The 56,325-nt window shown below is 71.8% G+C and carries 50 protein-coding genes and 1 pseudogene (1 of these 51 running past the window's edge); 20 read left to right on the top strand and 31 right to left on the bottom strand.

The features are described 5' to 3' along the window. On the bottom strand, positions 1 to 495 hold the 5' portion of the coding sequence (locus tag AB0F72_RS22185) for an ABC transporter ATP-binding protein (RefSeq protein ID WP_360434392.1). It extends 423 nt beyond the left edge of the window; only the first 495 of its 918 coding nucleotides appear in the window; it begins with the start codon at positions 493 to 495; the stop codon falls past the left edge of the window. Positions 496 to 780: 285 nt separating this feature from the next. Between AB0F72_RS22185 and AB0F72_RS22180 the strand changes: the two genes are divergently transcribed. Further along, on the top strand, positions 781 to 1,206 hold the full coding sequence (locus AB0F72_RS22180; protein ID WP_360434389.1) for an Rrf2 family transcriptional regulator: 426 nt from the start codon (positions 781 to 783) through the stop codon (positions 1,204 to 1,206). Then, positions 1,203 to 1,799 (top strand): NIPSNAP family protein, encoded by a 597-nt coding sequence (locus AB0F72_RS22175; protein WP_360434386.1) that lies wholly within the window; start codon positions 1,203 to 1,205, stop codon positions 1,797 to 1,799. The genes AB0F72_RS22180 and AB0F72_RS22175 overlap by 4 nt, the downstream gene beginning before the upstream one ends. On the opposite strand, the gene AB0F72_RS22170 is transcribed toward AB0F72_RS22175, so the two are convergent. Continuing rightward, a complete protein-coding gene (locus AB0F72_RS22170) occupies positions 1,747 to 2,316 on the bottom strand; it encodes a pyridoxamine 5'-phosphate oxidase family protein (protein ID WP_360434383.1) in 570 nt (189 codons plus the stop codon). The genes AB0F72_RS22175 and AB0F72_RS22170 overlap by 53 nt on opposite strands. Before the next feature lie 226 nt (positions 2,317 to 2,542). Here AB0F72_RS22170 and AB0F72_RS22165 point away from each other — a divergent pair, with 226 nt between their 5' ends. After that, on the top strand, positions 2,543 to 3,565 hold the full coding sequence (locus AB0F72_RS22165) for a LacI family DNA-binding transcriptional regulator (RefSeq protein WP_360434381.1): 1,023 nt from the start codon (positions 2,543 to 2,545) through the stop codon (positions 3,563 to 3,565). Here AB0F72_RS22165 and AB0F72_RS22160 read toward each other — a convergent pair. Genes AB0F72_RS22160 through AB0F72_RS22150 form a run of 3 tightly spaced genes read right to left on the bottom strand, consistent with a single transcriptional unit; the run spans position 3,505 to position 6,538 of the window. Then, complete coding sequence (locus AB0F72_RS22160) at positions 3,505 to 5,181, bottom strand: glycogen debranching protein (protein WP_360434378.1); 1,677 nt, start codon at positions 5,179 to 5,181, stop codon at positions 3,505 to 3,507. The genes AB0F72_RS22165 and AB0F72_RS22160 overlap by 61 nt on opposite strands. A 42-nt stretch (positions 5,182 to 5,223) precedes the next feature. Further along, a complete protein-coding gene (locus AB0F72_RS22155) occupies positions 5,224 to 5,835 on the bottom strand; it encodes a 3-oxoacid CoA-transferase subunit B (RefSeq protein WP_360434419.1) in 612 nt (203 codons plus the stop codon). Between the two features lie 4 nt (positions 5,836 to 5,839). Continuing rightward, positions 5,840 to 6,538: a CoA transferase subunit A gene (locus AB0F72_RS22150; protein WP_360434375.1), complete on the bottom strand. Its 699-nt coding sequence runs from the start codon at positions 6,536 to 6,538 to the stop codon at positions 5,840 to 5,842. A gap of 88 nt (positions 6,539 to 6,626) precedes the next feature. Between AB0F72_RS22150 and AB0F72_RS22145 the strand changes: the two genes are divergently transcribed. Continuing rightward, positions 6,627 to 7,400, top strand: a complete 774-nt coding sequence (locus AB0F72_RS22145) for an IclR family transcriptional regulator (RefSeq protein WP_360434372.1) — start codon at positions 6,627 to 6,629, stop codon at positions 7,398 to 7,400. Here AB0F72_RS22145 and AB0F72_RS22140 read toward each other — a convergent pair. The 3 genes from AB0F72_RS22140 to AB0F72_RS22130 form a co-directional block, all read right to left on the bottom strand. Next, complete coding sequence (locus AB0F72_RS22140) at positions 7,378 to 9,015, bottom strand: DNRLRE domain-containing protein (RefSeq protein WP_360434369.1); 1,638 nt, start codon at positions 9,013 to 9,015, stop codon at positions 7,378 to 7,380. The genes AB0F72_RS22145 and AB0F72_RS22140 overlap by 23 nt on opposite strands. 495 nt (positions 9,016 to 9,510) lie before the next feature. Beyond that, positions 9,511 to 10,395, bottom strand: coding sequence for an FAD-dependent oxidoreductase (locus AB0F72_RS22135; RefSeq protein ID WP_360434416.1), 885 nt, complete (start codon positions 10,393 to 10,395; stop codon positions 9,511 to 9,513). An 8-nt stretch (positions 10,396 to 10,403) separates the two neighbouring features. Continuing rightward, on the bottom strand, positions 10,404 to 11,282 hold the full coding sequence (locus AB0F72_RS22130; RefSeq protein WP_360434366.1) for a DMT family transporter: 879 nt from the start codon (positions 11,280 to 11,282) through the stop codon (positions 10,404 to 10,406). A gap of 41 nt (positions 11,283 to 11,323) precedes the next feature. On the opposite strand from AB0F72_RS22130, the gene AB0F72_RS22125 reads away from it, so the two are divergent. After that, a complete protein-coding gene (locus AB0F72_RS22125) occupies positions 11,324 to 11,851 on the top strand; it encodes a MarR family transcriptional regulator (protein WP_360434363.1) in 528 nt (175 codons plus the stop codon). A gap of 6 nt (positions 11,852 to 11,857) precedes the next feature. Here the strand turns inward: AB0F72_RS22125 and AB0F72_RS22120 are convergent, their stop codons facing one another. From AB0F72_RS22120 to AB0F72_RS22110, 3 genes are all read right to left on the bottom strand, one after another. Beyond that, entirely contained in the window at positions 11,858 to 13,984 is a 2,127-nt protein-coding gene (locus AB0F72_RS22120; protein ID WP_360434360.1) for a GDSL-type esterase/lipase family protein, read from the bottom strand. Positions 13,985 to 14,201: 217 nt separating this feature from the next. Then, entirely contained in the window at positions 14,202 to 14,639 is a 438-nt protein-coding gene (locus AB0F72_RS22115; RefSeq protein ID WP_360434358.1) for a DUF3592 domain-containing protein, read from the bottom strand. A gap of 56 nt (positions 14,640 to 14,695) precedes the next feature. Further along, entirely contained in the window at positions 14,696 to 15,130 is a 435-nt protein-coding gene (locus AB0F72_RS22110; protein WP_360434355.1) for an MmcQ/YjbR family DNA-binding protein, read from the bottom strand. Between the two features lie 662 nt (positions 15,131 to 15,792). Here AB0F72_RS22110 and AB0F72_RS22105 point away from each other — a divergent pair. Beyond that, positions 15,793 to 16,146 (top strand): hypothetical protein, encoded by a 354-nt coding sequence (locus AB0F72_RS22105; protein WP_360434352.1) that lies wholly within the window; start codon positions 15,793 to 15,795, stop codon positions 16,144 to 16,146. Positions 16,147 to 16,273: 127 nt separating this feature from the next. Here AB0F72_RS22105 and AB0F72_RS22100 read toward each other — a convergent pair whose 3' ends face one another. From AB0F72_RS22100 to AB0F72_RS22085, 4 genes are all read right to left on the bottom strand, one after another. Next, complete coding sequence (locus AB0F72_RS22100) at positions 16,274 to 18,667, bottom strand: MMPL family transporter (RefSeq protein WP_360434349.1); 2,394 nt, start codon at positions 18,665 to 18,667, stop codon at positions 16,274 to 16,276. A gap of 28 nt (positions 18,668 to 18,695) precedes the next feature. Beyond that, on the bottom strand, positions 18,696 to 19,325 hold the full coding sequence (locus tag AB0F72_RS22095; protein ID WP_360434346.1) for a TetR/AcrR family transcriptional regulator: 630 nt from the start codon (positions 19,323 to 19,325) through the stop codon (positions 18,696 to 18,698). Positions 19,326 to 19,394: 69 nt separating this feature from the next. After that, a complete protein-coding gene (locus AB0F72_RS22090; protein WP_360434343.1) occupies positions 19,395 to 20,195 on the bottom strand; it encodes an ABC transporter permease in 801 nt (266 codons plus the stop codon). Continuing rightward, on the bottom strand, positions 20,192 to 21,115 hold the full coding sequence (locus AB0F72_RS22085) for an ATP-binding cassette domain-containing protein (protein WP_360434340.1): 924 nt from the start codon (positions 21,113 to 21,115) through the stop codon (positions 20,192 to 20,194). The genes AB0F72_RS22090 and AB0F72_RS22085 overlap by 4 nt, the downstream gene beginning before the upstream one ends. Positions 21,116 to 21,225: 110 nt before the next feature. Between AB0F72_RS22085 and AB0F72_RS22080 the strand changes: the two genes are divergently transcribed. The 6 genes from AB0F72_RS22080 to AB0F72_RS22055 all read left to right on the top strand — a co-directional run bounded on the left by AB0F72_RS22080 (position 21,226) and on the right by AB0F72_RS22055 (position 27,430). After that, entirely contained in the window at positions 21,226 to 22,404 is a 1,179-nt protein-coding gene (locus tag AB0F72_RS22080; protein ID WP_360434336.1) for a sensor histidine kinase, read from the top strand. Next, on the top strand, positions 22,401 to 23,060 hold the full coding sequence (locus tag AB0F72_RS22075; protein WP_360434333.1) for a response regulator transcription factor: 660 nt from the start codon (positions 22,401 to 22,403) through the stop codon (positions 23,058 to 23,060). Before AB0F72_RS22080 ends, AB0F72_RS22075 begins: the two co-directional genes overlap by 4 nt. Positions 23,061 to 23,186: 126 nt before the next feature. Continuing rightward, positions 23,187 to 23,513, top strand: coding sequence for a TraR/DksA C4-type zinc finger protein (locus AB0F72_RS22070; RefSeq protein WP_360434330.1), 327 nt, complete (start codon positions 23,187 to 23,189; stop codon positions 23,511 to 23,513). Between the two features lie 57 nt (positions 23,514 to 23,570). Further along, on the top strand, positions 23,571 to 24,578 hold the full coding sequence (locus AB0F72_RS22065; RefSeq protein ID WP_360434327.1) for a methyltransferase: 1,008 nt from the start codon (positions 23,571 to 23,573) through the stop codon (positions 24,576 to 24,578). A gap of 42 nt (positions 24,579 to 24,620) precedes the next feature. Next, the gene (locus AB0F72_RS22060) at positions 24,621 to 26,354 is read left to right on the top strand and encodes a tetratricopeptide repeat protein (RefSeq protein ID WP_360434324.1); all 1,734 of its coding nucleotides are present in this window, start codon (positions 24,621 to 24,623) and stop codon (positions 26,352 to 26,354) included. A gap of 2 nt (positions 26,355 to 26,356) precedes the next feature. Continuing rightward, positions 26,357 to 27,430, top strand: a complete 1,074-nt coding sequence (locus AB0F72_RS22055; protein WP_360434321.1) for a hypothetical protein — start codon at positions 26,357 to 26,359, stop codon at positions 27,428 to 27,430. Positions 27,431 to 27,432: 2 nt separating this feature from the next. On the opposite strand, the gene AB0F72_RS22050 is transcribed toward AB0F72_RS22055, so the two are convergent. Together AB0F72_RS22050 and AB0F72_RS22045 are read right to left on the bottom strand one after the other, a co-directional pair. Then, the gene (locus AB0F72_RS22050) at positions 27,433 to 31,062 is read right to left on the bottom strand and encodes an ALF repeat-containing protein (protein ID WP_360434318.1); all 3,630 of its coding nucleotides are present in this window, start codon (positions 31,060 to 31,062) and stop codon (positions 27,433 to 27,435) included. A 14-nt stretch (positions 31,063 to 31,076) separates the two neighbouring features. Next, the gene (locus AB0F72_RS22045; protein ID WP_360434315.1) at positions 31,077 to 33,539 is read right to left on the bottom strand and encodes a discoidin domain-containing protein; all 2,463 of its coding nucleotides are present in this window, start codon (positions 33,537 to 33,539) and stop codon (positions 31,077 to 31,079) included. A 178-nt stretch (positions 33,540 to 33,717) separates the two neighbouring features. On the opposite strand from AB0F72_RS22045, the gene AB0F72_RS22040 reads away from it, so the two are divergent. Further along, positions 33,718 to 35,157 carry a hypothetical protein gene (locus tag AB0F72_RS22040; protein ID WP_360434312.1) on the top strand — a complete coding sequence of 480 codons (1,440 nt, stop codon included), beginning with the start codon at positions 33,718 to 33,720 and terminating at the stop codon, positions 35,155 to 35,157. Positions 35,158 to 35,328: 171 nt separating this feature from the next. Here AB0F72_RS22040 and AB0F72_RS22035 read toward each other — a convergent pair whose 3' ends face one another. The 4 genes from AB0F72_RS22035 to AB0F72_RS22020 form a co-directional block, all read right to left on the bottom strand. Further along, a complete protein-coding gene (locus AB0F72_RS22035; protein ID WP_360434309.1) occupies positions 35,329 to 35,814 on the bottom strand; it encodes a hypothetical protein in 486 nt (161 codons plus the stop codon). A 372-nt stretch (positions 35,815 to 36,186) separates the two neighbouring features. Further along, a complete protein-coding gene (locus AB0F72_RS22030; protein WP_360434306.1) occupies positions 36,187 to 36,783 on the bottom strand; it encodes an HAD-IA family hydrolase in 597 nt (198 codons plus the stop codon). A gap of 29 nt (positions 36,784 to 36,812) precedes the next feature. Further along, entirely contained in the window at positions 36,813 to 38,267 is a 1,455-nt protein-coding gene (locus AB0F72_RS22025; RefSeq protein ID WP_360434303.1) for an NAD(P)/FAD-dependent oxidoreductase, read from the bottom strand. Next, positions 38,264 to 39,289 carry an FO synthase gene (locus AB0F72_RS22020; protein WP_360434300.1) on the bottom strand — a complete coding sequence of 342 codons (1,026 nt, stop codon included), beginning with the start codon at positions 39,287 to 39,289 and terminating at the stop codon, positions 38,264 to 38,266. The genes AB0F72_RS22025 and AB0F72_RS22020 overlap by 4 nt, the downstream gene beginning before the upstream one ends. A gap of 172 nt (positions 39,290 to 39,461) precedes the next feature. On the opposite strand from AB0F72_RS22020, the gene AB0F72_RS22015 reads away from it, so the two are divergent. Then, positions 39,462 to 40,625 (top strand): PP2C family protein-serine/threonine phosphatase, encoded by a 1,164-nt coding sequence (locus AB0F72_RS22015; protein WP_360434297.1) that lies wholly within the window; start codon positions 39,462 to 39,464, stop codon positions 40,623 to 40,625. Between the two features lie 31 nt (positions 40,626 to 40,656). Here AB0F72_RS22015 and AB0F72_RS22010 read toward each other — a convergent pair whose 3' ends face one another. Then, complete coding sequence (locus AB0F72_RS22010) at positions 40,657 to 41,319, bottom strand: SMI1/KNR4 family protein (protein ID WP_360434294.1); 663 nt, start codon at positions 41,317 to 41,319, stop codon at positions 40,657 to 40,659. A gap of 533 nt (positions 41,320 to 41,852) precedes the next feature. Between AB0F72_RS22010 and AB0F72_RS22005 the strand changes: the two genes are divergently transcribed. Further along, positions 41,853 to 42,155 (top strand): hypothetical protein, encoded by a 303-nt coding sequence (locus tag AB0F72_RS22005; protein ID WP_360434291.1) that lies wholly within the window; start codon positions 41,853 to 41,855, stop codon positions 42,153 to 42,155. Here AB0F72_RS22005 and AB0F72_RS22000 read toward each other — a convergent pair. Genes AB0F72_RS22000 through AB0F72_RS21980 form a run of 5 tightly spaced genes read right to left on the bottom strand, consistent with a single transcriptional unit; the run spans position 42,141 to position 48,331 of the window. Then, the gene (locus AB0F72_RS22000) at positions 42,141 to 42,764 is read right to left on the bottom strand and encodes an LUD domain-containing protein (protein WP_360434288.1); all 624 of its coding nucleotides are present in this window, start codon (positions 42,762 to 42,764) and stop codon (positions 42,141 to 42,143) included. The genes AB0F72_RS22005 and AB0F72_RS22000 overlap by 15 nt on opposite strands. After that, on the bottom strand, positions 42,761 to 44,188 hold the full coding sequence (locus AB0F72_RS21995) for a LutB/LldF family L-lactate oxidation iron-sulfur protein (RefSeq protein ID WP_360434285.1): 1,428 nt from the start codon (positions 44,186 to 44,188) through the stop codon (positions 42,761 to 42,763). The genes AB0F72_RS22000 and AB0F72_RS21995 overlap by 4 nt, the downstream gene beginning before the upstream one ends. Further along, positions 44,185 to 44,919, bottom strand: a complete 735-nt coding sequence (locus tag AB0F72_RS21990) for a (Fe-S)-binding protein (RefSeq protein WP_360434282.1) — start codon at positions 44,917 to 44,919, stop codon at positions 44,185 to 44,187. Before AB0F72_RS21990 ends, AB0F72_RS21995 begins: the two co-directional genes overlap by 4 nt. A 2-nt stretch (positions 44,920 to 44,921) precedes the next feature. Next, the gene (locus AB0F72_RS21985) at positions 44,922 to 46,304 is read right to left on the bottom strand and encodes a rhamnulokinase family protein (RefSeq protein WP_360434279.1); all 1,383 of its coding nucleotides are present in this window, start codon (positions 46,302 to 46,304) and stop codon (positions 44,922 to 44,924) included. Then, the gene (locus AB0F72_RS21980; RefSeq protein ID WP_360434276.1) at positions 46,301 to 48,331 is read right to left on the bottom strand and encodes a bifunctional aldolase/short-chain dehydrogenase; all 2,031 of its coding nucleotides are present in this window, start codon (positions 48,329 to 48,331) and stop codon (positions 46,301 to 46,303) included. The genes AB0F72_RS21985 and AB0F72_RS21980 overlap by 4 nt, the downstream gene beginning before the upstream one ends. 838 nt (positions 48,332 to 49,169) lie before the next feature. Between AB0F72_RS21980 and AB0F72_RS21975 the strand changes: the two genes are divergently transcribed. Next, complete coding sequence (locus tag AB0F72_RS21975) at positions 49,170 to 49,736, top strand: sugar O-acetyltransferase (protein ID WP_360434273.1); 567 nt, start codon at positions 49,170 to 49,172, stop codon at positions 49,734 to 49,736. Positions 49,737 to 49,759: 23 nt separating this feature from the next. Beyond that, a complete protein-coding gene (locus AB0F72_RS21970) occupies positions 49,760 to 50,335 on the top strand; it encodes a TetR family transcriptional regulator (RefSeq protein ID WP_360434270.1) in 576 nt (191 codons plus the stop codon). A gap of 72 nt (positions 50,336 to 50,407) precedes the next feature. On the opposite strand, the gene AB0F72_RS21965 is transcribed toward AB0F72_RS21970, so the two are convergent. Beyond that, positions 50,408 to 51,775, bottom strand: a complete 1,368-nt coding sequence (locus AB0F72_RS21965) for an MFS transporter (RefSeq protein WP_360434267.1) — start codon at positions 51,773 to 51,775, stop codon at positions 50,408 to 50,410. A gap of 86 nt (positions 51,776 to 51,861) precedes the next feature. Here AB0F72_RS21965 and AB0F72_RS21960 point away from each other — a divergent pair, with 86 nt between their 5' ends. Further along, a complete protein-coding gene (locus AB0F72_RS21960; protein ID WP_360434263.1) occupies positions 51,862 to 52,974 on the top strand; it encodes an AsnC family transcriptional regulator in 1,113 nt (370 codons plus the stop codon). A gap of 399 nt (positions 52,975 to 53,373) precedes the next feature. On the opposite strand, the gene AB0F72_RS21955 is transcribed toward AB0F72_RS21960, so the two are convergent. The 3 genes from AB0F72_RS21955 to AB0F72_RS21945 form a co-directional block, all read right to left on the bottom strand. Beyond that, positions 53,374 to 53,748 (bottom strand): VOC family protein, encoded by a 375-nt coding sequence (locus AB0F72_RS21955; protein WP_360434260.1) that lies wholly within the window; start codon positions 53,746 to 53,748, stop codon positions 53,374 to 53,376. Positions 53,749 to 53,757: 9 nt separating this feature from the next. After that, on the bottom strand, positions 53,758 to 54,075 hold the full coding sequence (locus AB0F72_RS21950; protein WP_360434257.1) for an SDR family NAD(P)-dependent oxidoreductase: 318 nt from the start codon (positions 54,073 to 54,075) through the stop codon (positions 53,758 to 53,760). A 75-nt stretch (positions 54,076 to 54,150) separates the two neighbouring features. Continuing rightward, positions 54,151 to 54,876, bottom strand: coding sequence for an MBL fold metallo-hydrolase (locus tag AB0F72_RS21945; protein WP_360434254.1), 726 nt, complete (start codon positions 54,874 to 54,876; stop codon positions 54,151 to 54,153). 58 nt (positions 54,877 to 54,934) lie between these two features. Between AB0F72_RS21945 and AB0F72_RS21940 the strand changes: the two genes are divergently transcribed. Beyond that, positions 54,935 to 55,492 carry a TetR/AcrR family transcriptional regulator gene (locus AB0F72_RS21940; protein WP_360434251.1) on the top strand — a complete coding sequence of 186 codons (558 nt, stop codon included), beginning with the start codon at positions 54,935 to 54,937 and terminating at the stop codon, positions 55,490 to 55,492. A gap of 165 nt (positions 55,493 to 55,657) precedes the next feature. After that, positions 55,658 to 56,325, top strand: a pseudogene (locus AB0F72_RS21935) (hypothetical protein); the annotation flags it as partial.

Here is a 56,325-nt window from a genome sequence, read left to right as displayed (position 1 = left end):
CCAGAGCACGCCTTCCGGGTCCAGCCCGTTGACCGGCTCGTCGAGCATGACCACCGCCGGGTCGCCGAGCAGCGCGGCGGCGATGCCGAGCCGCTGGCCCATGCCGAGGGAGAAGTTGCCGACCCGCTTGCCGGCGACCGGGCGCAGACCGGCCAGCTCGATGACCTCGTCCACCCGCTGCCGCGGGATCCCGTGCGTGCGGGCCAGGGCGAGCAGATGGTTCACCGCGCTCCGGCCCGGATGCACCGCTTTCGCATCGAGCAGCACTCCGATCTCCTGCAGCGGCGCGGCGTGGTCGGTGTAGCGACGACCGTTGACCAGCACCTCACCCGAGGTCGGCGTGTCCAGCCCGACGATCATCCGCATGGTGGTGGACTTGCCGGCGCCGTTGGGCCCGAGAAAGCCCGTCACCTGCCCCGGCCGGGCGGTGAAGCTCAGATCGTCCACCACCGTCTTCTGCCCGTACCGCTTCGTGACGTGCCGAACCTCGATCATCGACGGTCTCCCCTCCTCGCACGGTGGCCGGCCCGGCTCGGGACGCCGTGCGCCGATTCGGCCGCCCCGGGCCCGACTTGAGATTCAGCGCCCTTCCGGATTCCGATGGTGCCGCGCCGGCCATGCCCGCGCCGTCGTCCAGGCGCAGGCTTTTCCCGCTACTACGGCCGCGGTACGCGGCGACGAGGAGATGACGCCCGGCGTAGCAGGCCCGGCCGAGCACGAGCGACGATCAGCCCGGTACGGGTTGCGGCCACCCCGCTGACTGTAATAGACATTGTTACGATGGCTTCGAACAGCAGGCTGACGATCGCGGCGCACGCGCTGGCGTGGCTGGAGCTGGCCCGCCGGCGTGGGCGGCCGTCGCTCACCTCCGACGAGGTCGCGGCGAGCGTCAACACCAACCCGGTGATCCTGCGGCGCAGCCTGGGTGACCTGCGCCGAGCCGGTCTGGTGACGGCCCGGCGCGGCACCGGCGCGGGTTTCGCGCTGGCCCGCCCGGCCGAGCAGATCTCGCTGCACGACGTGTGGCTGGCCGTCGAGGCGGAGCCGCTGCTCGCCCTGCATCACTCCGAGCCCAATCTCGAGTGCCCGGTGGGCCGCGGCATCCGGCCGGTTCTGACCGATGTGTACGACGAGGCGACCGACGCGTTCCGGGCGGTGCTGGCCCGGCAGACGATCGCCGGCGTCCTGGAGAGGATCCTCGAATGATCGTGGAGCTGCGGCGGTACACGGTGCGCCCGGGCCGCCGTGACGAGCTGATCGACCTGTTCGACGCCGCGTTCGTGGAGTCGCAGGAGGAGCTGGGGATGGCCGTGCTCGGCCAGTTCCGTGACCTCGACCGGCCGGACATGTTCGTCTGGCTGCGCGGCTTCCCCGACATGGCCGCGCGCGGGCGGGCGCTGCCGCGGTTCTACGGCGGTCCGGTGTGGAAGCGGCACGGGCCGGCGGCGAACGCCACGATGCTCGACTCCGACGACGTGCTGCTGCTCCGCGCTCTCGTGCCGCCGCCCCGGTCGGCCCGCGACGCCGGCGGGCCGGGGCCGGCGCTGCGGGCGACCATCTGGTACCGGGACCGGCCGTTCGACGACGCGGTCGCCGACCGGCTCACCGGCGCGGTGGCGGTCTTCTCCACGGAGTACGCGGAGAACAACTTCCCGCGGCTGCCGGTCCGCGAGGGTGAGCACGCGCTCGTCTGGTTCAGCCGATCCGACGGCCCCGGCGTCGAGGACCCCGCGCGGTTCGGCGTGGTCAGGACCGAGCGGCTGCGTCTCGCGCCGACCGCCCGTTCGGCGTTCCGGTGAAGTAGTCGCTTCCGGCGGGCCGGCCACGCCGCTCGGTCACCTTCTCCAGCTGCGGGATGTGTTTCGCGCAGTGGATGTAGGCCTCCCGCACCCGGGCCACGACCCAGAGCCGGGCCCGCCGTCCCGGCGGGGCGTCCTGCCGCTCCTCCGGGTCCTCGACGATCTCGGCGGTGCCGTTGAGGTGCAGCCCGACCGTGTCGCGGAAGTCCAGGAAGAGCAGCCCGACATGGGCGTTCTCGGTGATGTTGCCGAGGCTCGCCATGACGCCGTTGCCCCGGTACTCCGGCCAGCTCACGTGCTCGGCGTCGAGCACCCGGACGAACCCGGGCGGCCCGGCCCGGAACGTGCTGTCGCACTCGCCGCCCCGGTCGGCCGTGGCGACGAACATCATCTCCTGCCGGCTGATGAACCGGCACATCGCGTCGTTGAGGTGGTCCAGGGTCTGCCGTTCCGCGAAGGCGTCGGCGCGCTCGCGGGTGCCGAGTCTGTCCTGCAGTTGCCGCTCACCGTGGTTCATGATCGCCCTCCTGCTCGCCACTGCGGCACAGTGTCGTACCGTAATCAGTCGATTGCATAGAGTTGCAAGTTGCATTGATTCATTCCAATTTGTCCGATCATTGGGCGATCGGGCACGTCATCGCGGTATCGACAGGCGTCGTCTCCGGCCTGAGCTCACGCATCCTTGTCACCCGTTCGAGGGACCGTTGCTAGGCTGCCGGAATCGATTCGACGATCGGGGCGGCGTGAACACCATCGGCGAGATCGCCCGCCGGGCCGGCGTCTCCCGCAGCACGGTGTCGTACGTGCTCAGCGGCAAGCGGCCGGTCGCCGAGGAGACCCGCCGGCGCATCCAGGCCGTGATCGACGAGACCGGCTACCGGCCGAACGCCAGCGCCCGTGCCCTCCGCGAGGGCCGCACCCACACCGTGGGCCTGGTCATCCCGCCGGCCGGCGACCGGCTCACCGGCACGCAGCTCGGCTTCGTCGCCGCCGTCGTCGAGGCCGCCGCCCGCGCCGATCTCGACGTGCTGCTGTCACCCTCCGGCGGCGATCACGAGCGGTCGTTCACCCGCATCGTCGACGGCCGCCGCGTCGACGGCGCGATCCTCATGGAGGTCCGCCTCGACGACGACCGGGTGACCCGCCTGCAGCAGAGCGGCCTGCCGTTCGTCACGATCGGCCGCACCGCGCAGCCGACCGGCACGGCCTGGGTCGACGTCGACTACCAGGAGCTGATCTCCCGCTGCGTCGGGCACCTCGCCGACCTCGGCCACCGGCACGTCGCGCTGGTCAATCGGTCCGCCCACCTGGTCGCCGCCGGGTACGGCCCGGCCCGCCGCGCGCTGGCCGGCTTCACCGCCGCGCTCACCGAGCGCGGGCTGACCGGCGTCGACGTGTGCTGCGGCGACGACCCGGCAGCCGGCGAGGCCTGCGTGGAGAACCTGCTCGCCACCGACCCGGCGGTCACCGCGATCGCCACCGTCAACGAGGCGGCGCTGCCCGGCATCCGGCGCGCCCTCGACGCCGCCGGCCTGGTCGTGCCGCGGGACTTCGCGGTCACCGGCGTCGCGGCCCGGCAGCCGGCGGAGGACTTCCGCCCGCCGCTCACCGCCGCCGACGTGCCGGTCGAGGAGATGGGTACGCAGGCGGTGGCGCTGCTGCGGGAGAGGATCGCCACGCCCGCGGCACCGCCGGGGCACCGCCTCTACCGTCCGCCGATCTCCCTGCGATCCAGCACCGGCCCGGCCGCCCGCCGCTTCTCGTAGGCGCTCGCCAGGATCAGATAGCCGCTCGCCGTCCAGGTGTAGGCCCGGTCCCGCAGCCCCTCCCCGGTACGCGCGTCGAAGTTCTCCGCGAACCCGGACCGCTCGCACAGCGCCCGGAACTGCCGGCTGACCTCGTCGGCCAGGCCGGTGAAACCCGCGCGGCGCAGCCCGTCCTCGATCAGGACCGTCGACGGCGCCCAGATCGGGCCACGCCAGTACCCGTCGGCCGCGTGGTGCGGCGAGTCGAGCGGCTCGGTGGCCAGGCCGTACCCGGTCAGATGGTCCTCGATCCGCTCGGCGAGACGCGTGGCGATCGGCTCGGGCAGCTCCTCGCCGAGGACGATCGGCATCAGGTCGAGCAGGCTGGAGCTGCTGCGCCGCTCCCCGGTGCGCGGGTCGCGGGCCTCGAACCGGTCACCGGTCCACAGGTCCCGGATCATCGCGTCGCGGATCTCGTCGCCGATCCGCGCCCATTCCGCCGCCTCGTCACCGGCGCCCATCTCTGCCAGGCACCGGAGTTGCAGGACCAGGAAGGCGGCGAGATCCGCGCTCTGGATCACCCGGCCGCCGTCGAAGGTGGTGGCGTTGTCCCAGCCGCTGTCGTTGCCGTGCGTGTAGTGCGGCAGGATCGCGCCGGGCGCCCGGCGCGCGTCCAGCCAGAACCGCGTCCACCGCGTCAGCCGCTGGTAGGCGCGGGCCCGCTCGGCGTCGTCGGCCGGCATCAGCCGCCGCAGGGCCCAGCCGTGAATCGGTGGCTTCACGAAGTTGTGCAGGACCTCGGAGTGGGTGATCGAGTCCGGCAGCGCGCCGGACGCGTCCTGGTGGTCGAACGGCAGCTGGAACTGGTCCCAGGCCAGGCCCGGCTCACCGGCGGCGAGGGCGATGGCGTTGAAGCAGTGATCCCAGCTCCACACCTTGTCCATCCAGTGCTTGCTCATCAGCACCGCCGGACGGGTGACGAAGCCGGCCGGCGCGACGGTTGCCGACCACAGGACGTAGGCGGCGAGCTCGGCGGCCGGGGTCTCCGGGCTGCGCCACGGCGCCACCGCGTCGGCGAACGCGGCGAAATCCGGCGTCGCCGAGGTCGTCCGGGTCGCCTCGTAGGGTGGGCGGCCCGTCTCGTACTCCTCGATCGCGACCTCCCACGAGCCGGCCGGCAGGGTCACGGCACGCTCCGCCTCGCCGAGCGCCTCGGCGCCACTGACGCTCGCGGAACCCGACAGCACCGTGACCCGGTATCGGCGGCCGGTCTCGTAGGAGGTGAAGACGGCGGAGCCGTCGGCCGGATCCTGGTACAGATACGTGCCGCTGAACGGCGTCAGCGTCGCCGCCGCCGCGACGATCCGCAGCCCCAGGCCGTCGCCGCGGATCCGGACCGTGTCCGGCGTCCGGTAGGCCAGCTCGATCCGCCCGGCGCCGGCGTCCCAGCTCAGCAGCGCCGGGGTGGCGGTCACCGCGGCCGGCTCGGACGGGGCGAACCGCAGGACCGGGTGCATGCCGGTCTGGTGCGACACGAGATGCAGATCGCCGGCGACGGTGTTCTCGGCGATCACCGGCGAGATGCCGAACCAGGAGCCCCGGCAGCTGAACGGAATGTCCCGGATGGAGAACCGCATCGGTGACCTTCCCGGTCGGTGGGTGTCGAATCGATTCGAACCCTACCCGACGGTGAATTCCGCTCCGGTGAGGTCACGGATGCCCTCGACCGTCTGGCCCTCGGCCAGGCGGCGGAGCACCAGCCCGTCCGCTGTCACGTCGAAGACGGCTCGATCCGAGATGATCCGGTCGACCACGCCCGCGCCGGTCAGCGGCAGCGTGCACCGGTCGACGATCTTCGGCGAGCCGTCCTTGGCGACGTGCTCGGTCACCACGATCACCCGGGGCGTGCCGGCGACCAGGTCCATCGCGCCGCCCATCCCCTTGACCAGCTTGCCGGGGATCGTCCAGTTCGCCAGGTCGCCGTTCGCCGCGACCTGCAGCGCGCCGAGGATCGCGGTCTGCACGTGACCGCCCCGGATCATCGCGAACGACTGCGCCGAATCGAAGATCGAGGCACCGGGGAGCAGCGTGACGGTCTGCTTGCCGGCGTTGATCAGGTCGGCGTCCTCGTCGCCGTCGAACGGGAACGGCCCCATGCCGAGGATGCCGTTCTCGCTCTGGAGCGTCACCCGTACCCCGGCGGGGAGGTTGTTGGCGACCAGCGTGGGAATGCCGATGCCCAGGTTGACGTACTGGCCGTCGGTCAGCTCGGCGGCGGCGATAGCCGCCATCTCGTCACGCGTCCACACGGGCCCGCACCGTCCTCTGCTCGATGTCCTTCTCCGCGATCTCGGTGCGGACCAGGTGCTGCACGTAGATGCCGGGGGTGTGCACGTCGTCCGGATCCAACGAGGTCACGGAGGAGACCTCGGCGATGGTGACGCGCCCGGCGGCCGCGACGAGCGGGTTGAAGTTGCGGGCGGTGAGCCGGTAGCGCAGGTTGCCCTCGCCGTCGGCCAGGTGCGCGCGAACCAGGGCCAGATCAGCCACGATGCCGCGCTCGAGCACCGCCCGGACCCCGTCGAACTCGGCCATCGGCTTGCCTTCGGCGATCGGCGTGCCGGCGCCCGTCGGCGTGTAGAAGGCCGGAATCCCGGCGCCACCGGCCCGCAGCCGCTCGGCGAGCGTGCCCTGCGGGACGAACTCGACGTCGAGCACACCGTCGAGGTACTGCTGCGCGAACAGCCTGTTCTCGCCGACGTAGGACGCGAGCACCTTGCTGACCTGCTTGTTCTCCAGCAGCAGGCCGAGACCTTTGCCGTCCACGCCCATGTTGTTGCTGACGATGGTCAGGTCACGGACGCCGGTGTCCCGCAGGGCGATGATCAGCGACGTGGGGATGCCGCAGAGGCCGAAGCCCCCGACGGCGACCGTCATCCCGTCCCGGGCGACGGCGGCGACGGCTTTCGCCGCGCTGTCGACGAGTTTGCTCATGGCCCGGCAGGCTAGGCGGGTGATCCCGGCGACCCTCGCTGTGATCACCCAGCGGCTGCTGTGAGCATGTGGTGCTCATAATGTGAGCATGCAGGGAACCCAGTTGGTCAGCCGGATGGCAGCGGTGATGCGCCGCGTCGGCTCCAGCGCCTCCGAGGGCGTGACCACCGCCGAGGTCGCGGCGGCGACCGGCCTGCCCCGCTCGACCGCGCAGCGGGTGCTCGCCGCGCTCGCCGAGGAGGGCTTCGTCGACCGGGACGCGCGCCGCGGCCGGTGGTACCTCGGACCGGAGTTGTTCCTGCTCGGCTCGGTCGCCGCCGAGCGCTACGACGTGACGTCGACGGCCCGCGACGTCCTGCGGTCGCTGGCCGAGAAGACCGGCGAGAGCGCGTTCTTCTCGGCCCGGCGCGGCACCGAGACGGTCTGCCTGGCCGGCGTGGAGGGCAGCTTCCCGCTGCGCTCGCACGTGTTGCACGAGGGGATCCGGTTCCCGCTCGGCGTCGCGTCGGCGGGCCTGGCCATCCTCGCCTACCTCGCGCTGCCGGACGCCGAGGCCTACCTCGGCGAGCGCGGCGGCGAGCTGGCGGCGGCCTACGGAGAGCGTCACGACGCCGCTTCGCTCACCCGGCGGATCGCGTCGACCCGCAAGCGGGGGTACGCCGTGAACCCCGGCCTGCTCGTGCCCGGCAGCTGGGGCGTCGGCGCGGTCGTCTTCGACCGCACCGGCGCGCCGGCCTGGGCACTGAGCCTGACCGGGGTCGAGTCACGGTTCAGCGGTGAGCGCACGGCTCAGCTGGGGACGCTGCTGCTGGAGGCGGCGCACACCCTGTCGCAGCGGATCAGCCGCCGAGCTTCACCGTGAAGATCGGGCTGGCCGCCAGCTTCTTGAACGACGCCAGGCCGGCCGGGGTGCTGCCGATGCTGATGTCCCGGTCGCCCTCGTCGTCGGCCTTCGTGTCGAAGTGCACGATCGCCTTGATCGCGGGCCGCTTGACCAGCTCCGACACCACATCGTTGTAGACGAACGACTTGTCGGTGGCCTTGCCGATCCGGTGGTAGGCGCCCCACTCGGCGATCATGATCGGCTTGCCCGGGTGCTTGGTGACGGCCCAGTCGTAGAAGCCGGTGCCACCGCCGGTGGGCGCACGGTCGAGCAGGTCGCCGAAGTCGCCGTAGTGGTAGTAGCCCTTCTCGGCCGAGACGTAGGAGTCCAGGCCGATCCAGTCGACCACGCCGTCACCCGGGTACAGGTCCTTCCACCACGACTGCGCCAGCCACTTCTCGTTGCCCATGAACGCCAGCACGTTGACCACGTTGGACGCGCCCTTGGCCCGCAGCCGCTCGATCGTGTGCCGGTACATGGCGGCGTAGTCCTTCGCGGTCATCCCGGAGCCGGTCGCGGCGTTCACGTCGTTCTCCGGCTCGTGGTGCAGAACCAGGAAGAGCTTCTTCCCGTACGCCTTCGCGCGCGCGGCGAACGCATCGATGCGCTTGTCCTGCTCCCCCGCCGCGACCTTGGCCCAGCTGGAACCGTAGGCGATCTTCCAGTTGAGCAGCAGCACACGCGGGTTCGCGGCGTCGTTCGTCATCGCGATCTCGGCCTTGGTCGGGAACGCCTCGTCACCCTTGTGATAGGTGTGGAAGATCGTCGCGGTGCGGCCGCTCAGCTTCTCCCAGTTCCTGTGCTCGGTGTCGCGCGGGTTGCTGGTGAAGCCACCCGCCGCGCCACCCCAGAGCACACCGCAGGAGGGTACGAGCTTCGCCCCGGTGACGCAGTTCCGGTAGTCCCCCGCGGCGACCGGCGTGCTCGGCTTCGCCGGCGTGCCAGGCGCGGTCTTCGACGACGTGGTGATCACCAGCTCCGGACCGCCGCCGGCCCTGTTCTCGGCCGACTGGAACCGGATCACGCCGTTGGTCAGCGCCGACGTCACCGCGAACGAGTAGGTGCCCGGCCCGGTCACCTCGGCGCTCAGGTCGAATCCGACGCGGGTGTCGGCGGCCAGCGGCGTCACCGAGGCGACCGGCAGCCCGAGCTTCGGCGCGCTGCCCGAGGTCAGCTTCCCCTCGGTCCACGAGTTGTCCACGATCCGCGACACCGTGAGCTTGCCGGACGGCGTGCTCAGCGGCCGCAGGAACAGCCGGGCCTTCGTCACGCCGGCGCCGGCCGGCACGGTGAACTTCAGGAACACGGACTTGCTGTCGTTGCCCAGCTTGCCGGCGGCGAGCTTGTCCTCCGCGCCGAACGCCACGGCCGGGCGGCTGCTCGAGGTGTAGCTGTCGTCGGCGGCCGCGATCGCCAGCTCGGCGCCGGCCGCGGAGGCGGTGCCGGCCGCGGAGGCGGTGCCGGCCGCGGAGGCGGTGCCGGCCGCGGAGGCGGTGCCGGCCGCGGAGGCGGTGCCGGGCGCCAGCACCGCGGCGGCCCCGGACAGTACGGCGGTCAGAGCTGTCAGACTCGTCGGCAGCTTGGCGCGTCGCATTGAAGAATCTCCCCCGATTGTGTCCGACCGTTGTCGGCCGGCAGATGGAGAAGACTCCGGGTCCCGGGGTGCCCACCGGGTGCCCACGGCGGTGCCGCCCGGTTGCGGACGTCCGGGGACGCCAGGTTACGAACGTCCGGGCACGCCCGATTGCGATCAGTTGAGTGCGCCCGCGTCAGTGATGAGTGGTGCCGTTGTCGCAGCTCAGCGTCCGATCTTGTACTTCTATTACTGTTTCCGGTAGAGCCGGACGCGTCACGATGGGTGACCGTCCACGGGGAGCACTACGGGGTGTGCGGCATTCTGCGGGGCCTCCCGCGTCCGCGGCTTTCCGGAGAGCGCCGGCTTTACCCCGGATGCCGGCACACCCTGTGACGATCCGAGATAGCCGGGCGGCTGCGAGGGCGGCCGCATCACCCCGGCCTCGTCGCTCACCAGCACCGACTGCAAGATTCACTCAAGCTGATGGGAAAGGCCGGCACCGGGCCGGGGTGATCAGGTCAGCAGTGCCCGGGCCGTGGCCCGACCGGAGAGCCAGGCCGTCTGCACCCGCGGGCGCCCGAACGCGTCGCCGCAGAGCCACACCCGCCCGTCGACCGCGTACGGGCCGGCACCCTCCTCCGGCTGCGCATAGGTCCAGCGATGCACCCGCACCTGTGGCCGCGCCGACAAACCCAGCAGCTCACCCACCGCCTCGGCCAGGATCGGCCCGGCCTCCTCCGGCTGCTCCAGATACCGGCCGGCCAGCGCCGCCGTCGAGTGCGCGACGAGCACCGGAGCGCCATCGCCACGCCGGTCGCCGTCGTCGCACACCGTGGCGAGCACCGGGTGGTCGTTGACGAAGGCGCCGTGCCACGGACCCCACTCCCGGGACGGATAGGTGAGGACGGCGGCGATCACCGGCCGCCAGTTCTGTGCCCGCGCGGCGGCGGCGACGGCCGGCGGCGGGGACAGGCGGAGCGCCTGCGGGCCGGGCATGGCGAGCACGACGGCGTCCGCGTCCTCGGGCACCGCGTCGACGGGCGTCGACAGGCGGACGTCGAGGCCCTCGGCGAGCGAGGTGGCGAGGGATCGCAGCCCGCCGGGCGCGGCCCAGCGCATCGGCCCGGTCGTCGGTGCGCCGCCCGGGTGGACGGTCAGGGTGTCGGTCCACGGCCGGGCCAGGCCACGCGACTGCCACGACGCGACCTGCTCGGCGAAGCCCGGATCGTCGGCGACCAGGTAGGCGGCGCCGATGTCGGTGTACCGGCCGTCGTAGCGCTTGCTGGCCAGCCGTCCGCCGACGACCCGGCCGCGTTCGACGACGCGTACCCGGGCGCCGCCGCCGGTCAGCGCGCGAGCGCAGGAGAGCCCGGCGATGCCGGCGCCGATCACCACCACGTCCATGGTCAGACCCTACTCACGACCGGGATCTCCGGGCGCCGCCGGACGCGCTGGCCGAGCAGGATGCCGGCGAGGACCAGGGCCAGGCCGCCGAGTTGCCGCACGGTCAGCGTCTCGCCGGCGACCAGGACGCCCAGCAGCGTGCCGGTCACCGGATTGAGCAGTCCGATCAGGCCGACCGTTCCGGCGCTGAGGTGCCGCAGACCGGCGAACCACGCGGCGAAGGCCAGTGCGGTCGCGACGACGGAGACGTACCCGAAAGCGGTGAGCGCGCGCCCGTCCAGAGCCGGCGGCGAGCCCTCGATCGTGACGGCGGCGGCCACGAGCATCAGGCCACCCGCGACGAGCTGCCACGACGTCAGCGAGAACACGTCGATGCCGGCGCTCCACTTCTTGGCGAGCACGTATCCGCAGGACGACATCAGCATGGCCGCGACCGACGCGAGCACGCCGTGCGGGTTCACCGCGACCGGGCCGGTGAACAACATCAGGCAGACCCCCGCGATGCCGATCACGGCGCCGGCCAGGTGCGGCGCCTGCGGCCTTTCGGCCAGCGCGGGCCAGGCCAGCATCATGAGTACGATCGGCGAGAGCGCCATGATTGTCGATGCGATGCTCGTCGGCAGGGTCTGTGCGGCCAGATAGACGAGGGCGAAGAAGGCGCCCATGTTGAGCGTGCCGAGGACCAGCGACTTCCACCACCACGAGCCGGACGGCAGCCGCCGGCTGACCAGGAGCAGCAGAATCCCGGCGGGGAGGGCGCGGATCGCCGCGCCGTAGAGCGGATAGCCGGCCGGCAGGTACCGGTGTGTCACGAAGTAGGTGGTGCCCCACGCGATCGGCGCGAGGGCGGTGACCAGCACCCACCGCAATCTAGCTTCCATGGAAGGCAATATAGCTTCCGAGGAAGGTATATGCTTGCCCGGTGCCCGAACATTTCGACCACGTGGCCCGGATCCAGCGGGAATGGGCCCGGGAGAGGCCGGACCTCGACGTCACGCCGCAGGGTGTGATCGGCCGGCTGCACCGCCTCAGCGCCCACCTCACCGAGCAGCTCTGCGTCGTCTACCGGCGGTACGGCCTGGGCGAGGGAGAGTTCGACGTGCTCGCGGCCCTGCGCCGGGCCGGTGAGCCGTTCGAGCGCGCGCCCGGCGAACTGGCGGCGTTCACCATGGTCACCACCGGCGCGATGACCAAACGGCTGGACCGCCTGGAGCGCGACGGCCTGGTGACCCGCCGGCCCAGCGCCGCCGACGGGCGCGGCCGGGTGGTGGCGCTGACGACCGCTGGGCAAGAGCTGATCGACCAGGCGTTCACCGAGCACATGCGCAACGAGCGGCGGCTGCTCGACCAGCTCACGCCGGAGCAGGCAGCCGCGCTGGAGTCGCTGCTGACGACGTGGCTCGCGGCGTTCGAGACGCCGCTGTCCGAGCGGCGCCCCGACACTCGGTGACGCGGTTCAGTTGTCGGTCGTGAAGCGGAAGTCGCCGATCGCGTTGAGCTGGGCGCGGCGGTCGTTGATGGCGAAGGCGTAGGCGACGTGCCCGGCGGCCGTCGGGTGCATCGTCCCCGGGCAGAGCGGGTACCCAATGCACTCGGCGATCTGGTTGACCCACTCGCCGTTGGCCCCGGCGCAGGCCTCGTGCCCGTAGAACCGGTCCATCACCTGTGTGGTGGCCGCGATGATCTGCGCGTCCTCGGCGGCCAGGGCGATCACCCGGTTCATGTGGAAGGCCAGGTTCCGCATCATCTTCTTCTCGTCATCGCTGATCACCGCGCCGAAGGCGCTGGAGCACTGCGCGTTCGGCGGCGACACGACGAGCAGCGGATATCCGGCCGCGACCACGTCGGCGCCGGGCGCGCGGCGGCGGATCGCCAGGAACGTGCCCGCGAGCCGGCTGCGCAGCCCGTCGATGCGGGCGTGCAGGCCCGCCTCCTGCCCGGTGCAGTTGCCGCGAATGCAGTCGGTGATCACCGTCCCGAAGCCGGCGTCGTTACCGCCGATGGTCAGCGTGATCAGCACGTCGCCCGGGTTCTGGGGTATCCGCGGCAGCTGATCGTTGAAGATCTCATCGGTCTTGGCGCCGGCGCAGGCCAGGAGGTTCGGCCGCGGCTCCCACCCCGCGGGTACGAGGTACGCGTACGCCTTGGTGGTCTTCTTACAGGTGTTGTCGTAGTACTCGTCGTCCCCGCGAGCGCCGAGCCCCGAGGAGTACGAGTCGCCGAGTCCCCAGTAATGCTGATACGCCGAGATCCCGGCGGTGCGGATGTCCACGGTGTTCGACTGCGGCCCGAGCAGCGTGCCGTTGACCGGGATCACCCGCCACCGGTACCAGCGCCCGTCCCCGAGCAGCCCCGGCGTGAACGAGGTGGCCGCGACCGGGTACGGCAACCGCGACCAGGTCGGATTCGTCGACCCGAGATCCTTGACCTCGATGTAGTAACCGGTGACGCCGGCGACCGGGCTCCACGACAGGTTCACCTGGTTCTTGCCGGGCGAACCGTAGAGCTGTGGCCGGTCGGCGGGGAACGAGCCACCCGCGGTGGCCTGCTGCGCCGCACCGGGCGACCCGGCCATCAGCCCTTTCACCGGCACCATCCGGAACTGCACCGTCCATCCGGCGAGCAGGCCCTGCGCGGTCCAGGTGGTCCCTTCCACCGGGTACGGCAGCCGGGTGAACGCTGTCTCCCCGCGCGAGACGATCTTCTGTTCGATGAAGTGGGCGTTCGCGCCCGGCGTGGCCGGCCAGGAGATCTTGATGGCCCGGTCCTGGCTGGTCAGAGTGGGTGTGCCGCCGGCCACCGCCCACGGGACGTTGGTCGGCTGGGTGCCGTACGGCGTGCCGACGCCGAGCCCGGCCAGGGCGTCCGCGAACGTGGCGGCGATCCGCACCTCACCGGTGGAGTTCGGGTGGGTGCCGTCCCAGGTGTGCGCGGACGGATCCCAGTCGCCCTCGGTGCGTGCCGTGACGACCCGTGAGGTGCTCGTCGACCGTTGCGCGGCGAGCTGGTCGTACCGGGTGTTGAGGTCGGCGGTCGCGGCGGCGTCGAGCACCCGCTTGCCGTAGAAGTCGTACCGGGTGAGCACGTGCCCGATCACGATGCTCGCGGTCGGCTTGGCCGCGCGGACGTTCGCGATGAACTCGTCCATGTACCCGGCCACCTGCGCCGGCGTGGCGCCGAACCAGGCGAAGTCGTTGATGCCGAGGAGCACCAGCACGACGTCCGGGTTCGAGGAGCCGACCGCCGCGCCGATGGTGTCCTTCTCGTAGATCAGCGGCCGGCCCCACTGCGCGTGATGATCCTGATCGAAGTTCGGGTCGGCGTAGACGGTGGAGCCCTGCTGCTCGGCGATGTTGTCGTAGACGTACCGCCGATCGCCGACGAAGTCGGCCGCCCCCGGCGTGCTGGCCTGCAGTTTCTTCCAGAGCCGGTAGCGCCAGGTGTAGTCGTTGGCCGACCCCTGGGTGATCGAGTCACCGACGATCAGGACGCGGGCGGGCGCGGCGGCCCGGGCCGGCGTTCCGGCGACGGCGTACCCGGTGACGAGGAGCAGGACCATGGTGGCGCGCAGCAGAGTTCGCACGGGGTCACCTCCGATCGAACGCTAACCGTCAATATTTACCACCGTCTATCACCCATCCGGTCAGGCCGAGGCTGATGCGGCTGCCGCAGAAGGCTTCCGACGGCGGCGGCTGCGGCGACGGCGGCTGACCTGCCGGCACGGCCCGCCGGACGCGATGCGACGGCTGCCGCACCGGGCGACTTTCTGGTCAGGCGCTCAGCTCACGGAAGGCCCGATGTCAGCCCCGGCTCGGTTTGCGTCTCACGGTGAAGAAGACGCAGGCGAGGAGCAGACCACCGGCCGCCGTGAACATGACCGGAAAGCCGGTCCAGCCGTGCCAGCCACGGATCACTCGCGCTCTTCCGGGCTCATCCGCACGGTAGGAGAGCTGGACTGTCCGGCCCACCTGCGGAGCCTCGGTGACGGTTCTCGGATCAGCGAACGTCGCAGTCTCGCCGGTCGGCGTCTGGAAGGTGTAGACGGGCCGATAGCGGGTGGTCCAGACGGTTCGGCGCCGATTGGCGGAACGTTCGGTGTGGAAGCTGGTCGTGGTTGCCGCCGTGACGATGCCGTCGGGGTAGGCGGACTGGTCTGAGCGGAGCTCCAGGCCCAGGCCCAGAAACGCCGCTCCGGACGCGCTCAGCACGACCGCAGCGACGACATCGACGACCTTCATGCGATTCAGCGTAAGAGACCTGATCAACGCCGTCCGGAAGCCGGCTCTCCCGGAAGTCAGGCCGGCTGATCAGGCGAGCGGAGGGCGGCGGCACCGACCCTGGCGCCGAGGAACTTCGGCGCCATCTCGCAATAGCTGTCGATTATCACCTCGGTGATCTCCGTCCAGTCGGTGTGGTCACCGAGGTAGGCGACCACCACGTTGCTGCCCCACTCCGCGCGGACGAACGGGAAGCCACCGGCGGTCAGGCCGAGCAACTCGCCGGCGGGGGCCCGGAACGTCATCACGGTCGGCGCCTCGCCGTCGACCTGATGGCGGGCGTACGCCGGGTAGCGATCCAGGTCCGGCACGTACACATGAGCGAACGTCCGCGCGCGGATCCGCCAGCGGACGCCGATCCAGGCGGGCTCCTCACGTGTCTCGGGCAGGCCATCGCAGATCGATCGCAAGCGGTCCAAGATGTCCGGTGGCACGTCTCCAGGGCGCGACATGGGCAGGACAGTAACCGCACCCCCTGACAATTTCCGGCGATGCGGAACGAGCGCCGGGGCCGCCCGGTCATCGCTCGTCGAACTGCTTCAAGCGGCCGTCGACGTACACATCGTCCTACCCGCCCGTGATCGTCACCCGGTGTGCCTGCATCCGTGGTGAAGCGGGCGCTTCGGGAATGCTGTGGACGCTCCAGGCCCCACAGAATCACGCAAAGCCACAGTGCTCCACCATCGCGGTGACCGATCGTGACACCCCGGGTCGCCACCGGGCCGCCCGCTGGATAAATGCGACACGTCCAATGTGCAGACGGGCGGTGAGCGCACGCCGAAGCCGATCACCCGGGTGCCGTCACCCTCGAACAGGATCGGCGTCATGTGTGCTGGCCGCCGGATTGATCACACTTGTCGTGTTGACGCCATGTCCGTCAAGTCAATACGTCCGGGTTGACGCAACATGTTGAGATGACTTGCGCCGCCGGCATCAAGTCAACGCACCTGGGTTGACGCAGCATCAACTCAACGCGTCATCAACTCAACGCGTCATCAACTCAATACGTCCGAGTTGATCCAGACGAGTGCTGTGACTTGCGTCCGCTGAGCGGTCATGCGCGTACCCCTGCGGCTCAATATTGGGATTGACAGCCGGGCGCAGACTTTTATCGATGAATGCGAACGTGCAACAGGATCAGCGATACCGCTGGACCGCGCTGGTTTCCCTCGGCTGGCACCTCGCCGCGTTCACGGTGGCGCTGTTCTACAAGTGGGTGCCGCGCGAGGACTCGTCCTGTGACGACACCGGCGGCTGGTGCTTCACCGCGAAGGAATCAGCGGAGCTCATCTTCCTGCTCATCGTCGTGTTCCTGATCGCGTCGATGCTGGTGTCGCTGATGACGGCCGTCCCGCTGTCCCGCAAGGTGGCCTCACCGGTAGCGGCCGGCACTCTGGCCGCGGTGACGAGCGTCGTGCTGACCATCGTCGCCATCGTGCTCATCTTCGTCCTGAACGCCGCCGTATGACCGGCACTCCAACAGGAAGAACGACCGGCGCCCCAACAGGAAGAACGCCGCCGTATGACCGGCGCCCCAGCAGGAAGAACGCCGCCGCGTGACCGGCGCCCCTCCGGGGAACGCCGGTCACCATCACTCAGACGGCGCTGACCGGCTCCTTCTCAGCCGGCGCGTGCGTCACCGGGTGACTGCGCTCCAGCGCGGCCCCTTCGACGTCCACATTGGGCAGGATGCGGTCCAGCCAGCGGGGCAGCCACCACGCCGACGTGCCGAGCAGGTGCATGACCGCCGGGATGAGCAGCATCCGTACCAGGAAAGCGTCGGCCAGAACGCCGAACGCCAGGCCGAAGCCGAGCGACCGGATCATCGTGGTGTGGCTGAAGATGAACCCGCCGAAGACCGAGATCATGATGATCGCGGCGGCGGTGACCACGGTGCGGCCGGCGTGCAGGCCCTGCCGGACGGCGAGCCGGGCGGGCGCGCCGTGCGCGTAGGCCTCGCGCATGCCGGAGACCAGGAACAGCTGGTAGTCCATGGCCAGGCCGAACAGGATGCCGATCAGGATGGTCGGCAGGAAGCTGAGCACCGGCCCCGGGTCGTGCACGCCGAAGACCGCGCCGAGCCAGCCCCACTGGAAGATCGCGGTGATGCCGCCGAACGTGGCGAACAGCGACAGCACGAACCCGAGCGTGGCGGTCAGCGGCACCAGGATCGAGCGGAACACCAGGATCAGGATGATCAGCGACAGGCCGATCACGACGCCCAGGTAGAGCGGCAGCACGTCGGAGAGCTGCTCGGAGATGTCGATGTTGCCGCTGGCGCTGCCGGCCACGCCCAGAGCAGCGCCGCGCACCGACAGATCACGTAGGTCGCGCACCAGCTGCGCGGTGCTCTCGCTGTTCGGCCCCTCGGCCGGGATCACCTGGAAGGCGATCAGCTCGTTGTCGCTGGACTGCCCGATCGGCGCGACGGCAGTCACGTTGTCAACGGCCATGATCGCGCCGCCGATGCGAGCCTGCTCGGAAGAAGAGTCGGTGACCGGGGCGGGCAGCTCCGCGACGACCAGCAGCGGGCCGTTCACGCCGGCGCCGAACTTCTCCTCGATCAGCATGTAGGCCTGGTACTGGGTGGAGTCCTCCGCCTCCGACGAGCCGTCCGGCAGGCCGAGACGCATGGACAGCGCCGGGATCGCCAGCACGATCAGCACGGCCAGGCCGGCGACCGCCGTGAGCAGCGCCCGCGCGGTGCTCATCGGCGAGGAGGGCACCTTGCCGGCGTGCGACTGCCCGATCGTCGCCCGCAGCCGGCGAGGGAGGATCCTGGTGCCGAGCAGGGCCAGCAGGGCCGGCGTCAGCGTGACCGCGATGATCACGGCGACCGCGACGCAGATCGCGCCGACCGTACCCATCAGGCCGAGGAATCCGATGCCGGTGACGTTGAGCGCCAGCAACGCGACGAGCACCGTCGATCCGGCGAACACGACGGCGTTGCCGGAGGTGCCGTTCGCCAGGGCGATCGACTCGTGCAGCTCGACGCCGTCGAGCAGCTGGCGGCGATGCCGGTTCAGGATGAACAGGCAGTAGTCGATGCCGACCGCCAGGCCGAGCATCACGCCGAGCACCGGGGTGATCGACAGCATGTCGACCGCGCCGGAGAGGGCGAGCGAGGCGGTGACGCCGACCCCGACGCCGACCAGGGCGGTCAGGATCGGCAGGGCGGCGGCGATCAGCGCGCCGAGCATGACCAGCAGGGTGATCGCGGCGACGACCAGGCCGGCCACCTCGCCCACGCCGAGGATCTGCGGCACGCTCTGGGTGATCTCGTTGGAGAAGTCGGCCTCGACACCGGCCGGCACACCGTCGGTGACGTGGTCGATGACGGCGTCCTTGGTCTCCGGCGTGACGTCCATCTGCGCCTCGTCGAAGACGACCGAGGCGACAGCGGTGGTGCCGTCCTCGGACACCATCCGGATCTTCGACGACATGTCGAGCAGCTTCTGCGCGACGTCGAGTTTCGCGGCCTGCGCGTCCAGCTCGGCGCGCTCCGCGGCGAGCTGCTGTTTCTGCGCCTCCCGCTGGGCGTCGGGCAGCGCCGCGATCGCGGCCTCGGCCTGGTCCAGCTTCTCCCGGCCGCCGGCCAGCTGCTGCTGACCGCCCCGCACCTGCTGGGCCTGCTCGGTCAGCTGCTGCTGGGTGGTGAACGGGTCGGTGGCGGCCGCCACGCCGTCCAGCTCACCGGTGCTCTTCAGCAGCGCGCCGAGGGCGGCCTGCTGATCGGTGGTGAACGTCGATCCGTCGGCGGTGTGGAACACGATCGTCCCGCTGCCGCCGCTGGCGCTCGGGAACCGCTGGGCGAGCTGGTCGGTGACCTTCGCCGTCGCCGTTCCCGGGATGGTCACCTGCGACGACAGCGTGCCGCCGAGGGTGAGGTAGGCGGTGACGGACAGCCCCAGGACCACCATCCAGGTGATCAGGACGGCCCAGGCGCGCCGGGCACTGAAGCGCCCCACGCGATACAGCAATTCAGCCATGTCTTCCCTTAGTAGCCGGTTTTTGACGCTAGTAGCCGGTTTTGACGCTCGAGATCAGCCGGTCGAGCAACGCGCGCCACAGCGCCAGGGCGCCCTCGTCGGTGGCCGCGCCGGTGATCGACAGCCAGTGCTCCGCGATCACCTCGGTGCCGTGCATCAGCGCGCTGACCAGCAACTCCGCTTCCAGAGGATCAAGACCCTCATTGCGTACGGCCAACTCGCGCGCCAATTCCGTGGTGGTCCGCGCGAACGTCGCCTGGAAGATCTGCCGGGGCCGGGGGTCCCCCTTGTCGAACCCGCCGAGGGCCCGCCACAGGAACGCGAGGAGTCCCGGCACGTCGGTGGCCCGCAGCGCCTCGGCGAGAGTCGCGAACGCCTCGGCGCGCGTGCCCGGCCCGGCCTGGCCGGCGGTCACCACCTGACGGAACCGCTCGATCACCACGCCGAGCATGTCGCTACAGACGGTGGTGACGACGTCATCGATCGACGCGAAGTGATTGAAGATCGTGCGCCGCGAGACATCCGCGCGCTCGGCCAGCTGATCCACGCTGAACCGCGCCGCGGAACCCTCACTGATCAGCTCTTTGGCCGCGTCGAGGATCGCCCGCCGATGCCGGGCCTTGAGCGCCGCCCGGCGATCGGCATGCTCAGCAGTCACGGTCACAAGGGTAGACTAAGTGCATCGTTGCACCGCGTGCAATTACGCAGAGGTTAACGTTGCCGAGCGTCAGGCCGCGTCACGGCGGCGGAAGCTGAGGGCGCCGGCTCCCAGCGCCAGCAGCACGTAGCCGGCGGTCACCGCGGCCGCGCCTCCCGGGGACAGCAGGTAGGGGTGGTCGCTGCCGGCCAGTTGCGGGGTGAGGTTGGGTAGCAGGACCGAGGCGAGGCGGAGCTGCCAGACGACCGGCAGGAAGTGCGCGAAGATCGGCATGACCAGGACCAGCGCTCCCAGCGTGGTGAGCGCGGCGGCGGTCGACCGCAGCAGGGTGCCCAGGCCGAGCGCCACCAGGCAGGTGACGCCGGCGAGCAGTGTCGCGCAGAGGACCGTCGGGACGGCGTCCGTCCACTGCGGCCACGGGTTGAACGGCTGCGGCCGGGAGCCGAGCGTGAGCCGGGCGACGGCGAAGGCCGCCAGCGCGAAGAACGCCCCGCCGCCGAGCCCGGTCAGGCCCGCCACCGCGGCCTTGGCGCCGAGCAGGACCCGGCGCTGCGGCACGGCCAGCAGGGACGGCCCGATCGAGCGGGTGGTGTACTCGCTGGTGATCAGCATCGCGCCGATCGCGCCGACGAAGAACATCACGAACGGCATGGTCACCACGGTCGGGTCGGCGGTCTCGAAGTTCGCCCGGTCGGCCGGGACGGCCGCGTCGTACGACTGGACCATGAGGAACAGGATCGTCGCGCCCAGCGCGGTGACGAGCACCCCGCCGGTCAGGAAGGCCCAGGTGGATCGCAGGGTGCGAACCTTCATCAGCTCGGCGGCGACGGCGTCCCGGAACGTTCCGGAGGAAATCCGCACGGCGGTCATCGGACCAGCTCCTTCTCCATGGTCGCGGCCCGGTACTCCACGGCCTCGTTCGTCATCTCCAGGTAGACGTCCTCGAGCGTGGCGCTGCGCGGCGTCAGCCCGTGGATCGGTATCGCGGCGGCCGCGGCGGCGTCCCCGATGGCCGGCGCGTCCACACCTGTCGCGACCAGATCGCCCTCCGCGGTACGCGACACCGACGCGCCCAGCCGGCGCAGGAGCGGGACCAGCTCGTCCGCCCGTGGTGTCCGCACGAGCACGTCTCGCGCGAACCTCGCGCCCATCTCGGCCACCGACGTGTCCTCGATCAGCCGGCCCTTGCCGATGATCAGGACCCGGTCGACGGTGAGCGCCATCTCGCTCATCAGGTGGCTGGAGAGCAGCACCGTACGGCCCTCGGCGGCGAGCGCGCGCAGGGTCGAGCGGATCCACCGGATGCCGGCCGCGTCCAGGCCGTTGACCGGCTCGTCCAGGACGACCACCGCCGGGTCGCCGAGCAGGGCGCCGGCGATGCCCAGACGCTGCTTCATGCCGAGCGAGAACCCGCCGACCCGCTTGTGCGCCACACTCGTCAGCCCGACGCGATCGAGCGCCTCGTCCACCCGTACCCTCGCAATGCCGTTGCTCCTGGCCAGGCAGGCGAGATGGGTGTGCGCGGTGCGGCCGGGATGAGCCGCGTCGGCGTCGAGCACCGCGCCGACCTGGTGCAGCGGGTGGCGGATCCGGTCGTAGCGCCGGCCGCCGATCAGGGCCTCCCCCGACGTCGGGTGGTGCAGGCCCAGCATCATCCGCAGGGTGGTCGACTTGCCCGCGCCGTTGGGACCGAGGAATCCGGTCACCACACCCGGCTGGACCTCGAAGGACAACCGGTCTACGGCCAGTGTCGGACCGTACCGTTTGGTCAGCTCTCGCAGCTCGATCATGTGTCCCATCGTGTCGGCGGAACCGGGTCCGGCGCGTCTGACCACGGTCGGAAGCCGATGTATGACCGTGGTCAGACGCGCCACGGCACGCGGATCGGTAGGTTGGCCGCGTGACCCGGCCCCGCGGATTGATGTTGCTCGACGCTGCTGTCGCTGTGTTCCTGACCTGTCTCGCCGCCTACGCGACTCTGGACCCGCCCGGCCCCGCGTTCACCGGCCCGGTCGGTGTCGTGTGGCTGGCCGCCGCCGCTACCGGGCTGCCGATCGCGGCGCGCCGTCGCCGGCCGCTGCCGGTGCTGGCCGTGGTGGCGGCGGCCGCCGCTGTCGCGACCGCGACCGGCGTGATCGGCCTCGGCATCATCGCGGTGGCCTGGTTCCCGGTGGTGCTCGCCCTCTACACGGCGGCCACCGTCGCCGGGCGGGTCACCGCCCTGATCGCGCTGACCGGCAGCCTGGCCGCGCCGGCCGTCACCATCCCGTGGCTCTACGCGCGCACCGGGATCACCTCGGCCGACGCCGCCGCCAGCGAGGTGGCGCTGTGGTGGCCGGTCGAGCTGGGTGTCGTCCTGATCGCGCTGGTGCTGGCGTGGATCGCCGGGCGGCTGATCCGGTGGCGGCGGTCCCTCCAGGCCGAGGCGGCCGGCCGCCTGGCCCGCGACGCCGTCGCCGAGGAGCGGCTACGGATCGCCCGCGAGCTGCACGACATCGTCGGCCACAGCCTGAGCCTGATCGCGGTGAAGGCCACCGTGGCGAACCACATCGCCGAGCAGCGGCCGGACGAGAGCCGGGCCGCGCTGCTGACCATCGAGAAGACGAGCCGGTCGGCGCTCACCGAGATCCGGCGGCTGCTCGACGTGCTGCGCGCCGACGACGACTCCGCCGAGCTCGCCCCGTCGCCGGGCATCGCCCAGCTGCCCGGCCTGGTCGCCGGCCTGGGCGCCGCCGGCCCGCAGATCGACCTGGACGCCGACAGCGCCGCGGAGCTGCCGGTGGCGGTCGACGTCACCGTCTACCGGATCGTGCAGGAGTCGCTGACCAACGTGATGAAGCACGCGGACGCGGCCCGGTGCCGGGTCACCGTGCGGGTGGACGGCGGCCGGGTCCGGATCGAGGTGTGCGACGACGGCCGGGGCCGCCGGTCGGCCGGCAGACCGGGCGGCCAGGGGCTGATCGGGATGCGCGAGCGTGTGAGCATGTACGGCGGCACGCTGTCCACCGGACCCCGGCCGGAGGGCGGTTTCCGGGTGGCGGCCGAGATCCCGTACGCCACGACCGAAGAGGCCGCATGAGTGACGTCTCCGTACTCCTCGCCGACGACCACGCCCTGATGCGGGAGAGTTTCCGGGCACTGCTCGACGCGTCGCCCGGATTCACCACCGTCGGCGAGGCCGGCACCGGCGCCGAGGCGGTCCGGCTGGCCGGCGAGCACCGGCCGGACGTGGTGCTGATGGACGTCCGGATGCCGGAGATGGACGGCATCGAGGCGACCCGGCAGATCTGCTCGGCGCTGCCGTCGGTGCGGGTGCTCATGCTGACGACCTTCGACCTCGACGAGTACGTCTACGCGGCGCTCCGGGCCGGCGCCAGCGGGTTCCTGGTCAAGGACGCCACGGCGGCGGAGCTGCTGAACGGCATCCGGCTGGTCGCCGCCGGGGAGGCCCTGCTGGCGCCCCGGGTGACCCGCCGGTTGATCGCCGCCTTCACCGGGCAGGGCGGCGGGCCGCCGGTGGGACTGGACGCGATCACCGACCGGGAGCGGGAGGTGCTGGAGCTGATCGCCCGGGGACTGTCCAACACCGAGATCGCCGAACACCTGTACCTGGGCGTGGGCACCGTGAAGACCCACATCGGCCGGCTGCTGAGCAAGCTCGGCGCCCGCGACCGGGCCCAGCTGGTGATCACCGCGTACGAGTCGGGGCTGGTCAGTCCCCGTGGGTCGGTCTGACACGACGGCCCGGTGCCGCATCTCGTCGGCACCGCCCTCGCCGGGGGCTGCGGTGCGCTCCGATCCAGGCGGGCGAGCCGCATGGTGCGTTCCCTGCGCGAGACGAACCCTGGCTAGGCTGCGGGGATGGTGCGTGACGAGCTGGTGCTGCTGCGGGCGAGCGCCGAGTCCGAGGCCACGACCCTGGCCCGCGACCTGGAGAGCCTGTTCGCGGCGTCCCGCGACTCGAACGCCGACGACGAGCACGACCCCGAAGGCGCCACCATCGGCTTCGAGCGGGCCCAGCTGACCGCGCTGCTGGCCGCCGCCCGCCAGCGGATCACCGAGGTCGACGACGCGCTGCGCCGGGTGGACGCCGGAACCTACGGCATCTGCGAACGCTGCGGCCACCCGATCGCGGCGGACCGGCTGGCCGCGCGCCCGTTCGCCCGCCACTGCATCACCTGCGCCTGATCACCGGCGCCTGATCACGGGCGCCGGGACGGTCCGAAACTGTGACATCGTCCGGGGATGACAGAGGAAACCGCGTGGGGCGGCGGCCTGTGGGCCGCCGCCGACCTCATCACCCCGATGGCGGTCCGGGTGGCGGCGACGCTGCGGCTGGGCGATCACATCACAGCCGGATCGGGTACGGTCGACGCCCTCGCCACCGCGACCGGAGCACACCCCGACACCCTCCGGCGCGTCATGGACCACCTGGTCACCGCCGGTGTGCTGACCCGTCCGCGGCCCGGCGTCTACGGCCTGACCGACCTCGGCGAACAGTTGCGTGACGACTACCCCGGCGGCATCCGGTCCTGGCTGGACATGACCGGCGCGATCGGCCGTGCCGATCTGTCCTTCGTCGACCTGCTGCACACGGTACGGACCGGTGCGGCCGCCTACCCGCACCGGTACGGCCGCCCGTTCTGGGAGGACGTGGCCGCCGACCCGGCCCGCGCCGCCTCGTTCGACGCGCTGATGGGTTCCCGGCTGCGCGACGACGCGCCGGCCCTCGCCGGCGGGTACCCGTGGGGCGCGCTCGGGAACCTCGTCGACGTGGGCGGCGGCGACGGCACCCTGCTGATCGCCATCCTCACCGCACACCCTGGACTGCGCGGCACCGTGCTCGACCTGCCCGGCCCGGCCGCGCGTGCCCTAGAGGCGATCGAGGCGGCCGGCCTGCGCGATCGCGCCACCGCCCGGGCCGGCAGCTTCTTCGACGAGCTCCCGCCCGGCGCCGGCGGCTACCTGCTCTCCGGCATCCTGCACGACTGGGACGACGCCGGCGCCACACGCATCCTGCGCCGCTGCGCGGAGGCCGCCGGCGCGCCGGGCCGGGTGCTGGTGATCGAGGACAACGCCGCCGGCGAACCGAGCACCGAGGGCGATCTGCGGATGCTCTGCTACGTCAACGGCCGGGAGCGCGGCGTCGCCCAGCTCGGTGACCTGGCCGCCGCGGCGGGGCTGGCGGTCGCCGCCGTCGTGCCGGCCGGCACCCGGGCGATCGTGGAACTGCGCCTGGACGCCGAGAAGTAGACTTCCGTCGATACCGGCCAGTCCGCTGAGGGGGATCGTCAGATGGCCGAGGGGGCGAGCGCCGCACGACGGGGACGCCGCGAAGAAGCGATCGACGCCAATCTGCCTGCCCATCGCGTCGCGTTCGCGACACGGTTGCGTGATCTCCGGCGGGAGTGCGGCCAGCCCTCGTACCGCGTGCTCAGCCGCCTCGGCCACTGCGGCTTCGGCTCGCTCTCCGAGGCGGCCGGCGGCCGCCGGCTCCCCTCCTGGCAGACCACCCGGGGGTACGTGACCGGGTGCCTGCGCCATGCCGGACGGGACGCGGAGATCGACCGGGTGCTGCCGGAGTGGCGCCGGACGTGGGAGGCCGCCGCCACGGTGGATCAGGTCGGCCCGGCCGCACCGCCGTCCGCCCCGGCTCCCCCGCCGCAACCCGTCCCGACGCCCGTCACGGCTCCCGGACCGCCGCCCGTCACCCTTCGCGGGCCACCGCCCGTCACTCTTCCCGAGCCGTCGCCCGGCACCGCTCCCGAACCGCCGCCCGTCATCCGGCGCCGCCGGCCGTTACCCCGGCTGGTCGCCGTCCTCACCGCCGCGGCGGCGCTGCTGGCGACCGTCGCGGCGGCCGAGGCCCGGGCGCCGGCGCCGATGGCCGGTCTCTACAACATCCTGGTGGTGCCGTTCGAGTCGGCGCCGGCGGTGCAGCGCACCCTCGTACACAATCTGGAGGCCTGGGCCGCCGAGGACGCCGCCATCGAAACGCGGGGCCCGGCCGGCGTCAGGCCGGCCGAGCCGGCCCGGCTCGCCGCCGAGCACCGGGCCGACGTGGTCCTGAGCGGGCGGCTGCGCACCGCCGGGGACCGCACCACGCTGGTGATCGAGTTGCTGCTCACCGACCGGGTGTTCGGCGAGACGCCGGAGTTCGTCGGCCGCCACGAGCTCCGGCTGACCGAACCGGCCGACGTGGTGCGCGGCAACATCGAGGTGAGCCGGCGGCTCGCCGACGACGCCCTGCACTACGTCAAGGCCGTGGTGGCGTTCGTCCGCGGGCTGGGGCGCTACGCCCTGGACGACTATCCCGGCGCCGAACGGGAGTTCCGCGCCGCCGACCACGAACTGGCACGAGTCGACACCTCCTCCGAGGTGGTGCAGCTGATGCTCGGCAACACGATCGGGCGGGACAGCCGGTTCGCCGAGGCGGAGACGGCGTTCCGGCGGGCCCTGGCGCGGCGGCCGGATTACGCCCGGGCCGCCGTCGGCCTGGCCGAGGCTCTGCGGGCCGGTTCCAGCTGTGACAAGCGCAGCGTTCACGCCGGCAAGCTGCGGGAGGCGATCGTCCATTACCGTACGGCCCTGCCCGTCGCCGGTGACGCCCTGCTGGAGACGAAGGCCCGTCTCGGCCTCGGCCTCGCCCATCAGTGCCTGAGCATCGCCGAGCAGGGCGACTACTGGGCGGACGCGGACGCCGAGTTCACCGCCGTGCAACGGGTGCACGCGTCAGCGGGCCTGACCGAGGAGGCCGGCCGCCAGTCGTCGCGGCTGGCCGCCGAGGCGCGGGCCGGGCAGGCGCTCAGCGCCCACCTGACGGCCGGCGGCAACGCGGCGCGGCTGGCCGATGCGGCGACGGCCTACCAGGAGGCGATCACGCTCCTCGGCCGGATCGGCGTCGACCGGCCCACCATCCGGGAGCGCGAACTGATCTTCCTGCGCAACCTGCGTGAGGTGTACCGGGCGATGGAGGCCCGGGCCGAGTTCGAGGCCGTCGACGCCCGGATCCGCGACGCCGGAGGCTGACGATGATCAGGTACCGGATCGCCGTCCCGGTGGCCGTGGCAGTGGTCGCCGGTTCGGTCACGGCCGTGTGGGTGAGCGACGAGGAACCGCGATCGGCTCCCATCGTCTCCGCCTCGAGCGCACCGGCGCTCTCCCCCTCCCCGGGGGTCTACCCCGCGCCGGGCGTCTCGTCGACGTCGCAGCCCACGCCGCCCGCTACCGATCAGCTCGGAAGGGATTTCTCGCCGGCGCCCGATTTCCAGCCGCACGCCGGGCAGCCGCGTTCCCGGATGTCGTCCCGCTCCCCGCTCGCGCCGCGCGCCACCGCTCCGACGCGTCCGCCCGCACCGGCCCGGCCTCGGCCCTCGTCGTCCCCGGCCTCGTCCATACCGGCCCCGCCCGCGCCGGACCGGGCATCGCTGGACGACCTGCTCACCCACGACGGACCACCGCCCGACGGGGTGGCCGACCAGCTCAACCTCTTCCTCGGCGGCGGTCCCGAGTGCCACGAGGGCGACAGCACCGCCACCCCGCGCGTGGACGTCCGGCCGGTGGTCGAGATCCCCAGCTTCCCGACCCTGTGCGTGGACGGTTTCGACAGCGGGCGCGACCTCACCGTGACCGTCACCGGGCCGGCCCCGGCACGTACCCTGCGCACCGGCTGGGACAGCCTGATGGGCGTACGCTGGCCGGTCCCGTCCGGAAGCCCGACCGGCCGCTACCGGGTCCGCGTCGCCCAGGGCTCCCGCACGGCCACCGCCACGTTCACGGCGGTGCGGGCGACCCTCCCGCGGCTGTGGCTCGAACCCCGGAACCCCGACGCCGGCGCCACCGTCGACATCCACATCGGCGGCTTCCCCGCGGACCGGCCGGCCGACCTGCATCTGTACGCCACCCAGCTGCTGGTCTACCGCGCCACCACGACGATACGGGTGGACCGGAACGGCGAGGGCCACCTGGCCCTGCGCACGTCCCGGTCCGGTCCGTTCGACGCCTACGCCGTGAACAGCCCGCTGGTCTACGTGCCGCCCCCGGACTTCGAGCCGGGTGAGCTGGGCGGCCCGGAGAACTCGGTGTTCTGGCTGCACGACCCGTAGCCTCATGGTCTTCTCTGGTACACACCCCTGTTCCGGTAGTCGTTCCACTGTTGCCGGGTGAAGTTGTAAGCGTGAACCATCTGACCACCGGTCAGGTGCTTCACCACCAGGATCTGGCTGGCCTCGTCCCAGTGGAGGACCTGGCCCGATCTGGTGTCGATGTAGTCATAGACCCGCTCCCGCGCCAGGTAGGCGGCGAGCGCCCACGAATTCCTGCCGATGTTGTTGAGTATGTGATCCAGCTGGCCCCGGTTGGCCTCGTTCATCATGTACTCGACACCCTGCCGCACACCCCGGCCGTAATATTCCTCGATCTCGCCCAGCACGGCCGCCGGGATGCACCAGTCAGGAGCTCTGGCCCGATCCGGGTTGGTGGGGCAGACACCCACCCGCTTCTGGAACTTCTTCAGCTCCCGGAGCAGGTCGGCGCCCCGGGCGCCGCCGGCCACCCACCCGGCGAGCGGGACCATCGCGAGCAGGCTCAGCAGCGCGCCTTCCTCGTCCCCCTCCGCGTACGCGATGATCGCGTCCAGCGCGTCACACGCCTCACCGGGACCGGGGATGAACCCGCAGATCACCAGCACGATCTGCAGCACGGCCTTGGTCTTGGCGAGGCCCTCGGCGTCCTTCTCGTCGTAGTACCGGACGACCTCGTCACAGACACCGCCGTACCCGAAGTTGTGGGTGCACCAGATCGGGTCGTTCTTGTTGATCGCGTCGAGCAGCGGTTTGATGCCGCCCTCGCAGTCGATGCCGTACGACAGGTGGATCATCGTGCACTCCGGCGGGTCGGGCTGACCCTGCCCGGCCTTGCGGCGTGCCTCCTCCTCCCGGTTCATCTGCTCGATCGCGGCCTTGGTGGCCTCCAGCGCGGCGGTGGCGGCGGCCGCGGCGTCGTTGCCGGCCGCCTCGGCCGCCGCACGGGCCCGCTGCGCCGCGGCCTGCGCGTTCTGCGCGTGCCCGGCGGCCCGGCCCGCGGAGGCGTCGGCCTGCCGCGCGGAGGCGGTGGCCGCCGCCGCTGCCGACCGTGCGGACGCGGCAGCGTTGCGGGCTGCCTGCGCCGACTGGGCGGCCCGGTCCGCCGACGCCCGGGCGTCGCTGGCCGACTGGGCGGCCTGCTCGGCGTACCCGGCGGCCTGGTCCGCCGACTTCCGGGCGGCGTCGGCCCATTCAGCGGCCTCGGCCGCCGCGTTGCGGGCGATCGCGGCGGCTTCGGCGGCCTTGGCGGCCTGCGAGCGCGCCTCGGCGGCGTCCCGGAACGCGTCGGCCACGATGCCGCGGACCTTCGCCACGTGCGCGGCGGCGTCGTCGTCGCGCTGCCGCGCACGGTGCTGCTCGATCATCAGGAAGTGCCGCAGCGACGAACGCGGGCCGGCCAGGGCGATCCGGCCGGAGGCCTTCACCTCCGGTCCCCCGGCGGCGACGGCCTGGGTCACCCGGATCCGGTCGTCCTGCTCGGCGGCGGCGTACTGGCCGGTCATCAGGAACAGGTGCCGGTCCTCCGGGGTGCCGTTGAGCGCGGCGGTCGCGGCGTTCCGGGTCGCCGGTCCCCCGGTCGCCAGGATCTGCGAGATCCGTACCCGGTCCTGTGCGTCCTTGCCGTCGTACTGACGGGTGCGGAGGAACTCGCGGACCTGCGCGTCGGTGCCGGCCATCGCGGTCTCCGCGGCCCGCTTGAGCGCCGTGTTGGTGCCGGCGCTGTCTGCGATGTGCCCGGCCTTCATCCGGTCGTCCTGCCCGGCCGCCAGATCGACGCCGGTCCGCACGAACGCTGTCACGTCCGCCCGGTCCCCGCTCAGCGCCGCGGTGGCCGCCGCCCGGGTCCACGGTCCGCCGGTGTCGAACAACCGGAGCGCGATGCGGCGTCCGTTCGCCTCCACGGTGTCCGCGGACGCGTCCGGGGCGCGTGCCGCGGCCAGCAGCTGCCGTACCTCCTCGTCGCGGCGGGACTCCTCGCCGGCGTCCCAGGCGGCCTTCGTGAGCCGTACCTGTTCGGCGGCTCGCTGCTCCTCGGCGAGCAGCACGCCCTCCGCGGTCCGGGTGGCGAGCCGTTCGGCGTCCGCAGACCGGGCGGCCCCCTCGACCGCCCGGGCCTGCTCGGCCGCGGCCGTCGCGGCGTCGGCAGCGGTCACCGCGGCGGCGGCGTGCCGGGTGGCCCGTTCCGCCGCGTCCGCGGCCTGACCGGCGTGCGCGGCGGCCTCGTCGGCGGCCCGGGCGGCCGCCTCCGCGTGGTTGGCCGTGTCGATGGCGTGCCGTTCCGCCTCGGCGGCGGCCGCCGCGGACTCCCGGGCCAGCCGTTCGGCGGCGTTCGCGGCCCGGGTCGCCTCCTGTGCCTTGCGCCGCGCGGTGGCGGCGGCCGCCCGGGCCTGGGCGGCGGCCGCACCGGCGGAGGCGGCGTGGCTGCCGGCCTCCTCGGCTGCCGCGGCCGCGGCCAGGGCGTTGCCGATCGCCCCGCCGGCCGCCCGGGCCGCGTCGGCCGCTGCCAGGGACGCGGTCCGGGCCGCGGACACGGCCTGCGCCGCCTGCCGGGCGCTCACCGCCGCGTCCCTCGCCCGCTGCGCCGCCTGCCGCGCCGCCGACGCCTTGCCGGCGTCCATCTCGGCGGCGGACGCGGCGGTGTTGGCGCGGGCTGCCGCATCACCAGCGGCGGCGGCAGCGGCCGCCGCGCGGCTGGCCGCCCGGGCCGCCACGCGGGCGGCGTTGTTCGCGGCGTTCGCCGCCGCGATCGCGGTCTGCGCCGCCGCGGCCGCGCGGGACGCGGCGTCGGCCGCGCGGGACGCCGCCGCGGCCGCCTTGGTGGCCGAGTTCGCGGCGGCTGCCGTCTCGGCGGCGGCGGTCTCCGCGGCCGCCCTGGCCAGCCGGGCGACCTCCACCGCCCGGGCCGCCTGTTCCATCGCGGCGAGCGTCTCGGCGGCCGCCAGCTGACCGGCCTCCTTCGCCGCGTCCGCGAGCTGCGAGACGCTGAACAACTCGTCGTCGCGGGCGGCGGCGACGTGCTGGCCGGTCAGCAGGAACTCGCGGATCTCCTCCGGGGTCCCGTTCAGGGCTCGCTGGGCGGCCTCCCGCATCGCCGGGCCGCCCTGAGCCATCAGCTGGGAGACCCGGACCCGGTCGTCGACCCGCCGGGCCGCGTACTGGCCGTGGCTGAGGAACTCGGTGATGTCGGCGTCCGAGCCGTCCAGCGCGCGCTGCGCCGCTTCCCGGATCGCCGGCCCGCCGGCCGCCAGCACCTGTGCCACCCGCACCCGCTCGTCAGCGGACCAGGACACCTGCCAGTCGCCGTCCAGGAACATCCGGCGGTCCGCTGCGGAACCGGCGAGCGCGTCCTGCGCGGCCTGGAGACCGGCGGTGCCGCTCAGGGCGGCGAACTCGGCGACGCGTACCTTGTCGTCCTCCTGCTGCGCCTCGCGCAGCCCGGTGGCATAGAACTGGGCGAGGTCGGCGTCGGATCCGAGCAGGGCGACCCGGGCCGCCCGGTTCACGTTCGGCCCGCCCACGTTCAGCAGGCGCACCGCGTCGTAGCGGCGGTCCCGGGCGTCCAGGTCGGCCGCCGGGGTGGCCGCCGCGGGCGAGGCCGGTACGGCCGCGACGCCCGTGGCGACGAGTAGAACACTCAACAGGAAGTGGCGCATGAGCTGTCCCCCGATCAGACGTGCTGGGCGGTGATCTCAGCGAACTGCAGGAGGCGTCCGGCGCCCGCGAGGATCCGTACCCGGTCGGTCTCCTGGGCCGGGAACCGGAAGCGCTGCGGCGTCACGCCGGGGTACGGGTGACCGGTCTTGTTCAGCACGGTGTGCCACTGCCCGTCCCGGAACACCTGGATCATGAAGTCGGCCGGGAACCCGCCACCCGGGTTGGTGTCCGACCTCGGGTAGAGGTCCATCTGGTTGAGCCTGCGCGGGCCGGGGAACGCGAACTCGATCCACTCCGGCCGGTCACCGCTCGGCGGGTCCAGCGAGCTCCAGCCGATCCCGGTGGAGACGCCGTCGTTGGCGTACCGGATCGACCAGCCCGAGCCCTCGGTGCTGCTCGACGCGCTGACCCGGGCGTCGGCCAGGAGGTTGCCCGACCGGTACGCCTCGATCTCGGCGAACTGCAGCAGCCGCCCGGCGCCGGCCCGGACCCGCAGCCGCTGCACCGGTTGCGGCGCGAAGGTGAACCGCTGCGGTTTCGCGCCGGGGTTGGGCAGGCCGGTCTGGGTGAACAGGGCGTGCCACTGCCCGTCCCGGTACGACTCGACGGTGAAGTCGGACGGGAAGCCACCGCCGGGGACGTCGAAGCGCGGGTACAGGTCGACCCGGTTCATCGGGCGCGCCTCCGGCAACGCGAATTCGATCCATTCGGTACGGGTGGCGCTCGGCGGGTCCAGCGAGCTCCAGCCCACCGCCTCCCGGCGCCCGTCGTTGACGTACCGCACCGACCAGCCCCAGCCCTCGGTGCTGCTGGACGTGGTCACCGCGGCGTCGGCGAGCAGGTTCTCCGACCGGTACGCCTCCACCTCGGCGAACTGCAGCAGCCGTCCGGCCGGGGCCGCGATCCGGATCTTCTCGGCCCGCACGGTGCCGGGCAGCACGAACCGCTGCGGCCTGTTGCCCGGATTCGGGTACGCGTTACGCGACAGCACCGTGCGCCACGCGCCCTGGTAGTTGACCGAGATGCTGAAGTCGGCCGGGAAGTTGTAGCCGTCCGTGCCGCCGCCGGAGCGCGGGAACAGGTCGATCCGGTTCAGCAGGACGCCACCCGGCGCCAGCTGGAACTCGATCCACTCCGGCCGGCTCGCGTTCGGCGGATCCAGCGAACTCCATCCGGTGCCCTCCCGGACACCGTCGTTGGCCTGGCGCAGCGCCCAGCCCCACCCCTCGGTGCTGCTGGAGGCGGTCACCGGGACCCCGGCGAACAGGTTCCGCAGCGGGTTCACCGGACCCGGCGTGGACATCACCGCGGTGAACCAGGCGCCGAGGTCGTCCACCCGGGCCTCGACGGCCGCGTCCTCGCTGGTGGCCGGCGCGGTGTGGCAGCCGGTGTGCCACGACGAGACGTGCAGGGCGAACAGCTCGAGGTGTCCTCCGGCGCTGCGCAGCGCGGGGCCGCCCGCGTCACCCTTGCAGGTGCTGGTGGCGGTGCCGTCGGCGCGCCGGAGCGTGGCGGTGGTCGCGGTCGTGCCGGTCAGGGTGTACGTGCCGGCGCGCATCCGGTCGGTGGTCCAGTCGGTAGCGGTCCGGCCGTACCCGGCGGCGATCACCGTGGCCCCGTCGGCGGGTGGCGCCGTCGCGACCGGAACCGGCGTGATGCCCTCCGGAGCCGGTTCGCTGAGCTTGGCGAGGACCACGTCCCGATCGGTACGCGGAACCACCTCGACGACCGTCGCGGAGTACCCGCCGCCGCGTGTCATGTCCGCACGCCCGACGGTCACGGTGGCGGCCTGCGGCGGCGGGCCCGTGTCGACGTCGCCGGACGGGTGCAGGCACGTCTTCGTGGTGGCGATCCACTGCCGGTTGATCAGTACCCCGCTGCAGGCGCGCCCGTCGGCGGTGTCCACCCGTGCCACGTACGGATGGGTGGACGGCTCGCCGGCCGGCAGGCTCTCCGCGACCCGCAGCTCGACCAGCGTGGAGGTGGCGTCGCCGTCACCGATCGCCTCGTACTGGTGCGGCGCGACGGTCACCGTGTCGGTCTCACCCTCGTGGGTGGACTTCGCGGTGACCGTCCGGTCCGCGCCCCGGACCAGGTAGGCGTTGCGGAGCTCCAGGGTCAGGAACCCGCGCGGCCCCCGGACGGCGAAGCAGGTGGTCTCCAGGCCGGAGCCCACCAGCCGTTCCACCCGGAACAGGTCGGGGTCCGAGGCGCAGTCCGGCTCGTACCGGATGTTGCCGTCGCCGGTCAGAACCCGGACCCCGTGCTCGGCGAAGATGTCGTCGGCGCCCGGATAGACCCGGTCGTCGACCACCGACGACGGCCCGTCGGCCGCCACCGACGCCCCCGCCGATGCCGTCGCCGGGGGCGCGCCGGACACCGCCCCCGCCAGCATGGCGCCGATCACCGCAACGCGCAGTACGACCGACCCCGTGACGAGCCGGCTGTCCCCCGTGCGGGCGTGTCGAGATGACATGCGTCCTCCTGTTCTCGGTGGTTGCCGCAAACAGTGGACGCCGGGTCGGAGGGCACCGGAACAGCCGCCGCGAAGACGCGAACAAGACGACGTGTTCGCGCTGCTCAGCGCATTGTTCGGCGCCGACTCCCGAACAATTCCGTATCGCACCCGGAACCGGTTCGGGCACGATGGCAGCATGATCCACTCATGGTGGCCGGGCCGGCCGTCCGTTCCCGCAGTCCAGCCGTCGCCGCCGGGCGACGCGATCCGGGCGGCCGCCGAGCAGGCCGCCCGCGGCGGGTGGGAGGCGGTGGAGCGGCTCGCGACGCTGCTCGCCGAGCTTGCCGATACGGGCAGCGCCGAGGCCGGGCGCGCCGCACTGAGTGTGCTGCACGGCCGGCCCCGTGCCGTGGTGCGGCTGGACGAACACGCCCGGCGCGCCTGGTGGTACGAGATCCCTCTCGCCTCGCTGGCCCGGCGGGTGGCAGGGCGGGTGGCGGACGGCGCCGCCACAGCCCCCGTGGCGGTGGCGCTGGCCAGCACCCACGGTGACGGACGGGTCCGGGAGCGTGCCGTGGCGGCGATGCTGGCCGCCCCAGCGCCGGAGCTCATGCCGTTCCTGGTGCTGCGCACCAGCGACTGGGCTCGCCCGGTGCGTGATCGCGCCCGGGCCGGCCTGGCACTGCTGCTCGCCGACGACCCCGCCGCTCACCTCCCGGTCGTGCTGCCGGCGGTGACAGCGATCGAACGACGCCTGCGGGGCACGTTCGCGGCCGGTCAGGTGACGGCGGCCCTCGCCACCGCCTCGCCCGGACTCCGGCGGGCAGTCGCGGCTCTGCCGCACCCGGCGTCCCGGCGCCTGGTCCACGACATCGGCCTCAGCTGGGGATGGTGGTCCCCCGACGAGGTGATCGAACTGGCCGAATCGGGCGCTGACGTGCGCATCCGGAGCCGGGCTGCGGAACTGGCCTGCCGTGACGCCGTGTGGCGACGGCGGCAGGCCGTCCTGCATCGCCTTGCCGGCAGCAGCCGGCCCGAGGTACGGGCCGCAGCACTCACCGGACTCGTCCGCACGGGTGACGACGCGGCGGTGGTGGCGCATCTGGCCGACAGGGCGCCCCTGGTGCGCGCGCTGGCCCGCGATGCCGCCCGCCGGGCCGGTGCCGACGCGCCCGGGAGATACCGCGAAGCCGTGCTGACCACGCCGACGCCACCGTGGATCGCCGGCTTCGCGGAGACCGCCTCGGCGGAGGAGGCGCCGCTGCTGGAACCCCTGCTCGGCCATGCCGACGCGAAGGTCCGTGCCGCCGCCGTACGCGGGCTGCGTGACCTCGGCGCCGTCAGCCCCGCCGGCATGATCCCGATGCTGCGCGATCCGTCGGCGGCAGTGGTCCGTGAGGCGGTCGGCGCGGTGCGGCCGATCGTGAACGCCATTCCCGCTGATCTGCTCTGGAACCTGCTGGCCGATTCCCGGACCGAGTTGCGTCGTGCCGGCTTGCGGCTGCTCAGCACGGGACCCGCCCGGGCAAGGCTTCGCGCCGGGCTCATCGCCGTCACCGACACTGATCCGCGGCTGGCGGCACGCGTCCGGGCAGACCTCACCCGCCTGTCCCGTGACGCCACCGGACCGAGTTGACGCTCCGCCCCCAGGCCGGAGCTCGCCATCACGGCCGAGGAACACGGCGACCTCACGGCTCTGCTCCGCACGGCCGCACCGCTCCTGGAAGCCGACACCGCCGCCGGCCTCACATCCTGGCTCGACGCCGCCCCCGGCATCCATGGTTCAACCGGTCAACAATCGATCCGGTCAGCCGCTGACTGACGCTTTCGGCGGCTCTTTCTTCTCCAAGGAGTCAGCAATCCGCGCCAGTCGCGGATAGCCCCACGGTTTGCTCTCGACTTCAGCTCGTAACGCAGTCGATTTACCAAGTAGGTCCTTGCAGTAGTCTTCCCACGTGTTCTCCGTTGTGGCCGCCGGAACGGAGGACAGCGCATAAAGGCCAATACACAGGACATCTGCGTACATCGCTGCCACCATCTCAACCTTGGCAGGATCGGCCACATCCCGGCGACAGTCGCTGCGCTCGGGCGCGAAGTGTGGGATCAGCGCGGGGTCGTCGGCGAGGAAACGCTGGACGTTATGAAGCCCGGCCATCACGTTGTGCAGGGTCGCAACGCCGTTCATGGTGGCCTGGAAAGCCACCTGTTTCGCAAGAACACGCGCTTGCCACCCGGAAAACATCAATGATCCGATAATTCCGAGAGCTCCAATTATCGCCAAGACGGTCGACATGAGACCACTCCCTCTCCGGCCCTTGTCTGCATGTTCGCATCGACAGGCAAGCCGGGAGGTAATTGATCATTTGGCCGGGCAATCGGGTCGCCTATGCACCGCCGGCCCCGAATGCGCCGGTAAGGCCGGCCGTGATCGCGTCGGCAACGCCCGTTCGCGTGATGGAGGCAGTCGTCACTGCAGGGCCGACGCTGCGCACCAGCTGGTCCGGCTGGTTCTCAGCGCTGTCCAAGACACCGCTGACAGCACTGGTAACCAGCTCGTCTCGCCTGGCTGGTTACCAGTGCTGCTGAATGCCCGTTTGGTCCGCACTGGGCGCCAGCCGGCATCGACGCTTCCTAGATCCAAGAGCGCGGGCACCGCAAGAACGCGTCAGCCGTGGCACAGCAGGGCCTCCACGTCGGCGACCGCCCGCCGGGTGTCAGTGAACAGCACGCCCCGGATCCCGAACTCGGTCGCGCTCTCCACCAACCCCGGCGCGTCGTCCACGAAGACCATCTCGCCGGGCGTCACCGCCAGCCGCCGGCAGGCCAGCTCCCACAGCGCCGGGTCCGGCTTGGTCATCCCGGCCTCATGGGAGTAGATCAGCTCGTCCACCAGGTCGCCGAAGCCCTCCCGCTCGCGCGCCCCGACGAAACTGTTGCTCAGGATCCCGGTGCGATACGCCGGTCGCAGCCCCCGGACATAGTCGATCAGCTCGACGTTCGGGACGCCCAGGTACTGCTTCCACATGTCGGCCATCATCGCCTCGACCTGGCCGGCGTCGAGGCCGAGCCGCTCACCCATGGCCCGGTGCACCTCGGCCTCGGTCACCCGGCCGATCGCGCCGGCGTCCCAGACGTCCGCCATGACGGTGCTGATCGTCCCGGCGGTCAGGCCGAGGTGCACCTCCCACCGCCGGTCGAAGTCCATCGGCTCCACCAGCGCCAGCACGCCGCCGACATCGAGGGCCACCGCGCGAATCACCATGATCCGACCGTACGAACCGACGGCAATCCCTAACCGGCCGCCACGAACGGCGCCGGATCGAAACGCCCGTTACGCTCCCGGAACGCGGTGGCGGTGCTCGGCCACAACAGCGTCAGGCGGCCGCTGCGCGCGTCCACGTACCAGCTGGTGCAGCCGCCCCGCAGCCACACGGTTCGCTCCGCCATCGTGTCGATGTCCCGGGTGTACTCGTCCTGGGCCCGCGACGTCACCTCCAGCACACCGTCGTGCCGGGCCAGGTGGTCGAGGGCGCCGGTCAGGTAGGAGAGCTGGCTCTCGATGACGTGCACGGCGGAGTTGTGACCGAGCGCCGCGTTCGGGCCGTCCAGCACGAACATGTTCGGGAAGCGGTGCACCACCGTCGACGCGTGCGACACCATGCCGCGCTCCCATGCCCGGGCGAGCAGCACTCCCCCGCGACCGGTGACCCGCTCCGCGTACGGCTGCCGGGTCGCGTGGAAGCCGGTGGCGAGGACGAGCACGTCGAGCTCGGCGCGGTGGCCGTCGGCGGCGATCGCGGTTCGCCCGTCCAGGCGCCGCAACGCGCCGGCCAGCGAGACGTCGTCGCGGTTCATCGCGGGGTAGAACGTGTCGGAGAGCAGCACCCGCTTGCAGCCGACCTCGTAATCCGGGGTGAGCCGGGCACGCAGCACCGGGTCCGGGACCTGCGCGGCGAGGTGCCCCAGCGCCCGGGACCGCAGCTCGGCCAGCGCGGCACGCTCGCGGCGCCGGGCGGCGATGCCCTGTTCCATGCCCGCGAACACCTCGTCGCGTACCCGGGAGATCTCCGCCGGATCGGCGGCGGCCTGTGCCTGGTCGTTGCGCGGGATTATGTACGGGCTACTGCGCGCGAAAACCGTGAGGTGCTCGACCCGGCCGGCCAGTTCGGGGACGATCTGGATGGCCGAGGCGCCCGTGCCGACGACGCCGACCCGAGCCCCGTCGAGTTTCGCGTCATGATCCCAGCGCGCGGAGTGGAAGACCGGCCCGTCGAAGTCGCCGAGTCCGGGGATGTCCGGGATCCGGGGTTCGGTGAGCCGCCCGGCCGCAAGCACCAGCACCCGGCCACGGAACCGTCCCCGGTTCGTGGTGACCTCCCAGCGACCGGCTGCCGCGTCCCAGACGGCCGCCGACACCTCGTGGCCGAGCCGCAGGTGCGGCGCCACCCCGGGCCGGGCCGCGAGCCCGCGCAGGTAGGTGTGGATCTCATGACCCGGAGCGAACGTCCGCGACCAGGACGGGTTCGGCGAGTGCGCGAAGGCGTACAGGTGTGACGGCACGTCGCAGGCGACCCCGGGGTACGTGTTGTCCCGCCACGTCCCGCCGACGTCCCCGGCGCGTTCGAGCACCACGAACGTCTCGTCGCGGGCGGCGAGCTCGATGGCCGCGCCGATGCCGGCCAGTCCCGCGCCGACCACGACGACGTCCACCTCGACCAGATCCACCGTGGCGACCGCTCCGGTCATGTCAGGCCGTATCGGGTGGTGCGCTGGCGTGCCGGCCGCCCCAGCTCAGCGGCGATCTTGTCGACGTCGGCGCGGGTGAGCGACAGCCCTTGCTCCTGCCCGGCGGACGGGTCGAGGTCGCCGTCGAGCAGCAGGCCACCGAGGTCGTCGGCCCCGCCGCGCAGCAGCGTGATCGCGTCGGAGGTGCCGACCTTCGGCCACGGGGCCTGGAGGTGGTTGATCCGGCCGGCCAGCATGATCCGGGCCACCGCGATCACGGCGCGGGTCTCCCGTACCGTCGGCCGGGGCTCAGCCGGCAGCGCCGCGCCCGGCGGTGGCACGAACGGCATCGCGATGAACTCGGTGAAACCGCCGGTGCGCTCGGCGATCGCGGCGAGCAGCCGCAGGTGCGCGACCTGCTGCGCGGGCGTCTCGACATGGCCGAAGACCATCGTCGCGGTGGAGGTCAGCCCGACCTCGTGCGCGGTGGTGATCAGGTCGACCCAGGCGGAAACCGGAAGATCAGGGCCTCCGGCCAATCGGGTACGCACGTCGTCGTCCAGGATCTTCGCACCCGTGCCGGGCACCGAGCCGAGCCCGGCCTCCCGTGCCCGCCGCAGGAACTCACGCGGGGTGACGCCGAGCCGCCCCGCCGCGTCGGCGACCTCGGCGGGCCGGAACGCGTGCAGGTGGATGCCGGGCGCGGCGCCGGTGATCGTGCGCACCAGGTCGAGGTACCCGTCGCGGGGCGCGCCGGCGGGCAGCGGGCCCTGCATGCAGATCTCGGTCGCGCCGAGGCCGGCCGCCTCGGCCACCAGCGCACGCACCCGCTCCCGGGACTCGTCGGTGCCGGCGCCCACGCGTTCGGTGTCGAGGTTGCGGTTCACCACGAAGGTCAGGGTGTCGCCGACGAGATCGCGCCGCAGGGCGTCGGCGCGGGCACAGAGGTCTTCCAGGTCGGCGCCGTCGGCGCCGAGCAGTTCCACGGCCTCGGCGTCGGTCAGGGGGCCGATCTGCCGGCCGGACTCACCGATGATCGTCACCGGGAAAGCCTACAAGCCGTTCCCCGGCGAACGGTGCTCGTGTTATCCCCGTTACGCAGAGCTGGTCATCCCCGTCACGGCGAGCTGGTCATCCCCGTCACGGCGAGCCGGCCCGAGCCCGGTGCTGCGTCATCGGCCGCCGGGCTGGAAGATAGGGGAGATGCTCGCGTCGATGGAAGCCGTTCGCCGGCTCATGGATCTGCGGCACCGCGGCCGAGCTGAGGACCTGCCCGCGGTGCTGGCCGAGGCTGCCCCGCTGCTCGACGCGGAAGCCGCCGTCGTCCTGCTCGTCGACTACGGGCAGGTGGCGCTGCACCCGCTGCGCGGAACCAGTGTGGACACGGCGGGCGCCCGGGCCGTGGAGGGCACCCCGGCCGGGCGGGCGTTCACCACCGCCGAGCACCAGTGGGACGACGACGGCGGGCTGCTGTGGCTGCCGCTGCTGCACGGCTCCGAGCGGCTCGGCGTCCTGGAGTTCCGGGTCAAGGCGTACCCGTCCGAGGCCGCCCGGCACGACCTCGAGGTGATCGCCGCCCTGGTCGCCGAGCTGATCGCGAGCCGCCGGTTCTACGGCGACGCGGTCGAGCACACCCGGCGGCGGCTGCCCATGCAACTGGCCGCGGAGATCATCTGGAACCAGCTGCCGCCGCTGACCTTCGCCGTCGACGGCACCATGGTCACGGCGGTGCTCGAGCCCTGCTACGAGGTGGGCGGCGACGCGTTCGACTACGCGGCCAACGGCGACGTGCTGCACGTGGCGCTCTTCGACACGGTCGGTCACGGCATCAGCGCCAGCGCGCTGACCACGCTGACGCTCAACACGTACCGCAACGCCCGCCGGTCCGGGCTCTCGCTGACGGACACCTGCCGGTCGATCGACAAGTGGATCCGCGCGCAGTACCCGGGCCTCTTCGTCACCGCGCTCCTCGCCGAGCTGGAGATGTCCACCGGCCGGTACCGGCGGATCAGCGCCGGGCATCCCGCCGAGCTGTTCCTGCGCGCCGGCCGGGCGCTGCCCGCCCTGCCCACGCCGAACATGCTGCCGCTCGGCCTCGGCCACCTGCTGCGCCGGCTCCCGGAGGTGATCGAGGTGCAACTGGAGCCCGGCGACGCGCTGGTCCTCTACACCGACGGCATCACCGAGGCCCGCGACGCCTCGGGCGCGCTGTTCGGGGTGGACCGGCTCGGCGAGTTCCTGCTCGACGCCCTGCGCTCCGGCGCACCGGCCCCGGAGACGATGCGCCGCCTCATTCAGACCATCGTCTCGTACGAGGAGGGCGAGCTGCGCGACGACGCCACGGCCGCGATGCTCCAGTGGCGCCGCCACCTCACCTGATCCGGTGACGCCGCCGTCAACCGGGCGCGATTCAGGCGTACGGATCCACGGCCTCCACCCCGGCCAGCCACGCGGGCCGTTCCGAGCCGCTGCCCTCGCCCCACTCACACGCCGGGCCGACGTGCGGGTCGATCTCCAGTCCGTTCTCCAGGTCCCGCGCGTAGCGGAGCAGCAGCTCCTCCCAGGAGGGCGCCAGCACATCCCACTCCGCGCACTCGATGTCGACCCGGATGACCTGCCCCGGTGTGCCGCCGGGCGCCGGATCGAGGTCGAGCAGCCACCACACGTCGCCGTTCATGGTGGCCACGACGATCCGGCCGTCCGCGCCCATGAGGTGGTGCACCGGCCCGCCGATCCGCAGCATGCCGCGATCGATGAGGTAGGCCAGCCTGCCGGGGTCGTGGTAGTCCGGGTCGTCGTCCGCGTTGTCCCGCCACATCCGGGTGGCTTCGACGATCTCCTCGGCGCTGTAGAGGTGGTCCATCGGCAGCGGGTGCGGCATCCGCCAGCTCGTCCCGTTGTGGATCCGCAGGCTGGCCCGGAAGTCCGCGGGCAGCGTCAGCCCGAGTTCGTCCTCGGCGATGTCGATGGCGGCGTCGGCGGCCGGCCCCTCCAGATGCCGCACCGAGTCCGGGAGGACCCGCCGCAGCCCGTCCTCGATCCGCTCCCACGCCGCCCCGACCCGTCCCGTCACGCCGGGCAGTCTAAAGCCAAGATCGAAGATCTTCACCCCCACAGACACCGCCCCACCTCGCCGCGCCCCCGCCCACAGCTCGCCCCCACCTCACCGCACCCCGCCCACCGCGCGCCCACCCCATCGCACCGAGCGCCAGCCGCGCCGGCTCACAGGCAGGACAGCGCCGGCCGGATCTCGGCGCGGACGAGGGCACCCACAGCGGCATCGTGAACCCTGACCTACGCCATAGCCGAGACCAGGTCGCACACAGAGCAACCGTGTGCCCCCATCCACGCTGCTCCGAGCCTCCGTGCGCCCTCACCCCCGCGACCCGCGCCCACCGTGCGCCCCCGCGACCCGCGGCCACCGTGTGCCCCCGCGACCCGCGCCCACCGTGCGCCCCGCGACCCGCGGCCACCGTGTGCCCCCGCGAGCCGCGCCCACCGTGTGCCCGTGCCCCCGCCAGCCCAGCCGCGCGACCCAGCCGGGCGAAAGCGGACCGGTGTCCCTCACCCGACGGTGACCTCCGGGGCAAGAGGTAGGGTTTCCCCGTGACTGAGCCGGACACTTTCGCCGCCCGTGTGGAGCCGCATCTGCGTGCCGTCGAGGAGGCGATCGTTCCCGGCACCGACTGGGGCCGTGACTTCCAGCAGATCATCGACCGGATCCGCGAGGACGCCCGCAAGTCCGACGAGATGGAGCGCGAGGCCGGGCCGGACGGCTCGCTGGAGCAGCTGACCGCCGCGATCGACGAAAGCCTCGCGCTCGTCACTCAACTGGTCGCGAAACACTCAACCGCCGAGCACCCAACCGCCGAGCACTCACCCACCACCGAGCACTCACCCGGTCAGTAACAGCACGTGCAGGTGCCGGGGCCCGTGCACACCTTCCACCCGGTTCAGCTCGATGTCGCTCGTCGCCGACGGCCCGCTGATCCAGGTCAGCGGCCGCCGCGGGTCGAGCCGGGCGACCGCGTCCGGCACCGCCGCGACCACCTGTGACGGCCGCAGCACGCAGAAGTGCACGTCCGGCAGCAGGGTGATGATCCGCCGGCCCTGGTCGGGCGAGCCGTCGAGCACGATCGTGCCGGTCTCGGCCACTGCCACGGCCGCGGCGGTGAGCACGGCGTCGGCCGCGGCTATCCGGTCCGGCGCGAGGCCGTCGTCGGGGACGGCGCCGGCGGGGCGCCACGCGTGCGGCAGACCAGTGGGTACGATCACCGACTCCCCCGCCAGCCCGGTGACGGTCGAGGCGACCTCTTCCTCGCTGACCCGGTGCACGACGGCCTTGTAGTCGACGAGCCGGTCGATGAGCATCTCCAGCGAGGCATCCCGGCCGGCGGGGCGGTATTCGCGCGGCACCGGCGGCGGCACCGGAGCGTCCCGCAGCGCGGCCCGCACCCGCCCGAGGACCACCTCCCGAGAGGCCCTGTCCCGAGAGGCCGTGTCACGAGAGTCGCTCATCGTTTCGCCCACCAATCACGGAAGGTCTGCGCCGGGAACTCCGGCAGGTCCCGCCCCGCGGTCCAGCCGGACAGCGGTGGCGGCAGGCCCCGTCCACGACGCCCGGCGATCCGCGCGAGTTTGGCGGCGCGCTGCGCGGACGCGTACACCCGCGGGTTGTCCATGATCCGAGCCGCCGCCGCCATCGCGGCGCGCTCGGACCGCGGGTGTGGCGCCTCGTTGCGCAGGTGCACCAGCATGGACGGGATGTCGATCTTCACCGGGCAGGCGTCGAAGCAGGCCCCGCAGAGCGAGGACGCGAACGGCAGCGAGGCGTTGTCGGCCACGCCGGTGAGCTGCGGGGACAGCACCGCCCCGATCGGCCCGGGGTAGACCGAGCCGTAGGAGTGCCCGCCGGCCCGTTCGTAGACCGGGCACACGTTGAGGCAGGCCGAGCAGCGGATGCAGTGCAGCGCCGAGCGCCCGGCCGGGTCGGAGAGAACCGCACTACGACCGTTGTCCAGCAGGATCAGGTGGAAGTTCTGCGGGCCGTCACCGGGCGTCACCCCGGTCCACATGGTGGTGTATGGGTTCATCCGCTCCCCGGTCGACGCCCGGGGCAGCAGTTGCAGGAACACTTCGAGGTCCTGCCAGGTGGGCACCACCTTCTCGATGCCCATCACGGTGATCAGGGTGTCCGGCAGGGTGAGGCACATCCGGCCGTTGCCCTCCGACTCGACCACCGCGAGCGTCCCCGTCTCGGCGATCGCGAAGTTCGCCCCGCTGACCGCCACCTTCGTCGACAGGAACGTCTCCCGCAGATACTTCCGGGCCGCCGCCGCGAGCACCGGCGGGTCATCCGTCAGCGCCCTGTCCACGCCGGGCATCTCGCGCAGGAAGATCTCCCGGATCTCCGAGCGGTTGCGGTGGATCGCCGGCACCAGGATATGGCTGGGCTTGTCGTGGCCGAGCTGCACGATCAGCTCGGCGAGGTCGGTCTCGACCGGCGCGATGCCGGCGTCCTCCAGGGCCTCGTTGAGCCCGATCTCCTGGGTCGCCATCGATTTGACCTTGATGACCCGGTCCGAGCCGGTCTCCCTGACCAGCCGGGTGACGATCGCGTTGGCCTCGTTCGCGTCCGCCGCCCAGTGCACGACGCCGCCGGCGGCCGTGACCCGTTCCTCAAGCTGCTCCAGAAGTGAAGGCAGCCGGGACATCACGTCCGCCTTGATCGCCGACCCGGCGTCGCGCAGTTGCTGCCAGTCCGGCAGTTCCGCGATCACCTTGCCGGACTTGCCGCGGATCGTGGTGGTGGCGTGCCGCAGGTTGCGCCGCATCTGCGAGTTGGCGAGGGCATCGTGCGCGGCGTGCGGGAACGTCTGGTCGCCGCGCAGGTTGCCGACACCGCGCGGCGCGGTCACCGGCATGCCGAGGAAGGTGGTCATGATGACTCCGTCGAGGCGAGGATCTCGGCCAGGTGGACCGTACGCACGCCGGTCTTCAGCCGCGACAGGCCGCCGCCGATGTGCATGAGGCACGAGGCGTCACCGGCCGTGCAGACGTCCGCCCCGGTCGAGACGATGTGCGTCATCTTGTCGGCGAGCATCGCGGTCGACGTCTCGGCGTTCTTGATCGCGAACGTGCCGCCGAACCCGCAGCACTGCTCGGCGGCCGGCAGCTCGACCAGGTCGATGCCGCGCACCTGCCGGAGCAGGCGCAGCGGCTTGTCACCGACCCGGATCATCCGCAAACTGTGGCAGGTCGGGTGGTAGGTGACCCGGTGCGGATAGAACGCCCCGACGTCCTCGACCTTGAGCACGTCGATGAGCAGTTCCGACAATTCATATGTTCTCGCGGCGGCGTCCTCGACTCGGGCGACAAGTCCGGCATCGCCGTATTTCTCCGCGACCATCGAGTGCTGATGACGAATGGATCCCACACACGAGCCGGACGGCGCCACGATCACGTCATACGGCGCCATCACCGAGGCATACCGCTTCACCAGCGGCAACGCCTCTTTCTGATAGCCCGTGTTGACGTGCATCTGCCCGCAGCAGGTCTGTTCGAACGGGAACACCACCTCGTGACCGAGCCGCTCCAGCAGCAGCACTGTCGCCTTGGCCGCCGCCGGGAAGAGGGTGTCGGCCAGGCAGGTGGCGAAGAGCGCGATCCGCACGGTCACCTCCCTGCCCGCGCGGCCGCTGCCCGCCAGACAGCCTCGTCGCCGCGCGGCTCGTAACGCACGATGCGTTGAGTCTCGCGCACCAGCGCCCGCATCGCATCCAGACCGCCCTCGACCACGCCTGCCGCGCGGGCCTGCACGAGCAGGTTGCCGAGCGCGGTGGCCTCGACCGGGCCGGCCAGCACCGGCAGCCCGCAGGCGTCCGCGGTGAGCTGGCAGAGCAGCTCGTTGAGCGCTCCCCCGCCGACCAGGTGCACCGTGCTGACGTCGCGTCCGGAGAGTTCCCGGGCCTGGCGCACCGCGCGCCGTTGCGCGAGCGCCAGGCTGTCCAGGATGCACCGGGTGATCGTCGCGCGCCCGGCGCCGGCCGGCAGACCGGCCATCTTCCGCAGCCGGCCCTCCATGTCCCCGGGCGGCATGAAGACGGGGTCGTCCAAGTCCACGACGTAGGCCAGAAGGGGCTCGGCGGCGGCGGCGCGCAGCAGCTCCGGGAGCGACGGCGAGCCCCACTCGCGCAGGCACTCCTGCAACGGCCACAGCCCCATCACGTTCCGCAGGTACCGGATCGTGGAGTCGACGCCGCCCTCGTTGGTGAAGTTCGCCGCCCGCGACGCGTCGCTGAGCACCGGCTCGTCCAGCTCCAGCCCGACCAGCGACCAGGTGCCGCAGGAGATGTAGGCGAAGCCGGTCCCCTCGGCCGGCACCCCGACGATCGCGGACGCGGTGTCGTGCGAGCCGACCGCGACCACCGGCGTGCCCTCGTAGTAGCCGATCACGTCGCCCGGATGACGGATCGGCGGCAGCAGGTCAGCGCGCAGATCCAATCGCGAGATCAAGGACGACGACCATTCCCGGGTACGGACATCGAGCAGTCCCGTGGTCGACGCGTTCGTGTACTCCGCCCCGATCTCACCGGTCAGCCAGTAGGCGAGCAGGTCGGGCACCAGCAGCAGGCTCCGCGCGGCCTGGTACTGCGGGGTCTCCCGGGCCGCGACCAGCTGGTACACCGTGTTGAACGGCAGCGTCTGCAACCCGTTGACCCGGTAGAGGTCGCCGAGCCGTCCCGCCACCCCGTCGGTGCGCGCGTCCCGGTAGTGCACCGGGTTGCCGAGCAGCGCCCCGCTCGCGTCGAGCAGGCCGTAGTCGACCGCCCACGAGTCGATGCCGATGCTCGCCACCGGCCCGGCCTTGCGCAGGCCCTCGATCATCCCGCGGTACAGCGACAGGATGTCCCAGTGCAGGGTCCCGCCGACCCGCACCGGCTCGTTCGGGAACCGGTGCACGACCTCGAGTTCGAGCTTTCCGTCGCCGAGCCGGCCGACCACGACGCGCCCGCTGGACGCGCCGAGGTCGACCGCGGCGAATGCCGCTGTCGTCATCGCAGGAAGGCCGCCGCGACACCGGCGTCAACCGGAACGTGCAGGCCCGTGGTGTGCGACAGCTCGCCGGCCGTCAGCACGAAGACCGCGTTCGCCACGTGCTCCGGCAGCACCTCGCGCTTGAGCAGGGTGCGCTGCGCGTAGAACTCGCCCAGCTTCTCCTCCGGCACGCCGTAGACGGCCGCCCGCTGCGCGCCCCAGCCACTCGAGAAGATGCCGGAGCCGCGGACCACGCCGTCCGGGTTGATGCCGTTGACCTTGATGCCGTACCCGCCCAGTTCGGCCGCGAGAAGGCGTACCTGATGGGCCTGATCGGCTTTGGCGGCGCCGTAGGCGACGTTGTTCGGACCGGCGAAGAGCGAGTTCTTGCTGGAGATGTAGACGATGTCGCCGCCCATGCCCTGCGCGATCAGCACCTTCGCCGCGGCCTTGGCGACCAGGAAGGAGCCCTTCGCCATCACGTCGTGCTGGATGTCCCAGTCCTGCTCGCTGGTCTCCAGCAGCGGCTTGGAGATCGACAGGCCGGCGTTGTTGACCACCAGGTCGACGCCGCCGAAGGCTCGGGTGGCGGTCTTCAGCGCCGCTTCGACAGCGGCCTCGTCGGTCACGTCGGCCTGGACGCTGATGGCCGCGTCCGGGCCGCCGATCTCCCGGGCGACCGTCTCGGCCGCGGCCGCGTCCCGGTCGGCGACGACCACGACCGCGCCCTCGGCGGCGAGCCGCAGCGCGATGGCCCGGCCGATGCCGGAGCCACCGCCGGTCACGAACGCGATCCGGGTCGCGAGCGGCTTCGGCTTCGGCATCCGCTGCAGCTTCGCCTCCTCCAGCGACCAGTACTCGATGCGGAACTTCTCCGACTCGTCGATCGGCTGGTAGCGCGAGACCGACTCGGCGCCGCGCATCACGTTGATGGCGTTGACGTAGAACTCGCCGGCCACCCGGGCGGTCTGCTTGTTCGCGCCGAACGAGAACATGCCGACACCCGGCACCAGCACGATCGCCGGGTCCGCGCCGCGGATCGCCGGGCTCTCCGGGGTGGCGTGCCGCTCGTAGTAGGCGCGGTAGTCCTCGCGGTACGCCGCATGCAGCTCCTTGAGCCGTTCGATCACCTCGTCGAGCGGCGCGTCCGGGGCGGTGTCCACGACCAGGGGCTTCACTTTGGTACGCAGGAAGTGGTCCGGGCAGGACGTGCCGAGGGCGGCCAGCTCGGCGAGCCGCTCACTGCCGGCGAAGTCGAGCACCACGTCGCTGTCGGTGTAGTGGCCGACCTGCGGGCGGTCGGTGGAGGCGAGACCGCGGATCACCGGGAAGAGGACCGCTGCGCGCTCCGCCCGTACCTCCGGCGCCAGCGGCTGGTGGATCGTCGCGCCGAACGGCGCGCTGCGGCCGTGCTCGGCCAGATAGGCCGCGGCGGTCGAGATGATCTCGTTGGAGTTCCGCTCGCACTCGTCGCTCGTGGCGCCCCACGCCGTGATGCCGTGACCGCCGAGGATCACACCGATCGCCTGCGGGTTGGCCTTCTGCACGGTGGCGATGTCGAGGCCGAGCTGGAAGCCGGGGCGGCGCCAGTCCACCCAGACCACCCGGTCGCCGAAGATCTCCTTGGTCAGCGCCGGCCCGTCGGCGGCCGTCGCGATCGCGATGCCGGCGTCCGGGTGCAGGTGGTCGACGTGCGGAACGTCGACGAGGCCGTGCATGGCGGTGTCGATGCTGGGCGCGGCGCCACCCCGCCCGTGCAGGCAGTAGTCGAACGCGGCGACCATCTCGTCCTCGCGCTCGAGGCCGGGGTAGACGTTCGGCAGGGCCTTGAGCCGGTCAAGGCGGAGCACGGCGAGACCGCTTTCGGTCAGCGTGCCGAGATCGCCGCCGGAGCCCTTCACCCAGAGCAGGTCGACGTTCTGACCGGTGACCGGGTCGATGTCGGCGCCCTTGGCGGACGTATTGCCGCCGGCGTAGTTGGTCGTGCGGGGATCCGCGCCGAGGCGGTTCGAGCGGGCGATGAGCTCGGCGACTACGGGGTTCGTCATGACGGTCCTTCAGGCCGGGGCGGGGTTCCCTCTGGTGATTTCACAACGCTCGCGGTTTTCGGTTTTCGCTGCTCACGGGGGTTGTCCCGGGGCGGCTCACGGTACTCGTGGTGCTTCGCGCGTGAAACGTTTCAGAGTTACGGACACATTACGCGGATGCTGTGACGTGGGTCAAGCACCGGCGCTCCGCACCCCTGCGGCCAACACGACACTCACGACCAGCCGGTCCGGCCGGCCTCAGCGTTCCCCCGTCAACACGACACCCACCACCAGCGGTCCCCGTCTACACGACACCCACCCCCAGCGGGCCGGCCGGCGCCGAACGCCCGCAACGGTCCTTCGGCAGCACTGACCCTGTTGGCTGAAACCTTGTCGCCCGGCAGTGCTCCGATTCGGCCGCGTGTCACGGTCGGTCGCCGCTGATCGTGGAGCGCTATGGGGTCTGCGTCATTCCGCAGGGCCTGGGGCGTCCGCAGATTTCCGAAAAGCGCGACGTTGACCGCAGATGCCGGCACGCAGGGTGACAACGGTTGGCGCTGATGGGCGGCGTCCCGGCCCTGGTCGTCCGCTGGCCCCGCAGCGACGATGACCCCGCCCCCGGCAACGTTGACGCGTCCGCGAGCACCAACCACCAGCCGGACCAGCTGGTCGGGGGTCCTCGGCTGGCGTGGATCGTGGAAAGTCCTGGCCCGGCTGGCGCTCAGAGCTCACAAACACCTTGGGCCACGACACTGACGGCCAGCCGGACCAGCTGGCGCACAGAGCTGATCATGCGACGGCCCCATGGAACAGCCATCCGGGACCACGAAAAATCGCAGTTCAGCGTACTTTTGTACGCATGACCGTCAGCGAGAAGAGCATGCACGCCCGGATGCTCGCCGGTGAGTTGTACATCGCGGATGATCCGGACATCGCCCGGGCGTCGGCCCGGGCGCAGCGCCTCACCCACGAGATCAACACGATCGACCCGACGGACTACGGCCGGCGGCGCGAGCTGCTGACCGAACTGCTCGGCGCGTTCGGCGAGGGCAGCGAGATCCGGCCGTCGTTCAACTGCGACTACGGCTTCCAGACGACGGTCGGCGCACGGACGTTCGCGAACTTCGGGCTGGTCATCCTCGACGTCGCCACGGTGACGATCGGCGACGACGTGCAGATCGGGCCGAACGTCCAGCTGCTCACCGCCACCCATCCGCTCGAACCCGGACCGCGCCGTGACAAGTGGGAGTCGGCGGAGCCGATCGTGATCGGCGACAACGTCTGGCTCGGCGGCGGAGTGATCGTCTGCCCGGGCGTGACGATCGGCGAGAACACCGTGGTCGGCGCGGGGTCGGTGGTCGTCAAGGATCTGCCGCCGAACGTGGTCGCGGTCGGTTCGCCGGCGCGCGTCATCCGCGACCTGTGAACCCGACGCGCGCCGACGGAGTCGTGCGTCAGCCCCGCCGGCCGGACGATCAGCATCGCCGGACCCGGCGGCACGATCCGGACCGCAAGGACCGCATCGTCGACGCCGCGATCCGGGTGATCGCCCGGCACGGCGTCGCCGGCACCACGCACCGGCTGATCGCTGCCGAGGCCGATGTGCCGCTGGGCTCGCTCACCTACCACTTCACCGGGCTCGACGACCTGCGCGCGCAGGCGTTCCGCAAGCACGCCGAGCGGATGTCGGTGACCTACGCCGCGCACTTCGACGAGGTCAGCACGCACGAGCAGCTGATCGACGCGGTCACCCGGCTGATCTCCGGCGACGCGGGCGCCGACCAGGACGACTGGGCGTTCGCCTACGAGCTGTACCTGGCAGCGCTCCGCGACCCGGCCCTGCGGGACGTCACCGAGACGTGGATGCGAACCAGCCGGTCGGTGCTGGAGCGCTTCGTCGACCCGGTGACGGCCCGCGGGGTGGACGCCCTGATCGAGGGCTTGGTGATGCACAAGATCCTGGCCACCACCCCGGTCCCGGTGGAGGAGATCCGCGCGATAGTCGCCCGGGTCCTGACCCGCTGATCGGCCGGCCCGGCCCCACTCGCCGCCATGGCCGCACTCGCCGCGATGGCCGGCCGCACCGAGCGCGGCTGGCTAGACCGGCACGCTGACGGCCGCGGTCGGCTCCCGATGACGGCAGAAGATCAGCACCACCAGGCTTCCGGCCGCCGCCAGCGCGGCGGACACCAGCATCGCCGCGTCCAGCCCGGCGGCGAAGTCCGTCCGCCCCTGCACCACGGTCCCCAGCACCGCCACCCCGAACGCGAACCCCAGCTGCCGGAACGCGTTCAACGCCCCGCCGGCCATCCCGCTGCGCTCCCGGGGCACTTCGCCGAGCACCGCGGACGACAGCGTCGGCAGCACGATCCCGATCCCGAGTCCGACAAGGATCAGCCCGGGAATCAGCACCCCACCATCGCTGGACGCCGACACCCGCATCTGCAGAAGGTCTCCGGCCGCCACCAGCAGCAGGCCGGCGCCGACCGTCCACCGAGCCGGCACCCGCTGCAATCCCCGGCCCGCGAACACTCCGACGAGAAACGACGCGAGACTCATCGGCAGCGCGCCGAGCAGACCGGCGTCGACCGGACCGTGCCCGAGGATCCGCTGCAGCCAGACCGTCGTATAGGGCATGACCGAGAACGCCGCCGCCTGGGTGAGGAACGCCGCCGCGATCAGCGACGCGAACGGCGCCCGCCGGAACAGGCTGAGATCCAGCATCGGGTGATCGGACCGCCGCTCGGCCAGCCGGAACAGCACGATCCCGACGACCCCGGCGACGAACGACCCCACCGTCACGCCGGCGCCCCATCCCGACGAGGACGCCGAGATCAACCCGTACGTGATCGCCCCGGCCGCCAGCGTGAACGCCACCGTGCCGGGCAGATCGAACCGCCCACCCCACGGCGCCCGCGACTCCGTGACGCCGCGCAGCGTGAACCAGGCGGCGGCGGCACAGACCGGCAGGTTGATCAGGAAGATCCAGTGCCAGCCGAGGTGCTCGGTGAGCAGCCCGCCGGCGATCGGGCCGGCCGCCGCGGCCGCGCCGTTGACGGCACCCCAGACACCGAACGCGAGTCCCCGGTCACGGCCCTGGTAGGTGACGTTGAGCAGGGCGGTCGTGGTGGCGAACATCGCGGCGCCGCCGGCGCCCTGCAGGATCCGGGCCCCGATCAGGGTGGCGGCGTCCGGCGCGAGCGCGCAGAGCACGGACGAGGCAGCGAAAACCGCAAGCCCGATCAGGTACGTGCGCCGGCGCCCGTACCGATCGGCAAGCGACCCCGCGCCGAGCAGCAGCGCAGCCAGCGCCAATGCGTAACCATCGAGGACCCATTGCAGGTCGTCGTCGCCGGCACCGAGGCTGGTGGCGATGTCCGGCAGGGCGACCACGACGACGGTGACGTCGACGAGCAGGAGGAACGTACCGAGACAGATGGCGACGAGCGGTGACCATTTGCGCATGCGAACCACTCTCCCCGCCGAGCGACGAACCGAACGAACCAGATCGGCAAGGTTGACGGATCTCGACACTGCGGTACAACGGTGAAGTGGAAATCGACTCTCTGGACCGCCAGGTGATCCACGCGCTGCGCATCAACGGCAGAGCCGGCTACCGGGAGATCGGCGCGGTGCTCGGCGTCTCCGACCAGACCGTCGCGCGGCGTTACCGCAGGCTGCGCGCCGAGGCCGGCCTGCGGGTGGTGGCCCTGCCCAACCCGCTCACGCTCGGACAGGAGATGTGGACCATCCGGTTGCACACGGCGCCCGATGCGGCAGTCAAGATCGCCGAGGCGCTGGCGCGCCGCCGGGACACCGTCTGGGTCAGTCTGACCAGCGGCGGGACAGAGATTTCCTGCAGCGTACGGGTACCGGCCGCCGCCGACTGGGAGTCGCTGCTCCTGGAGAAGCTGCCCCGTACGCCGCGCCTTGTCTCGGTGACCGCCCACTGCCTGATCCACCAGTTCGCCGGCGGCGCGACCGGAGCCGACCGGCGCGACCAGGCGTTGACCGACGAGCAGATCAGAGCCCTGACCCCGGAACGGCCGCCCGCCGCCGCGACGCCGCCCGGCGCCGGGAAGCTCCCCGGTCCCGCGAATCCGGCCGGCGCCGCGTCGTTGCCCGGCCCCGCGAAGCAGCCCGGCCCCGCGAAACTGCCCGGTCCCACGAAACTGCCCGGCGCTGGCAATCTGTCCGGCGCCGGGTCGCTGGCCGGCGTGGCGAAACTGACTGACGCTGACGACCGGTTGATCGACGCGCTGGCCCGCGACGGCCGGATCGGTTACACCGAACTGGCGGCGGCAACCGGCTGGCCGGAGTCGACCGTCCGGCGCCGGCTGCGTGACCTGCTCGGCACCGGCGCCCTCTTCTGCGACGTGGAGGTGGGCCCGGACGCCCTCGGATACCGGGGCAGGGTGATGCTCTGGCTGTCGGTGGCCCCGTCCCGGCTCGCAGCGGTCGGCGCCGCGCTGGCATCACACGAGGAGGTGGTGTTCGCGGCCGCCACCACCGGCCCGACGAACCTCACCGCCACGGTGGTGTGCCAGGACATGGCCGAGTTCTACCGCTACTTGACCGAGAAGATCGGCTCGCTCGACGGGGTGGAGCGAGTCGAGTCCGCGCCGCTGCTGCGCCACGTGAAGCAAGTCGGGTCGATCAGTTGACGATCCCGTGCAACATTCCGGCGCCCCGATACGTCTTGATCTATAAGGGCACTCCCCTGCCCCCGGGGACCGTGCCCTGCACGGAGGCGGCGACGGTACCGATGCGGACCGTCGCCGCTCCCCATCAACAAGACGCTCAACACTAGCCGTCAACATGAGCCGTCAACGTGCGCTGTCAACATGCGCTGTCAACATGCGCCATCAACGCGTGCCGTCAACATGGTCGTCAACACGCGCCGTCAACTCGAGCGCTCAATGTTGACAATCAACGCGTAGCGTCACAGCCAAAACTCACCGTCACAGCCAAACTCACCGTGACAGCCGAAACTCACTGCTGAGCAGCAAGCCCGCCAGTCGCGCTCAGGACCAGTCAATACGAACTGTGGACATGAGTCCTCTTCAGCGGCAGATCATCACCGGGTGACCGTCCGGATCGGCGACGTATGCCATCCGCTCGCCCCACGGCTGGTCGGCGGGCTCGACCAGCACCGGCACGCCCTTATTGCGCAGCTCACCGATCGCCGCATCCACGTCGTCGGTATAGACGCAGAGCTCGAACTGATGCCCGGCACGCGGCCGGATCGGCAGGCCGTGCGAGCCGTCCTGCCCGTCGGTCACCTGGACGACCGAGATCGCCGACGTTCCCAGCTGGAGCGAGACGAACTCACCGAACCGGTACGTCTCGGTGAACCCGAGCAGATCACGGTAGAACCCGAGAGACGCTGTCACATCCTGGACGTAGACGATCGGATGGGCATCGCGGAAGACGGCCATGCGGTCACGCTAACGCCGCATCCGGGCGCCCGCTCGCAGCATCGGACCGAGTAACCCGGTCAGGGCCGCCATCCGCCGGGGATACGACACCAGCGCCGGCCGCTTCCGCACGCAGCGCATCAGCACGCCGGCCGCCTGCTCCGCCGAGATCCGGAACGGCGTGACCGGCGACGTCGCCATCTTGGTGTCGACGAATCCGAAACGGACAGTAGTCACGGCGACGCTGCGCGGGCGCAGCGCCGCGTCAAGACCCATCAGGTACGAGGTGAGCCCCGCCTTGGACGCCGCATAACCGGACGCGTCGGCGGAGATCAACCCGTCCGCCATGCTGGACAGGCCGATCAGGTGTCCCGTCCGGCCGCCAGCATGCGCGGCACGACCGCCTCGGCCGCGCGCGCGGACTCACGCCGGGTTCTGCGCCCGGAACTCCTCGATCCGGCGCACGATGGCCGCCGCGCCCGCGTTCCACGGGGCGCCGTGACCCGGCAGCACCCATGTCACGTCCAGCTCGGCGATCCGCGCGAGGGACGCGGCCGCCTGCGCCGGATCGTCGGTGAACGGCGCGGGCTGCGGCCCGTTCTCGCCGGTCAGCACGGATCGGGTGGTCAGCGCGTCACCGACGAACACCGCGTCGGCCGCCGCCGAGTGGATCGCGACGCTCCCCGGCGAGTGCCCGGGCAGCTCGATGATCCGCGGCGCGCCCGGCAGGTCGAGCACCTGACCGTCCTCGATCGTCACCACGTCACGGACATAGGTCGTCTTCAGGCCGCCCGTGCGGGACGCGTACCAGAGAAAGCGCGCGAGCGCGCCCACCTTGATCTTGCCCCACTTGGTCTTGGGTTTGATCTCGCCGCGGGCGCGGGCGGCGTCGGCCGCGTGGACGAAGACCGGCACGCCGTGATCACGCCGCAGGCGCTCCGCGAAGCCCAGATGGTCGCTGTCGCCGTGCGTGAGAACGATGCCGCGGATGTCGCGGACGGTGCGGCCCAGACCGTCCAGTTCGCTGATCAGTTCCGGCCACTGACCGGAGAGACCGGCGTCGATGACCGTGACGCCGTCGTCGGTCACGATCAGGTAGACCGCCACGATGTCGTTGCCGATGCGGTGGAGTTGAGGACCAAGCTTCATGAAAGCTAAGATACATAGCTATCATGGCTACGGTCAATAGCTATCGAAGGGAGCGCGTATGCCGACGCCGGAACGCACATCGCTCGACCAGATCATCACGGCCGCCCGGGAGATCCTCGAAGCCGACGGCCTGGACCGCCTCACCATGCAGGCCGTCGCCGAGCGGGTCGGTGTCCGCGCGCCGTCGCTCTACAAGCGGGTCCGCAACCGCGAAGCCCTGGTCAGCCTCGTCGTGAAAGCCACCGTCGAGGACCTGGGAGCGCAGCTGCACGCCGTGCCCCGCACCGCCGCTCCCCGCACGGATCTCGCCGCGCTGGCCCGCGCCTTCCGGACGTTCGCGCACGCCCGCCCCGCCGGTTACCGCCTGATTCTCGGGTGGACCCCGGAGGCGGTGCCGACCGACATCGACATGCTGACCAAGGCGAGCGCGCCGGTCCTGGAGGTGGCCGCCGAACTGGCCGGCCCCGAGCAGGCCTTGAACGCCGCACGCCTCTTCACCGCGTGGGGCAACGGCTTCATCAGCATGGAGCTGGCCGGCGCGTTCAATCTGGGCGGGGACGTCGAGGCCGCTTTCGAGTACGGCATAGCGCACCTGGCCGAGGCCATCGAGCGGTAGCCGTCGCGAGGCCCGGCCCGGGCAGGCTGACACAACTGACGACCCGGCCACAGGTTCGCGAGCCGTAGCGCAGCCGGAAAGCGGCCGGAATCCGGGGCGCCGCGGTCCGCGTGAAACCCGGATCAGCGCCCGGTAGTGATCAGGCGGCGCGCTATTCTCCCGCGCATGGATTCCCGCATCGCCCCCGCGCTGAAGGACCTCGACGCGGTCGACTGGGCGGCGCTGGAGCACGCCTACGGGACGGCCGACGACGTGCCGGACATGATCCACGGGCTGCTGTCAGCGGACCCGGAGGAACGGCACGAAAGCCGTGACGCTCTCATTTCCAGCATCGCCCACCAGGGCACACCCTATCCGGCGAGCGCCCCGGCCGTCCCCTTCCTGCTCGCCTTGCTCGACGACCCGGCCACCCCGGATCGCGGCGAGCTGATCGATCTGATCGCCTTCGTGGCGCCCGGGCAACCCTGGCTGCCCGGGCAGCTCTGGGCACCCGGGGAGCCGGAGGAGAGACGGTTCCCGGTGCCGGAGCCCGGGGGCGTGTACCGGGCCACCTACGACGCTGTCGCGCGGGGCATCCCGATTTTCGTGGCGCTGCTCGGCGACGACGACGCCGAGGTCGCGGTTCCGGCGGCGATGGCCCTCGCCGCGTTTCCGGAGCACGCCGCGGTGACCGTACCCCCGTTGGCTCTTGTCGCGGCGGAGAGCGACGCGCCCACCGCCGTGACCACGACGGCGCTGCTGGCGCTCGGCGCCACCGCACCCCGACCCCCCCCCCCCGCGGACCCCAGACGAACATTCAACCGCAGCAAAACAAGAACAACGTGGATAAGGTG

The sequence above is a fragment of the Actinoplanes sp. NPDC023936 genome, from assembly GCF_040639325.1.
In the GTDB taxonomy this organism is placed as follows: Bacteria; Actinomycetota; Actinomycetes; order Mycobacteriales; family Micromonosporaceae; genus Actinoplanes.
The sequence above is the reverse complement of the archived record's forward strand: the minus strand, read 5'-3'. Positions and strand labels throughout refer to the sequence as shown.

What these genes read in the sequence shown, in the direction of transcription:
- AB0F72_RS22180 (WP_360434389.1), top strand. Translation starts at nt 781, where the DNA reads ATGGCTTCGAACAGCAGGCTGACGATCGCGGCGCACGCGCTGGCGTGG.
- AB0F72_RS22175 (WP_360434386.1), top strand. Translation starts at nt 1,203, where the DNA reads ATGATCGTGGAGCTGCGGCGGTACACGGTGCGCCCGGGCCGCCGTGAC.
- AB0F72_RS22170 (WP_360434383.1), bottom strand. Translation starts at nt 2,316, where the DNA reads ATGAACCACGGTGAGCGGCAACTGCAGGACAGACTCGGCACCCGCGAG.
- AB0F72_RS22160 (WP_360434378.1), bottom strand. Translation starts at nt 5,181, where the DNA reads ATGCGGTTCTCCATCCGGGACATTCCGTTCAGCTGCCGGGGCTCCTGG.
- AB0F72_RS22155 (WP_360434419.1), bottom strand. Translation starts at nt 5,835, where the DNA reads ATGGCGGCTATCGCCGCCGCCGAGCTGACCGACGGCCAGTACGTCAAC.
- AB0F72_RS22150 (WP_360434375.1), bottom strand. Translation starts at nt 6,538, where the DNA reads ATGAGCAAACTCGTCGACAGCGCGGCGAAAGCCGTCGCCGCCGTCGCC.
- AB0F72_RS22145 (WP_360434372.1), top strand. Translation starts at nt 6,627, where the DNA reads ATGCAGGGAACCCAGTTGGTCAGCCGGATGGCAGCGGTGATGCGCCGC.
- AB0F72_RS22140 (WP_360434369.1), bottom strand. Translation starts at nt 9,015, where the DNA reads ATGCGACGCGCCAAGCTGCCGACGAGTCTGACAGCTCTGACCGCCGTA.
- AB0F72_RS22130 (WP_360434366.1), bottom strand. Translation starts at nt 11,282, where the DNA reads ATGGAAGCTAGATTGCGGTGGGTGCTGGTCACCGCCCTCGCGCCGATC.
- AB0F72_RS22115 (WP_360434358.1), bottom strand. Translation starts at nt 14,639, where the DNA reads ATGAAGGTCGTCGATGTCGTCGCTGCGGTCGTGCTGAGCGCGTCCGGA.
- AB0F72_RS22110 (WP_360434355.1), bottom strand. Translation starts at nt 15,130, where the DNA reads ATGTCGCGCCCTGGAGACGTGCCACCGGACATCTTGGACCGCTTGCGA.
- AB0F72_RS22105 (WP_360434352.1), top strand. Translation starts at nt 15,793, where the DNA reads ATGAATGCGAACGTGCAACAGGATCAGCGATACCGCTGGACCGCGCTG.
- AB0F72_RS22100 (WP_360434349.1), bottom strand. Translation starts at nt 18,667, where the DNA reads ATGGCTGAATTGCTGTATCGCGTGGGGCGCTTCAGTGCCCGGCGCGCC.
- AB0F72_RS22090 (WP_360434343.1), bottom strand. Translation starts at nt 20,195, where the DNA reads ATGACCGCCGTGCGGATTTCCTCCGGAACGTTCCGGGACGCCGTCGCC.
- AB0F72_RS22085 (WP_360434340.1), bottom strand. Translation starts at nt 21,115, where the DNA reads ATGATCGAGCTGCGAGAGCTGACCAAACGGTACGGTCCGACACTGGCC.
- AB0F72_RS22075 (WP_360434333.1), top strand. Translation starts at nt 22,401, where the DNA reads ATGAGTGACGTCTCCGTACTCCTCGCCGACGACCACGCCCTGATGCGG.
- AB0F72_RS22070 (WP_360434330.1), top strand. Translation starts at nt 23,187, where the DNA reads ATGGTGCGTGACGAGCTGGTGCTGCTGCGGGCGAGCGCCGAGTCCGAG.
- AB0F72_RS22065 (WP_360434327.1), top strand. Translation starts at nt 23,571, where the DNA reads ATGACAGAGGAAACCGCGTGGGGCGGCGGCCTGTGGGCCGCCGCCGAC.
- AB0F72_RS22060 (WP_360434324.1), top strand. Translation starts at nt 24,621, where the DNA reads ATGGCCGAGGGGGCGAGCGCCGCACGACGGGGACGCCGCGAAGAAGCG.
- AB0F72_RS22055 (WP_360434321.1), top strand. Translation starts at nt 26,357, where the DNA reads ATGATCAGGTACCGGATCGCCGTCCCGGTGGCCGTGGCAGTGGTCGCC.
- AB0F72_RS22050 (WP_360434318.1), bottom strand. Translation starts at nt 31,062, where the DNA reads ATGCGCCACTTCCTGTTGAGTGTTCTACTCGTCGCCACGGGCGTCGCG.
- AB0F72_RS22045 (WP_360434315.1), bottom strand. Translation starts at nt 33,539, where the DNA reads ATGTCATCTCGACACGCCCGCACGGGGGACAGCCGGCTCGTCACGGGG.
- AB0F72_RS22040 (WP_360434312.1), top strand. Translation starts at nt 33,718, where the DNA reads ATGATCCACTCATGGTGGCCGGGCCGGCCGTCCGTTCCCGCAGTCCAG.
- AB0F72_RS22035 (WP_360434309.1), bottom strand. Translation starts at nt 35,814, where the DNA reads ATGTCGACCGTCTTGGCGATAATTGGAGCTCTCGGAATTATCGGATCA.
- AB0F72_RS22030 (WP_360434306.1), bottom strand. Translation starts at nt 36,783, where the DNA reads ATGGTGATTCGCGCGGTGGCCCTCGATGTCGGCGGCGTGCTGGCGCTG.
- AB0F72_RS22025 (WP_360434303.1), bottom strand. Translation starts at nt 38,267, where the DNA reads ATGACCGGAGCGGTCGCCACGGTGGATCTGGTCGAGGTGGACGTCGTC.
- AB0F72_RS22015 (WP_360434297.1), top strand. Translation starts at nt 39,462, where the DNA reads ATGGAAGCCGTTCGCCGGCTCATGGATCTGCGGCACCGCGGCCGAGCT.
- AB0F72_RS22000 (WP_360434288.1), bottom strand. Translation starts at nt 42,764, where the DNA reads ATGAGCGACTCTCGTGACACGGCCTCTCGGGACAGGGCCTCTCGGGAG.
- AB0F72_RS21995 (WP_360434285.1), bottom strand. Translation starts at nt 44,188, where the DNA reads ATGACCACCTTCCTCGGCATGCCGGTGACCGCGCCGCGCGGTGTCGGC.
- AB0F72_RS21985 (WP_360434279.1), bottom strand. Translation starts at nt 46,304, where the DNA reads ATGACGACAGCGGCATTCGCCGCGGTCGACCTCGGCGCGTCCAGCGGG.
- AB0F72_RS21980 (WP_360434276.1), bottom strand. Translation starts at nt 48,331, where the DNA reads ATGACGAACCCCGTAGTCGCCGAGCTCATCGCCCGCTCGAACCGCCTC.
- AB0F72_RS21975 (WP_360434273.1), top strand. Translation starts at nt 49,170, where the DNA reads ATGACCGTCAGCGAGAAGAGCATGCACGCCCGGATGCTCGCCGGTGAG.
- AB0F72_RS21965 (WP_360434267.1), bottom strand. Translation starts at nt 51,775, where the DNA reads ATGCGCAAATGGTCACCGCTCGTCGCCATCTGTCTCGGTACGTTCCTC.
- AB0F72_RS21955 (WP_360434260.1), bottom strand. Translation starts at nt 53,748, where the DNA reads ATGGCCGTCTTCCGCGATGCCCATCCGATCGTCTACGTCCAGGATGTG.
- AB0F72_RS21950 (WP_360434257.1), bottom strand. Translation starts at nt 54,075, where the DNA reads ATGGCGGACGGGTTGATCTCCGCCGACGCGTCCGGTTATGCGGCGTCC.
- AB0F72_RS21945 (WP_360434254.1), bottom strand. Translation starts at nt 54,876, where the DNA reads ATGAAGCTTGGTCCTCAACTCCACCGCATCGGCAACGACATCGTGGCG.
- AB0F72_RS21940 (WP_360434251.1), top strand. Translation starts at nt 54,935, where the DNA reads ATGCCGACGCCGGAACGCACATCGCTCGACCAGATCATCACGGCCGCC.